The organism is Paenibacillus sp. FSL W8-0187, from assembly GCF_037969755.1.
GTDB lineage: Bacteria > Bacillota > Bacilli > Paenibacillales > Paenibacillaceae > Paenibacillus_AQ.
Map to the genome: position 1 here is coordinate 952401 of NZ_CP150206.1, position 57671 is coordinate 1010071.

54 protein-coding genes (2 of these 54 cut by a window edge) are annotated in these 57671 nt (G+C 50.5%); 35 read left to right on the top strand and 19 right to left on the bottom strand.

All coding sequences use genetic code 11. From position 1 onward, the window contains the following. Positions 1–168, bottom strand: partial view of a class I SAM-dependent methyltransferase gene (locus MKY48_RS04200; RefSeq protein ID WP_339270267.1) — the 5' end (the start) only. 438 nt of this gene lie to the left of the window's left edge; the window shows 168 of its 606 coding nt (coding positions 1–168); it begins with the start codon at positions 166–168; its stop codon lies beyond the left edge, outside the window. Continuing rightward, a complete protein-coding gene (locus MKY48_RS04205; protein WP_339270269.1) occupies positions 161–1576 on the bottom strand; it encodes an NAD-dependent malic enzyme in 1416 nt (471 codons plus the stop codon). Before MKY48_RS04205 ends, MKY48_RS04200 begins: the two co-directional genes overlap by 8 nt. 205 nt (positions 1577–1781) lie before the next feature. Here MKY48_RS04205 and MKY48_RS04210 point away from each other — a divergent pair, with 205 nt between their 5' ends. Both MKY48_RS04210 and MKY48_RS04215 read left to right on the top strand, forming a co-directional pair. Beyond that, entirely contained in the window at positions 1782–2081 is a 300-nt protein-coding gene (locus MKY48_RS04210; RefSeq protein WP_339292350.1) for a hypothetical protein, read from the top strand. 359 nt (positions 2082–2440) lie between these two features. Beyond that, positions 2441–3478: a lytic polysaccharide monooxygenase gene (locus tag MKY48_RS04215; RefSeq protein ID WP_339292351.1), complete on the top strand. Its 1038-nt coding sequence runs from the start codon at positions 2441–2443 to the stop codon at positions 3476–3478. A 778-nt stretch (positions 3479–4256) separates the two neighbouring features. Here the strand turns inward: MKY48_RS04215 and MKY48_RS04220 are convergent. Next, positions 4257–5018 (bottom strand): DeoR/GlpR family DNA-binding transcription regulator, encoded by a 762-nt coding sequence (locus tag MKY48_RS04220; protein ID WP_071221931.1) that lies wholly within the window; start codon positions 5016–5018, stop codon positions 4257–4259. Between the two features lie 361 nt (positions 5019–5379). On the opposite strand from MKY48_RS04220, the gene MKY48_RS04225 reads away from it, so the two are divergent. The 6 genes from MKY48_RS04225 to MKY48_RS04250 all read left to right on the top strand — a co-directional run bounded on the left by MKY48_RS04225 (position 5380) and on the right by MKY48_RS04250 (position 11562). Beyond that, positions 5380–6435, top strand: a complete 1056-nt coding sequence (locus tag MKY48_RS04225; RefSeq protein ID WP_339292352.1) for an ABC transporter ATP-binding protein — start codon at positions 5380–5382, stop codon at positions 6433–6435. Then, entirely contained in the window at positions 6428–7306 is an 879-nt protein-coding gene (locus MKY48_RS04230; RefSeq protein ID WP_339292353.1) for a sugar ABC transporter permease, read from the top strand. Before MKY48_RS04225 ends, MKY48_RS04230 begins: the two co-directional genes overlap by 8 nt. A gap of 33 nt (positions 7307–7339) precedes the next feature. Further along, the gene (locus MKY48_RS04235; RefSeq protein WP_076325948.1) at positions 7340–8173 is read left to right on the top strand and encodes a carbohydrate ABC transporter permease; all 834 of its coding nucleotides are present in this window, start codon (positions 7340–7342) and stop codon (positions 8171–8173) included. A 61-nt stretch (positions 8174–8234) separates the two neighbouring features. Next, positions 8235–9551, top strand: coding sequence for an ABC transporter substrate-binding protein (locus MKY48_RS04240; RefSeq protein ID WP_339292354.1), 1317 nt, complete (start codon positions 8235–8237; stop codon positions 9549–9551). A gap of 26 nt (positions 9552–9577) precedes the next feature. Next, positions 9578–10345 (top strand): glycerophosphodiester phosphodiesterase family protein, encoded by a 768-nt coding sequence (locus MKY48_RS04245; protein WP_339292355.1) that lies wholly within the window; start codon positions 9578–9580, stop codon positions 10343–10345. Beyond that, positions 10342–11562 carry a sn-glycerol-1-phosphate dehydrogenase gene (locus tag MKY48_RS04250; protein WP_339292356.1) on the top strand — a complete coding sequence of 407 codons (1221 nt, stop codon included), beginning with the start codon at positions 10342–10344 and terminating at the stop codon, positions 11560–11562. Before MKY48_RS04245 ends, MKY48_RS04250 begins: the two co-directional genes overlap by 4 nt. A 163-nt stretch (positions 11563–11725) precedes the next feature. On the opposite strand, the gene MKY48_RS04255 is transcribed toward MKY48_RS04250, so the two are convergent. Further along, positions 11726–13189 carry a carboxylesterase/lipase family protein gene (locus MKY48_RS04255; protein ID WP_339270285.1) on the bottom strand — a complete coding sequence of 488 codons (1464 nt, stop codon included), beginning with the start codon at positions 13187–13189 and terminating at the stop codon, positions 11726–11728. Between the two features lie 204 nt (positions 13190–13393). On the opposite strand from MKY48_RS04255, the gene MKY48_RS04260 reads away from it, so the two are divergent. From MKY48_RS04260 to MKY48_RS04285, 6 genes are all read left to right on the top strand, one after another. Beyond that, on the top strand, positions 13394–14392 hold the full coding sequence (locus tag MKY48_RS04260; RefSeq protein WP_339270287.1) for a Gfo/Idh/MocA family oxidoreductase: 999 nt from the start codon (positions 13394–13396) through the stop codon (positions 14390–14392). Continuing rightward, positions 14389–15384 carry a Gfo/Idh/MocA family oxidoreductase gene (locus MKY48_RS04265; RefSeq protein WP_339270289.1) on the top strand — a complete coding sequence of 332 codons (996 nt, stop codon included), beginning with the start codon at positions 14389–14391 and terminating at the stop codon, positions 15382–15384. The genes MKY48_RS04260 and MKY48_RS04265 overlap by 4 nt, the downstream gene beginning before the upstream one ends. A 469-nt stretch (positions 15385–15853) precedes the next feature. Then, positions 15854–16753, top strand: a complete 900-nt coding sequence (locus MKY48_RS04270; RefSeq protein WP_339270291.1) for an AraC family transcriptional regulator — start codon at positions 15854–15856, stop codon at positions 16751–16753. 268 nt (positions 16754–17021) lie between these two features. After that, a complete protein-coding gene (locus MKY48_RS04275) occupies positions 17022–17840 on the top strand; it encodes a MurR/RpiR family transcriptional regulator (protein WP_339270292.1) in 819 nt (272 codons plus the stop codon). 228 nt (positions 17841–18068) lie between these two features. Further along, entirely contained in the window at positions 18069–19559 is a 1491-nt protein-coding gene (locus MKY48_RS04280; RefSeq protein WP_076325939.1) for a PTS transporter subunit EIIC, read from the top strand. Positions 19560–19588: 29 nt separating this feature from the next. Further along, positions 19589–20233 carry an N-acetylmannosamine-6-phosphate 2-epimerase gene (locus tag MKY48_RS04285; protein WP_213647847.1) on the top strand — a complete coding sequence of 215 codons (645 nt, stop codon included), beginning with the start codon at positions 19589–19591 and terminating at the stop codon, positions 20231–20233. 175 nt (positions 20234–20408) lie between these two features. Here MKY48_RS04285 and MKY48_RS04290 read toward each other — a convergent pair whose 3' ends face one another. From MKY48_RS04290 to MKY48_RS04325, 8 genes are all read right to left on the bottom strand, one after another. After that, positions 20409–21251, bottom strand: a complete 843-nt coding sequence (locus MKY48_RS04290; protein ID WP_076325937.1) for an undecaprenyl-diphosphate phosphatase — start codon at positions 21249–21251, stop codon at positions 20409–20411. 74 nt (positions 21252–21325) lie between these two features. After that, positions 21326–21937, bottom strand: a complete 612-nt coding sequence (locus MKY48_RS04295; RefSeq protein ID WP_215160472.1) for a DedA family protein — start codon at positions 21935–21937, stop codon at positions 21326–21328. 40 nt (positions 21938–21977) lie between these two features. Continuing rightward, on the bottom strand, positions 21978–23927 hold the full coding sequence (locus tag MKY48_RS04300; protein WP_339292357.1) for an ABC transporter permease: 1950 nt from the start codon (positions 23925–23927) through the stop codon (positions 21978–21980). After that, complete coding sequence (locus MKY48_RS04305; RefSeq protein ID WP_339292358.1) at positions 23902–24672, bottom strand: ABC transporter ATP-binding protein; 771 nt, start codon at positions 24670–24672, stop codon at positions 23902–23904. Before MKY48_RS04305 ends, MKY48_RS04300 begins: the two co-directional genes overlap by 26 nt. A gap of 184 nt (positions 24673–24856) precedes the next feature. After that, on the bottom strand, positions 24857–25864 hold the full coding sequence (locus MKY48_RS04310) for a HAMP domain-containing histidine kinase (RefSeq protein ID WP_339292359.1): 1008 nt from the start codon (positions 25862–25864) through the stop codon (positions 24857–24859). Then, the gene (locus tag MKY48_RS04315; protein WP_339270300.1) at positions 25861–26562 is read right to left on the bottom strand and encodes a response regulator transcription factor; all 702 of its coding nucleotides are present in this window, start codon (positions 26560–26562) and stop codon (positions 25861–25863) included. The genes MKY48_RS04310 and MKY48_RS04315 overlap by 4 nt, the downstream gene beginning before the upstream one ends. A gap of 325 nt (positions 26563–26887) precedes the next feature. Continuing rightward, complete coding sequence (locus MKY48_RS04320; RefSeq protein WP_339292360.1) at positions 26888–28390, bottom strand: ATP-binding protein; 1503 nt, start codon at positions 28388–28390, stop codon at positions 26888–26890. Continuing rightward, positions 28387–29073: a response regulator transcription factor gene (locus MKY48_RS04325; protein WP_339270304.1), complete on the bottom strand. Its 687-nt coding sequence runs from the start codon at positions 29071–29073 to the stop codon at positions 28387–28389. Before MKY48_RS04325 ends, MKY48_RS04320 begins: the two co-directional genes overlap by 4 nt. A 238-nt stretch (positions 29074–29311) precedes the next feature. On the opposite strand from MKY48_RS04325, the gene MKY48_RS04330 reads away from it, so the two are divergent. The 4 genes from MKY48_RS04330 (at position 29312) to MKY48_RS04345 (ending at position 32464) form a co-directional block, all read left to right on the top strand. Beyond that, positions 29312–30076, top strand: a complete 765-nt coding sequence (locus tag MKY48_RS04330) for a pirin family protein (RefSeq protein ID WP_076325930.1) — start codon at positions 29312–29314, stop codon at positions 30074–30076. 366 nt (positions 30077–30442) lie between these two features. Beyond that, positions 30443–31297 carry an SH3 domain-containing C40 family peptidase gene (locus tag MKY48_RS04335; RefSeq protein WP_339292361.1) on the top strand — a complete coding sequence of 285 codons (855 nt, stop codon included), beginning with the start codon at positions 30443–30445 and terminating at the stop codon, positions 31295–31297. Between the two features lie 189 nt (positions 31298–31486). Then, positions 31487–31684, top strand: a complete 198-nt coding sequence (locus MKY48_RS04340) for a YwbE family protein (RefSeq protein ID WP_076326037.1) — start codon at positions 31487–31489, stop codon at positions 31682–31684. A gap of 174 nt (positions 31685–31858) precedes the next feature. After that, positions 31859–32464: a hypothetical protein gene (locus tag MKY48_RS04345; protein WP_339270310.1), complete on the top strand. Its 606-nt coding sequence runs from the start codon at positions 31859–31861 to the stop codon at positions 32462–32464. A gap of 82 nt (positions 32465–32546) precedes the next feature. On the opposite strand, the gene MKY48_RS04350 is transcribed toward MKY48_RS04345, so the two are convergent. Both MKY48_RS04350 and MKY48_RS04355 read right to left on the bottom strand, forming a co-directional pair. Next, positions 32547–32909, bottom strand: coding sequence for an AMP-dependent synthetase and ligase (locus MKY48_RS04350; RefSeq protein ID WP_098741910.1), 363 nt, complete (start codon positions 32907–32909; stop codon positions 32547–32549). 75 nt (positions 32910–32984) lie between these two features. Next, positions 32985–33470 (bottom strand): GAF domain-containing protein, encoded by a 486-nt coding sequence (locus MKY48_RS04355; RefSeq protein WP_339292362.1) that lies wholly within the window; start codon positions 33468–33470, stop codon positions 32985–32987. 189 nt (positions 33471–33659) lie between these two features. Here MKY48_RS04355 and MKY48_RS04360 point away from each other — a divergent pair, with 189 nt between their 5' ends. Further along, a complete protein-coding gene (locus tag MKY48_RS04360) occupies positions 33660–33965 on the top strand; it encodes a hypothetical protein (RefSeq protein ID WP_071221900.1) in 306 nt (101 codons plus the stop codon). 117 nt (positions 33966–34082) lie between these two features. On the opposite strand, the gene MKY48_RS04365 is transcribed toward MKY48_RS04360, so the two are convergent. Beyond that, positions 34083–35105 (bottom strand): alpha/beta hydrolase, encoded by a 1023-nt coding sequence (locus tag MKY48_RS04365; RefSeq protein WP_339270312.1) that lies wholly within the window; start codon positions 35103–35105, stop codon positions 34083–34085. Between the two features lie 225 nt (positions 35106–35330). Here MKY48_RS04365 and MKY48_RS04370 point away from each other — a divergent pair, with 225 nt between their 5' ends. From MKY48_RS04370 to MKY48_RS04390, 5 genes are all read left to right on the top strand, one after another. Next, complete coding sequence (locus MKY48_RS04370) at positions 35331–35888, top strand: GNAT family protein (RefSeq protein WP_339270314.1); 558 nt, start codon at positions 35331–35333, stop codon at positions 35886–35888. An 18-nt stretch (positions 35889–35906) separates the two neighbouring features. Beyond that, positions 35907–36665, top strand: a complete 759-nt coding sequence (locus MKY48_RS04375) for an energy-coupling factor transporter transmembrane component T (protein ID WP_339270315.1) — start codon at positions 35907–35909, stop codon at positions 36663–36665. Between the two features lie 182 nt (positions 36666–36847). Continuing rightward, positions 36848–37378: an ECF transporter S component gene (locus tag MKY48_RS04380; protein WP_076326035.1), complete on the top strand. Its 531-nt coding sequence runs from the start codon at positions 36848–36850 to the stop codon at positions 37376–37378. 4 nt (positions 37379–37382) lie between these two features. Next, positions 37383–38948: an ABC transporter ATP-binding protein gene (locus MKY48_RS04385; RefSeq protein WP_339292363.1), complete on the top strand. Its 1566-nt coding sequence runs from the start codon at positions 37383–37385 to the stop codon at positions 38946–38948. A 195-nt stretch (positions 38949–39143) separates the two neighbouring features. Further along, positions 39144–40664, top strand: a complete 1521-nt coding sequence (locus MKY48_RS04390; RefSeq protein ID WP_339292364.1) for an MDR family MFS transporter — start codon at positions 39144–39146, stop codon at positions 40662–40664. Between the two features lie 69 nt (positions 40665–40733). On the opposite strand, the gene MKY48_RS04395 is transcribed toward MKY48_RS04390, so the two are convergent. Continuing rightward, positions 40734–41204 (bottom strand): MarR family transcriptional regulator, encoded by a 471-nt coding sequence (locus tag MKY48_RS04395; protein ID WP_076325923.1) that lies wholly within the window; start codon positions 41202–41204, stop codon positions 40734–40736. Between the two features lie 213 nt (positions 41205–41417). On the opposite strand from MKY48_RS04395, the gene MKY48_RS04400 reads away from it, so the two are divergent. The 3 genes from MKY48_RS04400 (at position 41418) to MKY48_RS04410 (ending at position 44849) form a co-directional block, all read left to right on the top strand. Next, on the top strand, positions 41418–42758 hold the full coding sequence (locus MKY48_RS04400; RefSeq protein WP_339292365.1) for an MFS transporter: 1341 nt from the start codon (positions 41418–41420) through the stop codon (positions 42756–42758). A gap of 82 nt (positions 42759–42840) precedes the next feature. After that, positions 42841–43572: an ABC transporter ATP-binding protein gene (locus MKY48_RS04405; protein ID WP_339270322.1), complete on the top strand. Its 732-nt coding sequence runs from the start codon at positions 42841–42843 to the stop codon at positions 43570–43572. Positions 43573–43586: 14 nt separating this feature from the next. Beyond that, the gene (locus tag MKY48_RS04410; RefSeq protein ID WP_339292367.1) at positions 43587–44849 is read left to right on the top strand and encodes an ABC transporter permease; all 1263 of its coding nucleotides are present in this window, start codon (positions 43587–43589) and stop codon (positions 44847–44849) included. A gap of 167 nt (positions 44850–45016) precedes the next feature. Here MKY48_RS04410 and MKY48_RS04415 read toward each other — a convergent pair whose 3' ends face one another. Continuing rightward, positions 45017–46291 carry an NAD(P)/FAD-dependent oxidoreductase gene (locus MKY48_RS04415; protein WP_339292368.1) on the bottom strand — a complete coding sequence of 425 codons (1275 nt, stop codon included), beginning with the start codon at positions 46289–46291 and terminating at the stop codon, positions 45017–45019. A 211-nt stretch (positions 46292–46502) separates the two neighbouring features. Here MKY48_RS04415 and MKY48_RS04420 point away from each other — a divergent pair, with 211 nt between their 5' ends. The 3 genes from MKY48_RS04420 (at position 46503) to nadE (ending at position 49994) form a co-directional block, all read left to right on the top strand. Next, positions 46503–48227: an ATP-binding protein gene (locus tag MKY48_RS04420; RefSeq protein WP_339292369.1), complete on the top strand. Its 1725-nt coding sequence runs from the start codon at positions 46503–46505 to the stop codon at positions 48225–48227. A gap of 323 nt (positions 48228–48550) precedes the next feature. Next, positions 48551–48985: a BrxA/BrxB family bacilliredoxin gene (locus tag MKY48_RS04425; RefSeq protein WP_076325917.1), complete on the top strand. Its 435-nt coding sequence runs from the start codon at positions 48551–48553 to the stop codon at positions 48983–48985. Positions 48986–49184: 199 nt separating this feature from the next. Continuing rightward, the gene (gene nadE, locus MKY48_RS04430) at positions 49185–49994 is read left to right on the top strand and encodes an ammonia-dependent NAD(+) synthetase (protein WP_339292370.1); all 810 of its coding nucleotides are present in this window, start codon (positions 49185–49187) and stop codon (positions 49992–49994) included. A 70-nt stretch (positions 49995–50064) separates the two neighbouring features. On the opposite strand, the gene MKY48_RS04435 is transcribed toward nadE, so the two are convergent. Further along, positions 50065–50616: a dihydrofolate reductase family protein gene (locus MKY48_RS04435; RefSeq protein WP_339292371.1), complete on the bottom strand. Its 552-nt coding sequence runs from the start codon at positions 50614–50616 to the stop codon at positions 50065–50067. A gap of 189 nt (positions 50617–50805) precedes the next feature. On the opposite strand from MKY48_RS04435, the gene acpS reads away from it, so the two are divergent. From acpS to MKY48_RS04450, 3 genes are all read left to right on the top strand, one after another. Beyond that, positions 50806–51201, top strand: coding sequence for a holo-ACP synthase (gene acpS / locus MKY48_RS04440; protein ID WP_339292372.1), 396 nt, complete (start codon positions 50806–50808; stop codon positions 51199–51201). Between the two features lie 25 nt (positions 51202–51226). Continuing rightward, on the top strand, positions 51227–52375 hold the full coding sequence (gene mutY, locus MKY48_RS04445; protein ID WP_339292373.1) for an A/G-specific adenine glycosylase: 1149 nt from the start codon (positions 51227–51229) through the stop codon (positions 52373–52375). Positions 52376–52439: 64 nt separating this feature from the next. Further along, complete coding sequence (locus MKY48_RS04450) at positions 52440–53675, top strand: MFS transporter (RefSeq protein ID WP_339292374.1); 1236 nt, start codon at positions 52440–52442, stop codon at positions 53673–53675. A 102-nt stretch (positions 53676–53777) separates the two neighbouring features. Here the strand turns inward: MKY48_RS04450 and MKY48_RS04455 are convergent, their stop codons facing one another. Further along, the gene (locus tag MKY48_RS04455) at positions 53778–54386 is read right to left on the bottom strand and encodes a superoxide dismutase (protein ID WP_339270336.1); all 609 of its coding nucleotides are present in this window, start codon (positions 54384–54386) and stop codon (positions 53778–53780) included. A gap of 320 nt (positions 54387–54706) precedes the next feature. Between MKY48_RS04455 and MKY48_RS04460 the strand changes: the two genes are divergently transcribed. After that, positions 54707–57274, top strand: a complete 2568-nt coding sequence (locus MKY48_RS04460; protein ID WP_339292375.1) for a hypothetical protein — start codon at positions 54707–54709, stop codon at positions 57272–57274. Positions 57275–57301: 27 nt separating this feature from the next. Continuing rightward, positions 57302–57671 carry the 5' end (the start) of an ABC transporter ATP-binding protein gene (locus tag MKY48_RS04465; protein WP_339292376.1) on the top strand. The gene runs 398 nt beyond the window's last position, so the window shows 370 of its 768 coding nt (coding positions 1–370); it begins with the start codon at positions 57302–57304; its stop codon lies off the right edge, out of view.

Consider the following 57671-nt stretch of genomic DNA (forward strand, 5'->3'; position numbering starts at 1 on the left):
ATGATAAAATGGGAAATTCGCGCCGGCGCCAACAGCTACCTCAAGCACGTCACCCTCTACATCCTGAAGCAGCCGCTGTCTCCATTCACCGAGCCTCCGTTGCCTGGTGTTCCTTTCATATATCGCTGCCTGTTTATTGAACTTCCGAATGAGGGATTTCTTATTCACGCGGAATTCTCCGGGCAACGCCGGTTTTGACAGCTGCTTTCACGACAAGCTCCCGAATGGCTTTCACGACGTTCTGGTTGAACACGCTTGGAATAATATACGACGGGTTGCGTTCTTCGTCCGATACAGCGGATGCAATGGCTTCGGCTGCAGCCAGCTTCATCTCCTCATTAATCGTGGTCGCTCTGCAGTCCAAGGCCGCACGGAAAATACCCGGGAAACAGAGGACGTTATTAATCTGGTTCGGATAATCTGAACGTCCGGTTGCGATGACGCCTACAATATCCTCGACCTCTTCCGGTTTGATCTCGGGCGTAGGGTTTGCCATTGCGAATACGATCGGTTGATCGGCCATGGCTTGTACGTCCTCACGGCGGAGCAGGCCGCCGGCAGAGAGGCCGATGAACACGTCGGCACCTTGGATCACTTCACGCAAGGAACCTTCGACTTTATTCGGGTTCGTATGCTCTGCGTACCATTGCCACATACTATTGCTATATGCATGTCCGCCAACCAGTGCACCCTCGCGGTCTACGCCAATGATGTCCTTGACACCGGCTGACAGGAGGATTTTGCTGCATGCTACGCCCGCAGCACCGATTCCACATACCACGACCCTAATGTTATCGATCGATTTCCCGACAATTTTCAACGAATTGATCAGTGCCGCATACAGAACCACCGCCGTGCCGTGCTGGTCATCGTGAAACACGGGAATGTCCAGCTCATCCCGCAGTCGTTGTTCAATCTCGAAGCAGCGCGGTGAGGAGATATCCTCCAGGTTAATGCCGCCAAAAGCCGGAGCCATTGCTTTGATGCAGGCAATAATCTCTTCGGTATCCTGGGTATCCAGGCAGATCGGAAAGGAGTCTACTCCTGCAAACTGTTTGAAGAGCATCGACTTTCCTTCCATGACCGGCATGGCCGCATAAGGACCGATGTTGCCCAAACCGAGTACGGCGCTTCCGTCCGAGATGACGGCCACCGTATTTCTTTTAATTGTAAGAGTAAAGGCTTTTTTCGGGTCCTCTTGGATGGCTGCACATACGCGGGCAACATCTGGCGTATAGACGCGCGACAGGTCATCACGGTTTTGGATTGGGATTTTGGGCTGGGTTTCGATCTTGCCGCCGAGATGCAGCAGGAAGGTACGGTCCGAAACGTTGACGAGCCGGACGCCCTTTAGATTTTTCACTGAATTAGTAATTTTACCGATATCCACGCTGTCCGTAACCGTAATAGTAATGTCGCGTACGGTAATGTGGCCGCTCGCCTGAATGACGTCGATGGCGACCATGTCTCCCCCCGCCTCAAATATGGCGGATGCAACTTGACCGAATTTGATTTCTTGTGTATTCATTTCTAGTCTGAGGATAATGCTTTTTCCTCCGAGTCCGTTGTTTTCCATTGCTACCTCCAAATGTTTGATCGATTTCGTCCTTCTGAGTGTATGTAGCTGTGCAAAATGTTAACGTTATCATAGTTCGCTGAGCAGTGGTCAATTTCCTGTTTCATTGGAAAGAAACCGTGATATATATAAGAAGAATTTATTGGAAATGCGAATGCCAGGGAAGTATAATCGAAAGCATCTTATTGTGAAGGAGAGAGCTGCCATGAATGCCAGAATCGAGGAGCTTGAAAAGCGTTTGGCGACCCAGCATCATAAGGACCTGTTCCTTCAGATGAAACATACGTTGAAAGCCGTTGATGATTTGGCCGAACAGCACCGGGTCTACCAGGCTGTTCAGGCACTCAGTGGGACACGCATTGTGGGGACGGAGGAACATGTTTATTTCGACACCTTGAATCAGGTCAAGGAACAAATTGTGCATACCCTGGAGCTGACGATTGAGGATTTGGAGCACAAAGGGGATAAACATTATACGAAGCATTTTAAGGACGGCGTGGAATAGGAGTCGTTCTGGCGAGAGGATAAAATGTTTGGATTAAGCATAAATCCAGCAGGGGATTTATGCTTTTTTTTATTGTTTTCAGCAAATTCAGTGTATTTTCATAACGTTTTGCGTTACATATTTATCCAATTTCGTTGAAATGTGTAACAAATCGTTGATTAGTATTATGGGATACCGCTTCCGGATGCTTTAAAATAATGATAGTACTGGTAAAGCTTGGACGATGCATTTTTTGATGATTTCCAAGTTCAGTCAGTCAGACAGCAACACTTGTCTCAAAGGAAGGGAGGTGGCCTGAGCAGCCCAGAGGTTTTGTAAACGCTTTAATTATTAATTTATATTAAAGGAGGAAGAATTGTATGACTTTAAGTTTGCCGAACAAAGCATGGCTCAAGAATCTAATCATTGCCGGTTCCACGATGTTGTTGATGACCTTATTCATGGTTTTATTTGCGGATAAAGCTTTTGCCCACGGGTATGTCGATTCTCCAGGCAGCCGCGCCATTCTGTGTAAGCAGGGGCAAAATACCGATTGCGGCGCAATCGTGTATGAGCCTCAAAGCTTGGAAGCTCCTAAAGGCTGGCCGAATGCAGGTCCTGCCGATGGCAAAATCGCCAGTGCAGGCGGCGCGTTCCCTAAACTTGACGAGCAATCCGCAACTCGCTGGAGCAAAGTAAGCATTTCCCCGGGAACGACAACGTTCCAATGGCATTTGACAGCCAACCATGTGACGGCAAGCTGGAAATACTACATTACGAAAGACGGCTGGGATCAAAATGCTCCGCTGAGCAGAGCATCGTTTGATCTGACGCCTTTCTGCTCCATTGACTACGGCGGTGTAAAACCTCCGACAAACTATGCGTCCACTTGTAACGTTCCTGCTAAATCCGGTTACCATGTCATTCTGGCGGTATGGGAAGTAGCTGACACACCTAACGCTTTCTATAACGTTATCGATGTGGACTTTGGCGGTGGCGGCGGAACTCCGAACCCAGGCGTACCGGCACCGACAGGACTTACTTCCCCATCCCAAACCAACAACAGTGTTTCCTTGGCATGGGCAGCTTCCACAGGTGCTTCCAGTTACGAAATCTACCGTAACGGATCCCTAGTGGGCACATCCACTACAACCTCCTATACCAATACGGGGTTAGCCGAAGGAACGTCCTATACGTATACTGTGGTAGCCGTAAGCAGTACGGGCAGCAAATCATCAGCATCCGCCCCGCTTACCGTGTCAACATCCGGAAACTCAGCGACCTATCCGGCATGGAATGCAACAGCTGTTTACTTAGGTGGCAGCAAAGTCAGCTACAACGGCGTGAACTATGAGGCGAAATGGTGGACTCAAGGCGAAACTCCTGGATCTGCCGATGTTTGGAAAGTCATCCCTTAATCGAATAGTGTGAGAGGATCCGGCGTCATATGACTGCCGGATCTTTTTTTAAGCCGCCGAGGAAGGAATGAGAGAGTGGGGTTCATTAATATGTGTAGAGGAAATAGTTCCCGTCGGCTACGCATTGACCCTGGTGGCTCTTGGAAGTACCTATCGAAATGTTGTGGGTTCACTGACTGTCGATGTTCTTCATTCGATGATTTCATGGCCTTCGTCAACTTTAACGGACCCTAGTTCCGTTATTTAAGATCATAACCCGATTTTTCACAATGTACCGGACTCCAGATCCGCTATTATGAGAATTACGGGAGCAAATACCGATTAAAACAGCAAATAAGGTTTGCTGGGTCCGCTAAAATTACTAAAAGGGCTGTTTTCTATGAAATAAGGTATTCTGAGTCCGTAAGGAAGTCCTCACACCAAAGAACAAGTTGAGTTTTGAACATATTGAATGATATGACGATCGTATTTTTGGACGTACAGTGAATTTCTGCATATTGCCCTTTTGGTCTAAGCGGGGGGAATCGAAGTCAGCTCCCCAACTAGTCTTAATGGTAGTAGAAGAGTTATCCTTGAGAGTTAAAGGCAGCATGAGCTTGTTGTCACTTGGATGGAAAACATAGCAGTGGAATAGAAATAAATAAGCTGCCAGCAAGCCGCAGCTTGATAAGGGCACCCCCAGGGGTGCCCTTTGTGTTTTCTGTAAGAAGGATGTTTAGGTATGCCAAGGTACGCAATGGTACGTAAGGTATGCCAAGGTATACAAAGAGCGCAAGCCTCAAACCCTGTACACGGTAATGCCTCTTTCCTGAAACGGCTTGATATCCGAGTCGGAAGCCTCAGTGCCGGTGACGAGGGTATGTATGGCGCTGTTGGGAGCGACTGTGTGCAGAGACAACTTGCCAATCTTGCTGTGGTCGGTGACCACGACAATTTCGCCGGCGGCTTGAATCATATTCTGTTTGGCCGGGACGAGCAGCGCCTCCGGGTGCATGAGGCCATGCTGAGGATGCAAGGCAGGGGTACCAATGAACGCTTTCTCAACATGCAGGGATTTCAGTACATGGTCGGTAAACATGCCGTTTAGCATATAGCTCGAGGGGTACAGCTCCCCGCCGGTCAGAATGACTTTGATACCCGGAGCATCGCGGAGCTCAACAGCAACGTTCATATCGTTCGTAATGACCGTAATGTCCGAGCGGTGCACAAGATGCGTCGCAATATGAAGGGTGGTTGTTCCCGAATCAATGATGATATTCTCCCCGTCTTCCACAAGCGAAGCCGCAAGCTGACCGATGCGTATTTTCTCGTCCCGGTGAAAGTTGGTTCGCTCATTAAAGGATGGCTCGTTATGCGTCCATTGCTCCATGATGACCCCGCCATGTGTGCGCTTCAAAGCGCCTTCCTGTTCAATCTCCGCCAAATCACGGCGAATGGTGGCCGTGTGAACACCGAATTCCGATGCCAGCGCAGCAACCGTTGCTGTTCGGTATTGCCTTACGTAATCAATGATCCTTTTCTTTCGTTCATGTGCCAGCAATCGATAATTTCTCCCTTCCTGAATGGACAATGAGCAGTTTAGGTGCGTTTGTACATACAATGCGCATTTTTGCTCTTTTATGCTTAAGGATTCCATGTCTTATTAGTGTACTCGCATTATGTTAATTCCATGTTAAATTCCTTGATACGAAGCGAATTTACAAAATCCGTACGAAGGTCTAACACTCTCCTAATATTGCACATCTACAATCGAATTAAATAAAAATGAACAAAAGTGATCATTACATGTGCATTTGATGCGTACTTATTATCAGGTGCATGTAAGGGATTTCATTTTTATGGATTCATTGATTTTTGCTTGTCATGACAACATCATTACACTTTCGTGAGGGGGATCGCTCTTGGCATCCATTGAATTTGTGAAAGTAAGCAAGTCGTTTGATCGTCAAACCGTTATCCAGGACCTGGATCTTACCATCGAAGACGGAAAATTCACGGTGCTGGTCGGTCCGTCAGGTTGTGGAAAAACAACGCTCTTAAGGATGATTGCAGGCATTGACCCTCAAACCTCCGGTTCCGTTCTTATCAATGGCAAGGATGTTACGCGAATTGCACCGGGGAAGCGCGGCGTGGCCATGGTATTTCAGAATTACGCAATCTACCCAACGATGTCGGTCCGCGAGAATATCGAGTTTGGTCTCGTGAACAACAAGGTTCCCAAAGCAGAACGCACACGTCTGGTGGAGACCATAGGGGCAACCGTGGGACTGAACGATTACTTGGATCGTAAGCCTTCTACCTTGTCTGGCGGACAACGGCAGCGAGTGGCTTTGGCCCGGGCGATGGTTAAGGATCCATCCGTATTCCTGATGGATGAGCCGCTGTCCAATCTGGATGCCAAGCTGAGGGTTCAGATGCGGATCGAGCTGATTGAACTGCACAAGAAGCTGGGAACGACCTTTGTCTATGTGACCCATGACCAAATCGAGGCGATGTCGATGGCAGATACCATCGTGCTTATGAACAAAGGCGTCATTCAGCAGGAAGCGCCGCCTGAGGTGGTGTACCGCGAGCCTAGCAATCTGTTTGCGGCCCAGTTTATCGGGGTTCCCCCCATGAACATTGCGCCGCTGGGCGACGACCGCACTACATTTGGATTCCGTCCGGAGAGCGTCGTGATCGGAACAGAACCGGAGTCGTTTCATTATACGACCAAGGGTGAGATCATCACGCGCGAAATGCTGGGCTCCGAGACAATTTATCAGGTAAGGACGATGGAGGGCCAGGCCTTCATGGTGAAGTGCCAGGATGACAAATTTCATGTCGATCAGGAGGTATATCTCGGCGTGCCGGCGGATAAATTGTTTTTCTTCGGGGCGGATGAGAAGCGGGTCGAAGAGCAGGAGATCCGCTATAGGGGGTTTATGGAGCGGCTCAGAGGGCTGGCTCATGGATAAGAAGCGGATTTGGGAAGGGATCAGGCCCTATGTGCTAATCGCGCCGGCCATGGCGGGTATCATGCTGTTTGTGATGTATCCGGTAGGTTATCTGATTTACTTAAGCCTGTTCAAATACAACCTGATGAACAAGGACAAGAGCAAGTTTGTCGGACTGGACAATTTCACCCAGATTCTGGGTCGCGGGGATTTCTACAAAGCGTTATGGAACACTTCCATTTATACAGTCGGCGTCGTGATTCTAACCATGCTGCTGTCCCTGTTGATTGCGGTGTGGCTGAACAAGAAGGGCCGTTTCAATTCGGTCGTTCAGGCTGGGATTTTCACACCGCACGTCGTTTCCATTGTATCGATCTCACTGGTCTGGCTGTGGCTGATGGAGCCGAATCAAGGACTTCTCAATTATCTGCTCAAGCTGATGGGACTCCCGCCGTCCGCATGGCTGCAAAGCTCCAAGACCGCATTGATATCTGTCATTATCGTATCGGTCTGGCAGGCTATCGGTTATTACACCCTGATTATCGTGGCAGCCCTGCAGAGCATATCGCCAAGTATTTATGAAGCGGCGGCGCTGGATAATGCCAGCAGGTTCAAGGTGTTTTATAAAATTACATTGCCGATGATTTCGCCGCAGCTGTTTTTTATCCTGATCATCATGACGATCGGTTCCTTCAAAGTATTTGATACCGTTCAGGTGATGACAGGCGGAGGACCGAATAATGCAACGACCACGCTTGTGTATTACATATACGGCTTCCGAACGACCAACATCGGTTATTCGGCTGCGACAGGCGTCGTGCTCATGGCCATTATCGGATTGCTTACGTTCATCTATTTCCGGCTGCTGTCCAAGAAAGTCCATTATCAATAAGGCGGCTTTGGCCATGCAGAAAGGAGGCACAGTTTGAAGACCTTTGATTTAAAAATCGTATGGACGGCGCTGGGCTATTTACTGAAGGCCGCAGTGCTCATGATTTTCATCTTTCCGTTTCTGTGGATGATCTCCACATCACTCCAGACATTCCGGGAAACGATGACGTTTCCACCGACGTGGTTTCCGGCCTCGCCGCAATGGGGTAACTTCGCGGAGGCGATGAATGCAGGTCCTTTTCTTACCTATTTCAGGAACTCGGTTGTCGTTACCGGATCCATCATCGTTCTGCAGTTTCTGATCATGATCCCGGCTGCCTATGCATTTGCGAAGTATAAGTTTCCGGGAAAAACGCTGCTGTTCGGCATGATCCTTCTGGCATTCATGATCCCGGGTCAGGTTACGTTCATACCGGTCTATCTGATGATGGCAGATTGGGGATTAGTCAAAACCCTGCTGCCGCAGATCATCCCGTTCATCTCGAATGCCTTCGGCATCTTCCTGCTGAGGCAGTACTTCATGCAGATTCCGGAGGAAATCATTGAAGCGGCCCGTCTTGATAATGCGAGCGAATTCAAAATCATTCGGAAAATCATGGTTCCCATGTCGAAGCCGGCACTTGCGACCATCGCGCTGTTCAGCTTTGTCAGTCACTGGAATGACTATTTCTGGCCGCTCGTCATGACCGATTCAGCTGCCGTCCGGCCGCTGACCCTGGGGATCGCCATGCTAAGGGAGACTGAGGGCATCAGCAACTGGCATATCATCATGGCCGGCAATGTGATGCTGGTGGTGCCCATCCTGCTTGTGTATGTATTCTGCTCGAAGCACATCGTGAAGGCTTTTGTTTATTCAGGCATTAAATAATTACTGGAATAACAGGGTTCGGCAATTCATAATCGAATGATTAATGGAGGAATGAGTCAATATGAAATCCAAATGGTATACACTGCTATCCGTCATTATGCTGTTCAGTTTGCTTGCCGCGTGTGGTGGTGGGGGAACTTCCGGTGATACGGGCAAAGCGCCGGGAAGCGGGGGAGCCGAAGCCCCGTCCGGAGACAAAGGGAAAACTACAGTTCAGTTCTGGCACTCGTTGGGAGGCAAGAACGGGGAATACATGGATGCACTCATTCAGCGCTTTAATGCATCCCATGAGGATATCGAAGTGGTAGGCACCTTTCAGGGGAGTTATGACGAGACGGTAACCAAGCTGCAGCAGGCGATAGCCTCCGATACCGGTCCGGATGTCAGCATGCTGGAGCGAGCCTATGTTCAGATGTTCGCAGATTCGGAAGTGCTTGAGGATCTGACGCCTTATCTTGAAGGCTCTGGCATCAGCGCCGATGACTTTACGCCGGGACTGATGGGACACTCCGTCTTCAATGACCAATTGGTATCGCTGCCGCTGAACCGTTCCACCCCGATTCTGCATGTGAACAAAACATTGCTGGATGAGCAGGGGCTGCAAATTCCGACCACATGGGAGGAGCTGAAGGAGGTCGCAAATGCGCTTGTAGTCAAGGAAGGCAGCGAGTATAAGCGATACGGCGTTACGATGCCCTATGACACTTGGTATCCGATTGCCATGATCTCGCAGGCGGGCGGCACTTTCTTCAATGATGACAATACGTCGATCGGCTTCGGGGATAACGGTGTCGGCGCCAAGATGTTCGCTTACCTTAAAGACATGCAGAGCACAGGCGCCTTGTATTATCCGCCTGCTCAGGATTCCGGCAACATTGTGAACAGCATGTTTGTGGAAGGCAAGGTCGGAATGATGTATCAATCTACGGGATCGATTGGCGGGTTGTCCAGTGCGGTGGATTTTGATTACGTCACAGCGTTCCTGCCTAAGGACGAAGTGTATGCGAATCCGACCGGAGGCGCGAATGTGACGATGCTGTCCTCTTCCAAGAACAAGGAAGCGGCATGGGAATTCATCCGGTGGATGGAGATGGAAGAGGAAGGCGGTCTTGAATTTATTTTGCAATCTGGCTACCTGCCATTCACGAAGAAGATGGTGGAGTCGGAGCAGATCCAAGAGCTGTGGGCCAAAGAACCGAACCGCAAAGTCGCTTATGATCAGCTGGAATTTGCCGTCGATACCAATAAGGACGTGGAATGGCCGGAGATTATGCATGAGTTCTTCTCGGCGATGGAAGCGATCATGTACGACAGCAAGGATATTCCGGCTACGCTGGATACCTTCAAGAAAGAAACGGAACGGATTTTGGCCCAATAACAACTGGTAAAGGAGTGGCAGGACATATGATCGAACGACTACGGGAACCATCCTGTACGATGGTGGCTGCACACCGCGGGTATAAATCAGCTTATCCGGAAAATACGCTGCTGGCCTTTCGCAAGGCGCTGGAGTTAGGCGTAGATATGCTGGAGTTTGATCTCCGGCTGACGCTTGATAAGGAAGTGGTGGTTATCCATGATGCAACGGTTCAGCGTACGACGAGCGGCGCTGGCGAGGTGAGGGATTTTAAGCTTGCGGAACTGAAATCTTTGGATGCGGGCGGCTGGTTCGCTCGGGAGTTTGAAGGATTGAAGATCCCGACGCTTGCGGAGCTATGCGAGCTGCTCCGGGAATATCCCGAAGTTCTGTGCAACGTGGAGATTAAGCCAAGCCCTGATGCCAAAGAGGCTGCAGACCTGGCGGTTGATGTGCTGAACCAATACGGGTACCTGCCGCGCTGTGTATTCACCTGTTTCGATGCAGAAGTTCTGACGCATATTCATGATACGCATGGTCTGAAGACACAGGGCTTTCCGGGTGAGAAAATGTCCCGATTTGTCTTCGAGGAGGATGGAACCTACTCCAAGATGTGGGCAATCGGCGTAGAGATGTCGCTGCTTACGCCAGAGCTCGTTGCCCGGTTCCAGGAACAGGGGCTGCTGGTCTGGAGCTATTGCCCGGACGATGAGGAGGGTGTCCGCTATTCGCTGGAATGCGGGGTTACCGGTATGACCTGCAATAACCCCCTTCCGGCGCTGGCGATGATCGGAAAGAAGGGCACGCGGATATGACCTCCATTTTATCGAATATCCGAAGTTTGGCGGCGCATTTACCTGCTAGGCAGCTTTCGAATCTGGACGAAGTGGAGTCGATTCAGATCCAGTCCGGAGCTCTACGCGAGGTCGCGGGTTACCTTGAGACAAAACAGTGGACCTCGGTGGTGATGGTCGTAGACGGCAATACTTATGACATAGCGGGCCAGCCGCTTGCGAACCTGCTTACGAAATCCTCGATTGAGGTCCAAGTTACCAAGCTTCTTCCTGACCGGAAGGGAGATGTTATCGCGGATGAGGTTTCCCTGATTCAGGTCATACTGGATATCCAGCAAAGCAGGGCGAAGGCGGTGCTTGCGGTAGGTGGGGGAACTATTCACGATATTAGCCGGTACGCTGCTTATACCGCGGGTATCCCATTCATCTCGGTACCCACGGCCGCTTCGGTGGATGGATTTAATTCCAGGGGAGCGCCCATCATTATACGGGGTGAGAAGAAGACGATTCCAGCTATTGGACCGAGCGCGATTTTTGCGGATGTCGATATTCTCATGTCGGCTCCCCCGCAGCTTACCGCGGCCGGGTTCGGGGATATGCTGGGCAAGTACACGTCCCTGTTCGACTGGAAATTCGGCAGCCTGGTGGCTGATGAACCCTATTTGCAAATTTCGGCGGATATTACGCGATCCGCGCTCAACCAATGCGTGAACGGGGTCGAGCAGATTGGGAAGCGAACCGAGGAGGGTGTACGCATCTTAATGGGTGCGCTCGTTGAATCGGGCTTAGCCATGCTACTGTTCGGTCAATCCCATCCGGCTTCAGGCTCGGAGCATCATCTGTCCCACTATTGGGAGATGGAGTTTATCCGGCTAGGGGAGAAGCAGCTGCTGCACGGTGCCAAGGTGGGTGCCGCTTGTGTGGAAATCTCGAAGCTGTATCACCGTCTTGGGGAACAGGGGCTTGAGATGTACAGAAGCGCCTCCGTAGGTGCGAATGACACTGCACTTCGGATCACGCAGCATTGGAACGAAATCCGGTCGCAAATAATGCAAATCCCGGAACCGGTAGAGCTGGCCGATCTGATGCGCTCGGTTGGCGGACCAGCCGGGGTATCGGAGCTTCCGATCAAGAGCGAATTGCTGAAGCGGAGCCTGAGTGAAGCCCACAAGGTTCGAAACAGTCGGTACACGCTGCTCCATGCCTATAATGAACAGGGATCCCTATTCGTAAATTAAGGATCGACATGCAATGAAATAAGGCTGTCTCCTCAAGCAGACCATTCTGCATGATAGGGACAGCCTTACTTGGCTTTTATCCAGCTTTGTTTCTATTTGGACGGGTCTTCTGGAGTTGGCCAGCCGCCCCAAAGACTGACGGTGTCGCCGTCACTTGTTCATTTTATAATTGCAGCATTTCCCGCTTCTCCGCATCCGGATCCTCGATGATCCTGCTGTCGTTGTTGAATATCATCGTTGAACGTGATGCCAGATCATAAGCAGGCCACGGCAGTGCCTCCGTATCCGGTGAGCCATTGCGCGCAAATGCAATCCAAGCATCCTGCATTCGGTCGGAAAGGGCTTGTGTGGCGGCATCGACTTGCACACCGATGTTCTGAAACAGCCCCAGCGTGTTGAATACAAACGGTATTTCCAGTGCGTGCATCGCTTTGCCGAGAACCGGATGATTCGGCAGCGTCCAATCGAATCGGTACATCCATACCGGCGTGTGCTTGCTCTGAGCGGAAGCGAACTGCAGGGCCGAGCGCCAGAAATACAGGTCGGTCATAATCTGGGCATGTCCGTCGATGCTGTACGGATATTCTTTGGTGATAGGCGCAGCATCCTGGATGCCGGTCATCATTTCAACGGTGCGGACAAGATCGTCCTCCTTCACAAGCGGCATGTCCGGCCGGAAGAACAAGGCGCCTTCATCGAGATTCGTTCCGATCAGGATTGGCACGTCCTTCGCCCAGCCCGATTGAATAGCCTGCAGCGGATCATGAGGCAGCGTGTGGGGTTCCAGCACTGGTTGGAAGATCATGCTGACGCCGGGACCGATTCGTTTCTTCAGCCGTTCCCCGGCTTCGAATATTTGCTCACCTGTGAGGGATTCAAGTTGATGGGCCTTATCAGGCGTTATGTCCAGCTCTTTAAGCAAACCAGCCGTTATCATCTGTGCCTGCTCCGGAGCCATCACCTGGGCAGCACCGCTTTCCATGATGGCTCGCTGAAACAACCCTTTGGCTGCCGGCATTGCAAGTAAAGCTGCAATGCTCATGCTGCCGGCCGACTCTCCGAATACCGTGACCCGTTTGGGGTCGCCGCCGAAGGCCGCGATATGATCCCGTACCCATTGCAGGGCCGCAATCTGGTCCAATAAACCGGTATTAGAGGCAAAGGATTCGCCGTATGGGGAGAGATGGAGAAAGCCTAGCGGACCCAGACGGTAATTGATGGTTACCACAATCACATCGCCTCTGAGTACGAAAGATGTACCGTTATAGCTTGGCAAACTGCCGGAGCCCGTGATGAAAGTGCCCCCGTGAATCCATACCATGACGGGCAGCGGCTCCGCTGGCGTATTCAGGGGTGCCCACACATTGAGGTAGAGACAATCCTCGGACACCGTTTTGGCCACTCCTCCGCCAAGCATGCTTGACGTGGATTCTATTGGCTGAAGGCACATGGGGCTGAAGGCGGTGGTATCTTTTATCCCGTCCCATGAATCGGGGGGAACAGGAGCACGGAATCGAAGCGGGCCTACCGGGGGGTTCGCATAAGGGATCCCCTTCCATACACGTACTCCGTTTTCCGAACTGCCTTGAATATGCCCGCCTTTCGTTTGAACGACAAGTTCTGACATGTTCTCGCTACACCCTTTCTCTCTACTCTATATATACACTTTACCAAGTTAGCGGCATAAGTTCAAAAAAGCACGAATCATGCGAAATAGAGGCAGGAATGTTGCGCTATATGAAGAATGTAACAGGGTGGGTAGTATTCGCGGACAACGGATACGGCATCACTTTTTGGTCCAAGTCATTATAGGTATACTGGAGGGATAAGCATGAACATTGCGATTTTGGGCTGCGGAACGATGGGGACAGCCTATGCGCATAATTTGGCGAAAATGCCGGGAGTAACAGTGACGGGTGTGGTCGATATTAACGCCGGGCGGGCGGAGCGGGCTGCAGCTTTGACCGGGGCGAAGGCATACACGGATGTAGAGTCGCTGTTTGAACAAAAAGATTTGGAAACGGTTGCGGTGTGTCTGCCCACCTATCTCCATAAACCGTTTGTATTGAAACTAGCTGAAAAAGGGCTGCACGTCATCTGCGAAAAACCGGCTGCATTGACCCTGGAGGATGCACAAGAGATGAAGGCGGCGTGCGAGAAAAACGGAGTCCGGTTGTTTATCGGACATGTCGTCCGATTCTTCCCGAACTATCATGATGCCTATCGGCAGGCCCACTCCGGGAACATCGGAACACCGAAGATGGCTCACTTCAAGCGGTACGGTTCGTATCCGCAGGGTATGGATGGATGGTATAACGACCCGAGTAAGAGCGGCGGTGTTATTATGGATCTCATGATTCACGATATCGATTTTGCCTGCTGGCTATTCGGAGAAGTGGAGTCGGTATATGCTTCCATCGTTAAGCGGGATGAGCCTGAGATGGAGTATGCTCAGCTTACGCTTCATTTTAAAAATAGTGCAATCGCCAGTTTAACCGGCTATTGGGGGTATCCCGGACCGTTTACGACGCAGTTCGAGATTTCGGGTGACCAGGGAATCATAAGATTTGATAGCAATCAGGTGCAGTCTTTGGACATTAAATTGGTCAATGCGGAGGCAGGGGAGGGAGCAGCTGTACAGGTTCCTTCAAGCCCAAGTCTGCATGACCCTTATTATAACGAGGTGCAGCATTTTATCGAGTGCATCCGAAACGGCAGCGAGCCGCTCGTAAGTATTAAGGATGCTTGCTATGCCGTTGAAATCGCTCAGGCAGCGGAGCAATCGGCTCAGACTGGACAGCCCGTGATGATCGGAGGGACGGTTTCATGAAGAAAGTTAAAGTAGGCTTTATCAGCTTTGCCCATATGCATGCAGCGAGCTATCTCCTAGGCATGCTGAAGCGGGATGATGTCGAGGTGGTCGGAGTCGCGGATGAAAACGCGGAGCGCGTGCGTCCTTACTCTGTGGACCGGGGAATCCCGTATTATGCGGACTACAATGAATTGCTGGCACAGGAACTGGATGCTGTTGTCATCTGTTCGGAAAATGCACGTCATGCGGAACTTACCAAGCTTGCCGCTGCGGCGGGCAAGCATGTGCTGTGCGAGAAGCCGTTAGGTTTGTCCGAGTCCGAGATGCTGGAGATGATTCAAGTGTGCAAGGATCATGGCGTGCAGCTTATGACGGCTTTTCCTTGCCGTTATATTACGTCCGTTCGTCAGGCGAAGGAAGCGATTGACGCAGGGCAGATCGGCGAAATTTTGGCCATGAAGGGAACCAACCGGGGAAGCATGCCTGGCGGCTGGTTTATCGAACGGGAGAAATCGGGTGGCGGAGCTGTATTGGACCATACCGTCCATGTGATGGACCTGATGCACTGGTTTACCGGCAGCAAGGCAGAGGCAGTATACGCCCATGCGGAAACGCTCTTCAATGACACGGAGATTGACGATGCCGGTATGGTCCACGTCAAATTCGCGAATGGCGTCGTGGCTGTACTGGACCCAAGCTGGTCCCGTAATCGCACCTTCCCGACCTGGGGGGATGTAACGCTTGAGATCATCGGCACCAAGGGTGTGCTGAACATTGATTCTTTTGCCCAGAAGAACGATGTCTACAGCGATGTAACTGGGAAAGCTGCGTGGAGCTTCTGGGGCGATGATATGGATGAAGGTCTCGTCAACAGCTTTATCGACAGCATTCGCGACGGCAAGCCGGTCGAAATAACAGGGGAAGACGGCTACTATTCTGCCCGTGTTGCCATTGCAGCGTATGAATCCGCAAGCACCAAGCGTACCGTTCAGCTGAAGCCGCTGGGATAATGCGGTTTTTGCGGCATTAGCCGTACAGCAGGATTACGCGCTCGGTCATGTGCTTGCCGTCGAGGACACGTATCCTCAAGACGTGAGGTCATGTCGAAACGTCCGACACTCATCCGGCAATATTTTATGCTCACTCACAAAGAGCATGTAATGCGGGAGTGCAACGGGATTCATCGGTGTGACTTCAAGTTATCTGGGTACTGGTAATCGATGATTTGCGGGATAACCGGCTAGAGCTCTTCTTCTTTCTCGTTGCGAGAAGGTATCGCCGCTAACGATGGATGAAGTAAAAAGCGCGGTTATACCTTCTTCATGGCAGGGAGCCTTTCCTGTGATCCATAACGAGAATCGTATCATTGTTTAAGCCTCTTCGATCTTTGTAATCGAAGGGGCTTTTTGATGTTGGCAAAAAAGATCAAAAACGTCCCTCTCCCATTTGGTATCCTTTATAACAAAGGAGGGCCTAACCTTGAGTACCCAGCGTATCATCCAAAAAAGTATAGCGTACATGGAGCAGCATCTGGAGGAGCAGCTGACCCTCGCGGATATTGCATCCTATGCCGGTTTTTCGCCATATCACTTCCACCGCTTGTTTCGGAAGGAGGTCGGTATGAACATCGCGGATTACCTTAGAAAACGAAGACTCTGTTATGCGGCACAGCTACTGCTGCACTCCGAGGCTGCGATTATCGACATTTCCCTGCACTGTCACTTCGAAAGTCAGGAGTCGTTTACGAGAGCATTCAAAAAATTATACGGCATGCCGCCGGGGCGTTACCGGAGAATCTTTGCGGTTCACGCTCAACACGCAAGCTACTTTAAAGGAGAGGATCACATGGAGCAGCAATCTCAATCCGCATTAAAAGGCTGGTTTCTGAGCGGAAGCCACCCGCATGATTATGAAATCGGTGTCGATCGGTCCACCGTCCACCAAGGAAGCACTTCCGGTTACCTAAAAGCCCTAACCCCAATGGAGGCTGGCGCTTTTGCGACCATGATGCAGCAGTTCAAAGCCGATAAGTATGCGGGCAAACGGATGCGGTTTTCCGGATTTGTCAAAACCGAGAACGTCAAAGAATACTGCGGGCTGTGGATGCGTGTTGACAACAGAGCGGAAGACGTACTCCAGTTCGACAATATGAACGATCGGCGCATTGTGGGCAGCATGCACTGGAATCACTATGCCATCGTGCTCGACGTACCCGAGGACAGCGCCACGATTTCGATCGGTGTTCTGCTGATGGGGGCAGGCAAGGTGTGGCTGGACAGCCTCCGCTTTGAAGAGGTGGATCTTAGCGTACCGACGACGAACTTTGATTTTCACTATGAGCTCCTGGAGGAGCCTACCAATTTATCGTTTGAAGAGTGAGGCGCAGGGCTCCTGGCTTTCACACATCATTACAGAAATGAAATGATCCTAGCGCGCTGATGGATAGGGGAAGCTCCCATTCAACTATAACCTGGAAGTCTCTCCAAAAACGGAGGGCTTCTTCTTTTTTTCTTCATGGATGGATGGTGGTTGCGTTGCATCATGTTTACTCCTACGATGGGTCCTGAGCAATGCTCCCTACTATAGTAATAATATTGAATCCTTATGCTTTTTTTGTTATAATTCCCAAATGGCGGTGGTGGATTCGATGGATATTTATATGGTTATTCAGCAGTTATATCCGAGTTTCTCGAAGAAAGAACAGTTGGTAGCGAATTATATTCTTCAAGAAGGTCAATCGATTAATAACATGAATATATCTGTGCTCGCGAACCATGTTGGTGTCTCGAATGGGACAATCACGCATTTCTGCAAGAAGATTGGTTGCAATAATTTTGCCGAATTAAAGGTTCAGTTGGGCAGGCTACGAACTGCGACGGCTCCTTCGGTGGAGGACAATATTCTCATTCAAGTATCTAAATTCTATCAGACAGTTATTGAGCGTTCGAATCAATTACTGGACATTACATATTTGCATCAGCTTGCTGAAACGATTAAGGGCGCAGCACGGATTTTCATATACGGGATCGGAAGCTCGGGACTTTCAGCGAAGGAAATGATGCTTCGTTTGCTGCGTATGGGCTTCAATGTGCAGAGTATAACGGATTCGCATTTAATGCTGATCAATAGTTCGATAGTGAATGAGAATGATTTCGTTATTGCGATTTCCAGTTCAGGGGAAACGTCTGTCATTGTCGACGCAACCAGAATTGCAAAGAATAATCGGTGCAAAGTCATCTGTCTGACCAGCTTCTCCGAGAGTACGCTGGCGCAGCAAGTGGACTCTTTTATTCTGGTCCCGAATACATTGTTTGTTGATAAAGAAAGGTTTGTAAATAGTCAATTTTCCGTCATGTATGCGATCGATATTTTATGTATGATCTTACTCGCGGATGCGGATTTGAATAGACGGATGCAAATTACAGTTAATACGATTCTTGAACATAATCGAATGGATTACCAATAAAGCATTCATCGTACCTGTGAACCTCGGAAGTTGACGTATTTATCGTCTACTGGAGGGGCACAGGTTTTTTTATTGGTGAGTTGTTCATACTAAGGGTTGTCATGGATTTAATTGTCAGGTAATAATAAAATTATTTTAATAAAATTATATTTACTAAAATAATTTCATGATGTAGAATCGACATATCGCGATGGAAGTACAATGCTTGATCTAATAGGAGGAAAATCCATGTTTAAACAGTTGCAAAAGCTTGGTAAGTCATTTATGTTACCGATTGCAATCCTACCTGCTGCGGGTTTGCTGCTTGGGATTGGCGGATCCTTATCGAATGCAAATACGATTGCGGCATATCCGATTCTGAATACGCCGTTTTTACAAGCTATTTTTCAAATTATGTCAGCAGCCGGCAATGTTGTGTTTACCAACTTAGCGCTAATCATGTGTATTGGTCTTGCCGTGGGATTAGCGAAAAAAGATAAAGGTACTGCCGCACTGGCAGCAGCCGTCTCGTTCCTAGTTATGAATGCATCGATTGGTGCAATGATCACGGTATTCAATCCAAGCGTTGAATCCATTGACACCGGGGTTGTAGGGGCTATTGTCATTGGTATCCTGGTTACTTATTTGAATAATCGATACCGGGGGATTCAATTACCTTCCTTTCTAGGATTTTTTGGGGGCTCGCGGTTTATTCCGATCGTCTCATCGTTTAGTGCTATTTTTGTAGGCGGGATCTTCTTCTTAATCTGGCCTACGTTTCAAGGATGGCTGGTAGCGGCAGGAACTGCTATTGCCGGCATGGGATATTTCGGAACCTATTTATACGGATTCTTGCTTCGTCTTACAGGTGCTGTCGGTCTACACCATATGATTTATCCGATGTTCTGGTTCACAGAGCTGGGCGGTGTCGCCACGGTTGCAGGTCAGCAAGTGGTGGGTGCGCAGAAAATCTTTTTTGCCGAACTGGCTGATCCGAATCATGTTGGAATGTTCTCCGAAGGAACCCGTTTTTTTGCAGGGCGTTTTGCTACGATGATGTTTGGTCTTCCTGCGGCATGCCTTGCGATGTATCATTGCGTACCGAAGAACCGTCGCAAACTTGTGTTTGGTTTGTTCTTTAGTGCTGCGCTGACCTCGTTCCTGACAGGGATTACGGAGCCGATTGAGTTTATGTTCTTATTCGTCGCTCCATGGTTATATGTGATTCATGCGGCTCTGGACGGTCTATCCTTTATGATCGCGGATATGTTATCCGTTCGTATCGGGAATACCTTCTCTGGCGGGGCCATCGACTTCTTGCTCTTCGGGGTTCTGCAGGGGAATGCCAGAACTAATTGGATCTATGTCATCATTATCGGGCTCTTCTGGGCGATCATCTATTACCTTGTGTTCCGCTTCTTAATTACGAAATTCAATGTGGCGACACCTGGACGTGAAAGTGATGGGGAGAGCGTATCGGTTGAATCCAAGGACAGTATTGGAGATACCGCGATGAAAGTGCTGAGTGCGCTTGGCGGCAAGGAGAACCTGGAAGACGTCGATGCATGTATTACAAGACTTCGTGTTGCCGTCAAAGATGTATCGAAGGTAGATAAGGATACAATCAAAGAACTGGGTGCTACCGCAGTATTGGAAGTAAAAGGCGGGATTCAGGCTGTATTTGGCGCCAAAGCCGACTTAATTAAACAAAAGATAAATGAGACTATTGGTGAAGAATAAAACAGGATAGGGCATGGAGGGAACATATTGTGAATCGAGGATTAATTGTATCATGTCAGGCTTTGCCAGGCGAACCGTTGCATAGTTCATTTATTATGGGGCGTATGGCCATTGCGGCTGCCGAATCCGGTGCGGTGGGGATTCGTGCTAATAGCGTTGAAGACATCGAAGAGATTAAGAAGCAAGTTGAGTTGCCCATTATTGGCATTATCAAAAAAGAATACCCGGGTATGCAATCGTTCATTACAGCGACCATGACCGAAGTGGATGCGCTTGTTGGCACGGGGGTTGAAATTATTGCTGTGCAAGCAACGATGGATCAGGATGAGGCATTCCTGCAATCGATCTTTACAAAATACCCTTCGCAGAAGTTCATGGCGGATATCTCCACCACGGAAGAGGGGTTGCGAGCAGATCGATTGGGGTTCCACTACATTGGAACGACACTTATTGGTTATACACCGCAGTCTCAGCATGTGGAGAAGTTCACCGTGCTGGAAGAACTGATTAAGCAGTGTAAGAAACCAGTCATTGCAGAAGGCAACTTCAACACACCGGAGCAGGCTGCAAAAGCGATCAAAATGGGGGCTCATTGTGTGGTTGTAGGCAGCGCCATAACAAGGCCGCAAATCATCGCGAAATGGTTCTCTGATGAGGTAAACGAAGTTCTATAACAAAAGAAGCATAGAGGAAAGATTTGTTATGATATAGTCTGTTAATACCATAGCCATCCGCGCACTTTTAATAAAACGGGGCTGTCCCAGAAGTCATGAAAGATGACTTTGGGACAGCCCCTTTATACGTGCCCGAGCACCTCTAGGATTGTAAACGGGTACTTGTAGAACGGTTTTACAGATAAAGCACCAACGCAATAATAGCAGCGAGCACGATCCGATAGATCGCAAACGGCACCAGCTTGATCCGGTTAATCAGCTTCAGGAAGAAGCGGATGGAGATCAAGGCGAAGACGAAGGCTGCCACGAATCCGGCGATGAAGAATGGAAGAGCCTCCAGCGTGAAGTATTCCCAGTTCTTCAATAGCGACAGTAAGCTGGCTCCGAACATGATCGGCACCGCCATAATGAAGGTGAAGTCCGCCGCCGCGCGGTGACTCATACCGAGCATGACGCCTCCGGAGATGGTGGAGCCGGAGCGGGAGAAGCCTGGCCAGAGCGACAAACACTGAATCAATCCGACGCTGAATGCCTGTTTGTACGTTATTTGGTCGACAGTGACCACGTTCGGCTCTCTTTTCGAGCTGACTTTATCGGCAACGATCATGAAGATGGCCCCAATTACAAGTCCGATCAGCACCGTTTCGGTAGAAAATAAATGTTCGTCAATAAGGTCTTCGAACAAGACGCCCAGAACACCGGCCGGAATCAAACCGACAATAACCTGGCTGAGCTTCAGTCTGCCCGTAACCGCCGGTACGCCGGCTTCAGGCTTTTTGCGCTTGAGGCCCAAGAGATCCAGGAAGCGGTCCTTAAACACAACGAGGACGGCTAGAATGGAGCCAAGCTGAATGACAACCTTAAAGGTGTTGGCTACGTATTTCGTCAGAAACTCCTCGGATTTCAGCCACATATCATCAACGATGATCATATGACCGGTAGAGGATACAGGAGCGAACTCGGTCAGTCCCTCGACGATTCCCAGAATAATTGCTTTGAGGATGGTTAAAAAATCCATGACCTATAGTCTCTCCCTTACTAAAATGTTAAATGTAATGATATGAATGATCAATGGCATGAATATGCGTAACTTTAAGCTGACTTTCTCCGCTTGCGGAAGAAAAAGAACAGGAACGCAATTACGGCCACAGCTATTACAGCATAAGCGATATTGGAATAGACGTCCATGAAGGCTACGATTTTTTCCCATGAATCGCCGACAGCGGCTCCCACGCATACCAGAATAATGTTCCAGATCAGGGTGCCGATGGTTGTGAAGAGGAGGAACATGCCGAACTTCATGTTGGACATCCCTGCCGGGATGGAGATCAAGCTTCGGATCAGCGGAATCATGCGGCAGAACAGCACGGTCCAGTAGCCGTATTTATCAAACCAGGCATCCGCCTTGCGGATGTCTTCTTTTTTGACACGGAGGATATGCCCCCAGCGATCCACGATTTTTTCAAGCCGCTCGACATCGAGCAGGCGACCAATTCCGTACAGAATAACAGCACCGACGACAGATCCGATCGTTGCGGCAATGATAACGCCAGGCACCGTCAGTTTCGTGTAGGTGGTCATGAATCCGCCGAAGGTAAGAATGACTTCGGAGGGGATCGGAGGAAACACGTTTTCCAGGGCAATCATCAGCAGGATGCCGATATAGCCGAACTGCTCCATCATATCCGTAATCCAGTTTTCCAAGGGTTACACCTCTTTCAAAATAAGGATGCTGCTGCATCCGTTATATAAGGGTCTGCTTCAGCTTGCGCAGATATTGACTGCGGATAAAGAAGAAATACAGGACCTGCATCATCAGGAAGCTGATCAACACGATGCCCATTTCAGCCGCAATGGATAAATAGAAGTAGCTCTGCAGCGCGATAAAAGCAAAGATGCTGTGCACAATCGCAAGGCTGATCGGTACAAAAAACAGCAGCGCCAGCTGTCCGGTGACGATCCGCCGGAACTCCTTATCGGTCATTCCAAGCCGGGATATCGTGGCATAATGCCTGCGGTCATAATCCAGATCGGCATAGAGGCGGAAGTACAGGAAACTTCCTGCCGCGATAAAAAACACCGTGCCCACAAGCAGCGCCGCAAAGAGCAGCATATTGTACAGGCTGTCTCGAAGGGCAAAGAGCGTGCCGCTGACCGCCAATGCATAAGGCTGGCCCATCTCATAACGCACCGCCCCGCGCGGGGCCAGATGGGGGACGATGCCCTCCGTCTCTGTGAAATCATCCACATAGAAGCCGGTGTACCGCTCTAGCCGGACCGGATTCGTGATGGCGGCGAAGGCTTCGTCACTGACCACAAGCCCGCCGAAGCGAGAATCGTCGTCCATTTCCGGCAGCAAATATTCCGGTACGCCGACATGATCGGAATAACCGATTTCATGCAGGAGAAGTTCGGAATCATGGATTCGGTACGAAGCGTGCTCCCGGTCGCGGATATAAGCCCTGTCATTTTGCGAAGCAATGAGGACAAGCGCATCCTCACCGCTTAGCGGCTGTTCATCAAATGGCAGTCCCGCCATTAGCACCGCCGCCTTATAGTCGGAGAAGGAGATCAGTGCCAACGGATTTTGCAACTGCCCGACCTGTGCGGAAGCTGGCTCAACTTCCGTATATTTCACGCGAAACGATAGCGTTTCAAACGGTATTTTTTTCGACTCAAGCTCCTGCCGGATTTCATGTAAATGCTGCTTCTCGGAGGTGTCCTCCGCTTTGGCGAGATAACCGATGGCAGCAGGGAAATCCTCGTTGAATTGCTTCGTGAGCACCGGGATGGAGGCAAATACGCCTACCGAGCAAAAGGAAACAGCCAGCACGATTGTCACCATCGAGAACATCTGTGCATGATCCCTAAGCCGGTAATGCAGGCTGGATAGCGAGATCAGCTTGGTCCTTCTCCAGGCTAACCGGCGGCTCTGCTTCAACCTCCGCACGAGAGCAACTCCTAGCTGCGTATACATCAGATAGGTGCCGATCATCGTCATTAAGGTAACCGGGAACATGCGCAGCGCGAGGGTCGACGCGCTTGTCGTGGCGGCTAAGCTGTAGCTGACCACCAGCAGCACGGCTGCCAATATCGATAACCAGGGCGATGTCCTGGGCGCGGTTTTCGGTCGCTGTCCGGATTGAAACAGATCGATCAACGCTTTAGGACGCAGCAGCCTAGAGGTGCACAGCGAGATAATGATAAACAGCAGCACATAACTTGCAACCGTCAGTCCAAGCGCACGCAGGGGCAATCGAAACGGCAGAGGCGGGATTCCAAGAAAGGCCGAGCCTGCCATCAGAAACAGCTTGCCTGTAATGATGCCGAACAGGATGCCTGTAGCAATGGCGCTTACGCCGATGATCATATTTTCGAGAAACACCATCTTGTTAAATTGGCGATCCGTCATGCCATGCATGAACAGAATGCCGAACTCGCGCTTGCGCGTCTTTAGAAAAGCCCCCACGGAATACAGCACAAAGAAAAACGAGAATACATACATGATCAGCTCGGCCCCGAGCATCGCCTGGATAACAACCGGATAGAACATCTCGTCCGCTATCGAAGGATGGAACAGGAACAGCGCACACACGAAGAAAATCATGACGGAGAATGCGCTGCTTAAGAAATAGGCAGCATAGGTCCGCTTATTCCTCAGGACATTCCTAAAAGCGAATTGTCGAAAGGTCATGACTGCCTCCTCCCAGTAAAGCCAGCATGTCGATAATTTTCTGGAAAAAGGCTTGGCGGTTGTCACCGCAGTACATTTCATTATAAAGTTGTCCGTCTTTGATGAACAAGACGCGGTCACAGTAGCTGGCTGCCACCGGATCATGAGTGACCATGAGAATCGTTGCGGAAGCCTCTTTACTCGAAGCAGAAAGCGTCTGCATCACCTCTTTGGAGGCTTTGGAGTCTAGGTTGCCGGTGGGCTCGTCAGCGAGAATTAGAGAGGGCTCCTGAATGAGCGCCCTGGCAATGGCGGTACGCTGCATCTGCCCGCCGGATATCTCATAGGTATGCTTATGCAGAATGGACCCGATGCCGAGTTGATCTGCGATCCGGCTCAGCCGGATGCCCATTTCGTCAAGCGGCATGCCCTCCAGCGTCAACGGGAGAACGATATTTTCCTCAACGGTCAGCGTATCCAGCAGATTGAAGTGCTGGAAGACGAAGCCAAGCTCCCGGCGCCGGAACAGAGCGGTGTCGCTTCTGCTGAGAAGATGAGGATTGCGCCCGCCTATGATCACTTCTCCGGCTGTGGGCTGATCAATGGTTGCAATCAGATTGAGGAGCGTGGTTTTTCCGCTGCCGGAAGGACCCATAATGCCGACGAATTCCCCTTTGGTGACGTTGAAGTGAATATTGTTCAGCGCTTGGAACGCCACTTTGCCCTCATAGATTTTAGATAGATGCTTGACGCTCAAGATGGGCATATCTTCACTCCTCTATAACGATGATATCATTGTAAAAGATTCCTTCGCGTTCATGCCATATTCGTAACTTACAGTTACCTTACAACCTTGTAAGGTTTCTTTAACTGCCGTAAGTTAGATCAGGAACTGCCACTGCTATCGTTTCTGAATGGGCAAAAAGCGCTGCCCTGCCTGCCGTTGAACTTTATTGTGCAATGTGGCCTGAAGAATCCGCAAAAATGATGCGAACCGTCGTTCCTTCATCCACTTTGGATTCGATTTCGAAGGCATGTCCTAGCTTATCGCATATTTGTTTGACAAGAAACAGCCCCATGCCTGTCGATTCCTGGAACCTGCGCCCGTTCTCTCCGGTGAAATAGGGGTCGAACACTCGCGGCAGGTCGCTTGGGGGAATGCCGATGCCTTCGTCCCGGATTTCAAGTACAACTTGATTCTCCCGGGTGTAGCCGTTAAAAAAGAGGGTGCCTTGTTCCTTCAGCGTATACCGAACCGCATTGGTCAGCAGCTGTGTCAGCACAAAAGAGAGCCATTTCTCGTCCGTGGCCACCGTTAGTCCGGAATCGATCTGGATGGACGGATAAATTCTCCGCCGGATGAACAGACGCTTTTGCTCGGAAGTGACATTCCGGACGATTCGCTGAAGCGGCAGGTTCTCCACGTGAAAGTCATGCTCGAACGTATCAAGCCTGGCGGTGTACAGCACCAGATCAAGCCCTTTTTTGAGTCGATCCAGCTCGTCGCCGATCGCGGCAAAACGGGGATCATCATCATCCTGAAGAATCAGGTGAATGACCGAAATCGGCGTTTTCATCTGGTGGGCCCATTGATTGATGAACTGAAGATGGCCCTCAATCTTATGCTTATAGTTATGCAGATCCGTGGTGTAATGCCGGAACTGGGTTTTCAGCAGTTGATGAAGCGCTTCGGCGAGCGGGGTATGGGAGGATTCTGCCGAGGATTCGCCGGTGAGGGATTCTCCCGGGAGCGGCTGTTCTAATCGTTTATAGAATGAACGGTTGGCTATAAATCGGAAGGCCAGATAGCCGAGAAGCAGCAGCAAGCTGATGATGCCTGCGTACAGACTAACCATCAAATCGCGATAGCCATCCAGTCTGTAAATGAGTGTTACTACGAGAAGCTGGGCTATGTAGACAATCATTAAGGGACGTTGTTCTTGCAGAAATAGCCTCATGCTTCGTCCCCCCAGTTCGGTACCAGTCGATAGCCGCGACCGCGCACGGTTTGAAGGCCATCCTCGATCCCAAGGGCAGCAAGTTTCTTGCGGACGCGGGTGATGTATACGTTCAGCGTATTATCGTCCACGAAGGCCTGATCATCCCATATTTTCTCCAGAAGCCGGTCCCTGCTGATGATCTGCTCGGGCTTCTTCATTAACTCGTCCAAAATTTTGGCTTCAGTATGGCTGAGCTCCGTTTGGTTCTGCCCAAGCGACAGGGAGAGACGTTCAACGTCGAGCGTGAGTCCGGCAACGCTGAGCACGCGCTCATTCTGAGCGACAGCATAAGAGCCGTAGGCACGCCGGAGCTGGCTCTTGATTTTGGCCATGGCAATCTCGTAGTCAAAGGGTTTGGTTATATAATCATCGGCACCGTTCTCCAGCGCCATCACCTGATCCATTTTCCCGTCGCGGGCGGAGATGAAGATGATCGGGCAGGTGGAGAGGCTTCGGAACTGGCGGCACCAGTAATATCCATCGTATTTTGGCAGATTGATATCCAGAAGCACAAGGTGGGGGTCATACGATTCAAATTGATCGCGTACCGTCTCGAAATCATGAACGGACTGCGTCATGTAACCGAATTTATGAAGATACTCTTTCAGCAGGTTGACCAGCCCGGTATCGTCTTCGACAATAAAGATTTTGAACATATCGATCATAGTCCCTTCATTTTACATTCTTCTAGTACCGAGTGTATTGTACCAAATTGTCAGGATATAAGGAAAAATACGTTACCACACATCTGCTGATAATATACTTGATAACTCCAATCGAATAACTATGATAAATTCAATCGACCAGTCTACTGGAGATCATGAGCATCCTTCATGATCTCCTTTTTTGTCGTTATGATCTCATATTATTTAGCAATCAAGGAGGGGGGATCATCGATTGCGTGCAAATGAGGGACTCAAACTGACGGCCGATGTTCTCGTCATTGGTGGTGGTCCCGGCCGGAGCTTGTGAAGGGGGATTTCAGGCTAAGGACTGAATGATACCCGGCCACTCGGCACGAAAAACCGTTCCTTGGTTGACCGTGCTGTCCACGCTCATCTGACCGCCATGTGCGGCAATGATGGATTGGGTAATGGATAATCCAAGACCCGCACCACCGTGCTGTCTGGTCCGGGATTCATCGATGCGGTAGAACCGCTCGAACAGATGGGGCAGATGCTCCTCCGGAATCCCGGCTCCATTATCGCTAACCAGCAGTACGGCCTGTTCCTTGGTTTTATTAACCGTAAGGGTAATCCGCCCTATGGCAGAATCGGTATGCTGTACCGCATTATGAAACAGGTTATAGACGACCTGTTTGATCTTATCGGGGTCACACCGGCACAGCACCGGTACCGCTTGAATCGTTATAATCCTGCCTTGGGCAAGCATCCTCAGATGGGGCTCCATCTCAAGCAGCAGCTGATCCAGCCGGGTTGCCTGCAGATGGAGCTCCGGCTTGCGGTCAAGCTTGGCTAACAGAAGCAAATCCTCGACCAATTTCTTCATGCGCTTGGATTCCCCGTGCATGCTGGATAGTGCAGCATGCAGCTGCTCCGGGTTGTCGGCAGCGCCGCGGCCAAGCACCTCCAGAAAGCCGTGAATGGAAGTGAGTGGCGTTCGCAGCTCATGGGAAGCATCGGCAATAAACCTCCGCATCTGCTCTTTGGCTTCGCGTTCCGTTTCAAACGCATCTTCGAGCCTTTCCAGCATGCCGTTAAACGATTCGGCCAAGCGGTCAATCTCCCGTTGACCCTGCACGGCAGGAAAACGCTCCGCCAAGTTCCCGGCGTCTGTGCGTTTTACCGCTTCGACCATTCGGTTCAGGGGGTGGAGCGTTCGGCGCAGCAAAGGCAGGTACAATGCAACCCCTGCAGCCATGGCCAGTAAAGCCAGTACGGCAAAAATCAGCAGCTGCCGCAGCAGAACGGCATGCAGGGGCTGCGTATCCAATCCAAGCTGCAGTACACCCGAGGGGCTGCTCGGATTGCCGTAAGGGCGAAAGACAATGATCTGCTCGGTGCCCTCGGCATTTTCGATTACTTCATACGGAATAGGCAGACGCTTCTGGAATTTCTCCAGGATCGCTGAATAAGCCTCTGCTGTCAGCTTTGGCGCGGACAGACCGTTATCAGCGGCCAGGTCGGTGTAACCTCCGTCGGTTTCGATCTTGGCAAGCGACATATTCGGCAGAAAGAACATAGGTCTGTCCCCCTTACGCGGATTTTCCGGAAGGGCTTCGTTATTTCGCCCTGAAGGCCGGTTATGCGGCTCCTGATCAGCCTCCCATAGCTCCATGGGGATCGACCGAGCCTGAAGGGAAAGCGCCTCGGCTTGATTGCGGAACAGGGCATTTTTCATTAATACATATTGCAATGCGCCGATCAGCACAAGCAGAAGCGCCAAGATGATGAGGGATCGTGACAAGAGCTGCGTACGTAGAGACGTAGGCCCGGATGAACGTGTACGGTTTCGCAAACTCATGGCAAATCGACCCGGTAGCCGGCTCCGCGAAGCGTGCGAATGACCCGGTGTTCCTTATCGCCGAGCTTCTCGCGCAGGGATCGGATATAAACCTCAACGATGTTATCCTCTCCGCCAAAGTCGTAATCCCACACAATATTCAAAATATTCGGTTTACTCAAAACGCTGCCGTGTTTGGTCACAAGCAGATTAAGCAGCTTATACTCCGTGGGCGACAGCTCAAGGGCCTCCCCCTGGTATGCAATTTCCTTCTTCCGGTCATCGATGGTGAATGGGCCAAGCCGAATTTCACCCAGCAGGCTCGGGAACTGATTGCGCAGCCTTGCTTGAATTCGGGCAAGCAGCTCTTCGAAACTGAAAGGCTTGGCCATGTAATCATCCGCTCCGATCATGAGGCCCTTCACACGGTCATCAATCTCGTCCTTCGCGGTAAGCATAATGATCGCGATATCCCGACCCTCCTCTTTCAACCGTCTGCATACCGAAAGTCCGTCCATTCCCGGCATCATCACATCCAGAACGATGATATGCGGCTCGAAGCGGCTTGCTTCCATTATCGCACGTTCCCCATCCGGGGCCGTTCGCACCTCAAACCCTTCATTTTGGAGACCAAGCTCCAGAAACTGCAGGATATGCGGCTCGTCGTCCACTAGCAAAACACGAATACGATGCGTTGATTCCATAGCACAAAACTCCCCTTATCTCATTCCTTCAACTTTATCATACGTGCTCTAGCTGAATGAAGACTGAACGTGAACTGAAAATAAACTGAAAAGTGATTCGCAAATATGCATCCGCAAGAAGGGAATTTAAGGATGTTGATATATATTCTGTTATCGTTGATACTATCTTAAAGCCGAGATAATCAATGGAGCACCTGTTCAAGGTCCATCATGGATGGGTGAAAGGAGGAGACTGGACATGATAGGAAATGTATATCCACCCGAGAATCAGAGCACGGACTCTCTCGATGGAGGAAGGATAACGGAGCAGAAGCCGATCGGTTTCTCCGGAGAAGGGTCTGCCGTGACCCGGGTGGGGCCACTTTTCTATTGGTCCTGGTTCCGTTCGCCCGTCGAAGGTTATATTGCGCCTCATCCCCATCAGGGTTTTGAAATCGTGACTTATATGATTCAGGGAAAGGGCGTTCATAAGGATTCGCATGGCACGCACAGTGAGTTGGGGCCTGGAGGCTTGCAATTGATGAGGGCCGGTTCCGGGCTAACACACGAGGAACGTTTGACTGGACCGGATGCAGAAGGATTTCAGATTTGGTTCGAGCCGTATCTTCGCGATTCATTGAAACAGAATCCTGCCTGTCGTCAGTATCGACCGGATTCCTTCCCGGTAACCCGCATACAGGGTGGACTGGTCAAAACGATGATTGGCGGTTCTGCACCAACCGATTTATCCGTAGATGTGAGGATGCTGGATATTCAGATTCTGGCTGGTAATGAAGCTCAGTATGAACTGAAGTCCGGCAGGAGAGCGGCTGTGCTTGCCGTAAGGGGAGCTGGCAGCTTTTGTGCCGAAGAGGAAAGCCTTCAATTTCGACAGCGGGACTTTATGGTAATGGATACAAAGCTAGGCGAGACGCTAAGCCTTAAGGCGCAAGACAATGTCAGGGTTATCCTGATTGACGTACCGGAAAACCCTGGGTATCCGCTCTATTCCAAGAGGCCATAAGGTCAATTGTTTACAAAATTGTAGTGGAATGAAATTTAGGATGTACGATAAACTAAAGTCTGTCAGATGGGGATACCCGTCTGGACAGGCTTTTTTCGCTGTAGGAAGGATCGCAATATATACTCTCCTGCAACAATAGTAAGAAAAAATACGTATATATGGTAAGTAGAAAGACCCAACAGAGAATTCCGGCGTTTGTTATACCGGGCTGGTTGGGTTATTTTGGCATGTATTATTTCTATAATAATCTATTTATACTAAATTTAAGCATAAAAAGAGACTATAGTCCCCCTCTTTACCAATAGTTGGCATGCGTTTTTGTGAGGATGGTAGCATGCGTCCCGAGACATGGCCTGTCTATAATGATTGCGGGATCACGAAAATGACAATTTCGTCATTCCACAATCTAACGAGATGGGGGAGATCATTATTTTCTCGAAAAAAAGCTTTAAACAATTGATGGCCGGAGCGCTTCTATCAGCAGCGGTTCTTGGTTCTTACGGATATGGGTCTGTGAATGAAGTGGCTGCTGCCAGCGTGCAGTCTGCAACAAACGGCGTGGCAAGCTCGAATGTGTATATGCGCAATAAGGCTTCGACTTCGGGTAAAGTCGTTGACCGCGTGCATAAGGGTGACCGCGTTCAAATTCTGGGTAAGAGCTCAGGCTGGTATAAGATCAAAACTTCGGACGGCAAGCAAGGATATGCTTCGTCTAAATATATTAACCAAAGCAGCGGCTCTTCTAACAATTCCGGCAATTCGGGAAGTACTGCGCCTTCTGCTAGCGCCAGCGTTGAAAAAGTAATCAGTGCAGGCATGAAGTATCTTGGCACGCCGTACGAATTCAGTTCTAACCGGAATTCAACGAAGACCTTTGACTGCTCCGCTTTTGTTCGCCGCGCATTCATGGACGGCGCTAACATTACGCTGCCAAGCGATTCCCGCAAACAAGGGCAATACGTCAAGGATAAAGGAACGGCTGTTTACAACGTCAATCAATTAGAACGCGGGGATCTAGTATTCTTTATGAGTTACAGAGGTTCATCGGCATCCGCTTATGCCGGATTGGACAAGTCCAAACAGCGGATCACCCATGTAGCTATTTATTTGGGAGACAATAAGCTGCTGCATACGTACTCAAAACAATCCGGTGGTGTCCTTGTTGGTACCTTCGGTGATTCCTGGAAAAATCGCTTCATGCATGGCGGAAGCGTCCTGTAGCGCATCATAATTTTTCATTGGGTATGTACCCGTACTTAGAATGAGATAGAAGGACTGTCCGATTCGAAGATCTGAATGATCTTTTAACGGGCAGTCCTTTGTTGTTTGGAATTTGCTTTTCAACCTTGATTTCAGTAAGGTGGACAATAGAGAATGGACAGCATCAAGAAATGGACAGGAGGGACAACGATGAACGGTGGGCAGCGTTCCAATATCAAACCGGGACTTGAGGTTGATATCGTATTGAAGCAGGATCAGCGAACGGGCAAATTAACCCGCGGCGTGGTCAAGGATATTCTGACCAATTCCCCGAACCATCCGCATGGCATAAAAGTACGCCTTCAAGATGGCCAGGTGGGACGGATAAAGAACATTTATGAGTCTTGAAATTCGAAGCAGTCCTGTGGCCGTCAAAAAACTCAGGCTGCCATGAATAGAACAGTTTGACTATAAGTCGATCCAAAACTTCGCATTCCTGAGGAGTTTTGGATACGGCTTTTTTGCAGTTCTGTGCAACATTGCCCTCTGACCATCCGTCTGGAAGTTGAGGTGAAAATGAAGATGAAAAGATACCTTTATATGGGGTTTATCTTGATGTTGATGCTAACAGGGTGTGTGAAGCAGGAGACGCTAGGGGCGGCTCCATCTGATCCTCCATTGAATATAGCTGCCAGGGGACATTATGCGGAAGTTCCTGACGGGGACTTCGTGTATCGCCTCGTTAGCGAGAAGGAGCAGTACGAGCATGGAGATCAGGTTCGAGTATACGCGGAACTAGAGTATGTCGGCGAGTTGGATGAGGTTACGATCGGCCATGCGGCTTCCGCCTTTTATTTCCCGATGAAAGAGCTCACAAGGGACTACAACATCAGTTATGCCATGAATGAGCCCTATATTACAACCACGCTGAAAAAGGGCGAGCCCCTTCGCGAATATTATAAAATCGGCGGTGGTTACGACAGCAGTGACGACAAGAGGTTCAAAGATTTCATCCGTTCCCTGAAGGATGGCTTTCCGGATGGGGACTACGTCGTCTATGGATCTGCGGATTTTGTGATTGATTCACAATCGCACGGCGCGGACCAGGGCGATTCGAACGGGGAAGAGCCAAAGAGGTATAAGATACAAGCCGAGATCGAATTCAGAGTAAGTGAAGAGAAAAAGTAGATAACAAAGAGAAGAAGTAGATAACGATAGAAGGGGTATCTCGCAGGTCTTATCGACCTGTGAGATACCCCTTTTAACATTTTTATTGGAAGCCTTGGCCTTGGTGTGTGTTAGGAAAACCCTGTTGGCCAAATGAAGGCTGAATGTGTTGTGTTTGGTTGTGAGCTTGCACGGAATTCTCGACTTGTCTAACGATTTGGGAGATTTGCTGATACTGCTGCATCGCCTGTTGATGTCCTTGAAGGGCAGACTGGATCATCTGTGCCGCTTGACGCTCACGTTGAGCGAGCTCTTCCAGGCGGGCTGCATTTTGCTGCTCTTGCTGCATCAGTTGCTGGTACATAGCCGAACCCTGCTGTGTTTGCTGGGTCAACTGCTGAAGAATTTGCTCGCACTGACGAATTTGCTGCGAAATTTGCGAGTTGTTGTTATTCATTTGATACATAGCTTGTATTCCTCCTAAGAATTGTGGTTTCAAATCCTTGATTAGTGTACGGAAGAATACGTAAAAACATCCTGATTATAAAGTGAGCTGACCTTCCAATATATGGACAAACTCCTCCAGAAAAGCTTGATCCTCCTGATCGAAACGGTTCTTTAGCGGACTATCGATATCGAGAACGCCATACAGTGCGCCATCCACCATGATCGGAACAACAATCTCGCTGTTCGAAGCTGCATCACAGGCAATGTGCCCGGGGAATTCATGTACGTCGGCAACTAGCAGTGTCGTCTGTTCAGCCGCAGCCGTGCCGCAAACGCCACGATTCATTGGAATCCGAATGCAAGCGGGCAGTCCTTGGAACGGCCCGAGCACCAGTTCTTTACCATCATAGAGATAGAAGCCGACCCAATTCGTATCGGACAGAAACTGCTTGAGCAGCGCCGAGGCATTGGACAAATTGGCAATGGCATTGGGCTCATCGTGTATAAGTACTTTTAACTGGTTCAGGACCTGGGCATATTGCTCGCTCCGGGTGCCTTCGTAGGGTGTGTTTTGAAACATGTGATTATCCGCCCTTCCTTTATTTTCGCGTTGGTTCCATCACCTTAGTATAAGTATATGATATTCGTCAAGAGACAAGCCAAGAGGAAGAAAGCTCCAAGTGAATCCAACTGATTCCTCTTCTAGGCGCAAGGGTAATGTATGACATGACCAGGTATCAATTTAATCAGGTGGAGGGAGAGAACCTTAATGCGGGCAGACGTACAGAATTTGTTTATCGGTATTCATATGCTCTATCACGCCCATGAGCGGGACCTTACGATCAGCGAAATGCAGCCCGAGTTGGAGCGCCATGGATATAAGGTTGGCGATAGGGAGGTTAAGCATGAGCTCGAACGTTTGACCGAGGAGAACTTCCTGACGGCGCACGGTGAAGGATACAGCCTCACGGGAGCCGGAATCGAGGAATTCAAGGAAATTCAGAGCAGGCTTAAGGAGCTTTGCGATGAAGTGCTTAAACCGGTGAATCCCAAGAAGGCAGACTCCATGGCGTAAGTAGATAACGGCATAAAAATTGAAGAAGCCCCCGACTCACGCTGGTTTTTATGCGTGCAGGCGGGGGCTTTTTTGAAGGGATAAGAAAGGGTTAGAGCCAGCGGATTATATCGTGGATTATATCGTTTCAAGCGAGCCGTCCAACTCCAGTTGGAAAGGATGGGGTGCAGGTGCAGCTTCCTTTTCCGGCTGTGATACGCGTTCAGCTTCCGCCTGCGGTACTTTAACGGGTTGATCAATATGTTCGCGAAGGAAAGAGTGCACGCTTTCCCGATATAACTTGGGATCAACATGATAAGCGTTCGCATGGATAGCGCCTTCGATAAGAAGAAGTTTTTTCGGGTCCGGTTTAGCCTCGAACATGTCGATACTCATTCGGGTAGGCACGTAATTATCCTTGGTGCCATGGATAAACATAACCGGCAGCGTGCTGTTCCGAACAGCACGGATCGGACTGACTTGATCGAGGCTGAACCCGGCTTTGCGTCGAATTCTGGCGTTAACCCAAGACAGGAACGGCACCGAAGGGATTTTGTTAATGCGCGTAAGCTGATGCCGCATTAAATCCGTCAAATCGGAATACGGGCAATCGGCGATGACAAGTTTAACCTGCGGCTCGGCAATGGACAAGTATTCAAGCACGGTTCCGCCTCCCAGCGATTGACCATGCAGCCCGATGGCCACATCCTGGCCATACTGCCGAATAAGCCAGCGTACCCACGCTTGCACATCGTGTTTCTCATAATAGCCGTAGGTGGTATAACGTCCTTCGCTTCGTCCATGCCGGCGTTGATCGATGAGGAGTACATTATAGCCCTCTTCTGTGAACAAATCGATAAATTGAGTGGATACGGCTCGGGATCCGGTATAACCGTGAGCGAGAAGCATCCAATGCTTGGAGCCGGGATTGTTCTCAATGGCTGCGCCGCACAGCTTCAATCCGTCAAAACTCGTGATAACCACTTCGTTCTTCTGAAGCGACTCATATTGCTTTCTGCTGTATAGTCCGGCTTTTTCGAGAACATTGAACAGCTTGAGATCGTTCTTTACTCTCATCCTTGTAATTTGCAGATATCCGATTTGTGTAATGGCAGCGGCAATGACAACGACGGTGAACAGCAAGACAATCGCGATATACATACTCAGATGATTTTCCTCCTTCTTCCGTACTGTACAAGGGGGGCCGTAACATGCATATTGACGGAAGCCTCCCGAATCCATCAATATAGATACATCTAGGTTCTAAGATGCAGATGGATGACCAGGACACGGATTAAATGTTCGCTATACTCTTTTATACACGCACATAGTATCACCGGAAACAGCCCATACAAGTCAGTTTTTTTGCAAGGAGGTGCGAAAGCCATGTATGTTTGCGAGGGAATCATTCCGGAAATAAATGGCGGGCGAATACGGCTGCGAAGGATGGAGGCGGATGATGCGGAAGCGATGCTGCGCTGTTGGTCCGATCCGAAGACGAGCGCTTTTCTGGATTTGCCTGCCATGCATTCGGCTGAGGATGCAAAGGCATTGATTCATTGGCTGCATCTGCTTGCGGAGCAGGACGAAGCCATCCGCTGGGGCATCGAAGTCATCGACACCGGCCAATTGATCGGCAGCTGCGGGTTTAATATTTGGCAGCTGGAGGGCGCATTCAAGGGCGAGTTCGGCTGTGAGCTCACAAGCGCTTATTGGGGGCAGGGCTTCATGTCGGAGGCGGCCGAAATGGTTGCGGCATTTGGGTACACATCCATGGGACTAAACCGGATTGAAGCTTTTGTTGATCCGAGAAATGAACGGGCATGTCGATGGTTTACGGGGATCGGCTATACGCGCGAAGGACTATTGCGGGATTATCGCCATACGCCAAGCGGTTATGTGGATGCCGTCGTTTTTTCGCGATTAAGAAAAGATTGCCGATAGAGAGGCAGGAGTTGTAATATGCTGATTCAATATGAGAAGGGGAACGCGCTTCTTCATCGATATGATCCATTAAGCAAGCTGGTGATATTATTTTGTACCGCTGTGATAGCCATGCTGCTTGACCAGGCCTGGCAGCAGGCAGTATTCCTCCTGCTATGCATCGGACAAGCCCGACTTGCTGGCCGGGTATCAGGCAAACGGCTGCTGGGTGGGATCCGGCTGATTGCGATGGTTGCGGTGCCCTATTTCATTCTGACCAGCCTGACGGTCAAAGGAGAGACGGTATGGCTGCAGTGGGGACCCATCTCCCTGACGGTGGAGGCGTTAAACGCTGCGGGCGCCATGACGCTCCGGATGTTTACCTTGTTTCTAACCTCGATGGCTTATATCTTGACGACAGATCCGAGAGAACTGGTAGCTGAATTAACCCGACGTCTTCGAATCCCTTATCGGTTTGCGTTTGGCATATCTGCTGCGCTAACCTTCATCCCGCTGTTGGAGGAAGAGGGAACTCATATTCTGGCTGCCCAGCAAGTAAGGGGCCATCGACCTCCCAGGGGCCTCGGTAACCGAGTGCGCTACGGCTTGAAGTTTGTATCGGCTGTACTGCTCAATGCACTGCGGCGTGTGCAACAAACGGCGGGTGCCATGGAGTCCAAAGGCTTTGGCGCGTATCCGGACCGAACGTACCGCACGGAGGTTAACATCCCATCTTGGGCGGTCATATCGGCTGTCATGTATATACTGGCAACGGTTTTCGTGTGGTGGATTGTCTAAATTGTTAACCAATAATAATAAAAATTAGGTTGACGTTAAGGACTGAAGCATGCAAAATATGAAATGAAGCATTCGAAAGCGCTAGTACAGCCGCCCATGGCTGGAAATAAGGAGGACTACATTTGAATTCATCATCATCCCCAAAAAAATGGTTTGCTTTTACGACGCAGGAAATTATTCTGATGGCGATGCTCGCTGCCGTCAATGCTGTTCTAACTGTATACATAGGGCCGGTTAACAAACTGCTGAACAGTCTTGGCGGACCCATCGCAACCTCGACGACGACGGGCATCTACATGGTATATGGGCTCTTGGCCTATTATATCATTCGTAAACCGGGAACGGCGGTTGTCACGTTTGCGATCGGCGGCACGATACAGGCTCTGACGGGCACAGTATACGGCATCGCTTCGTGTTTTGTGGCCGCAGGCTGCTATATGATCGTGGCAGAGACGATTTTTGCTATCTACCGCCACAAAAAATGGAGTGCCGGCGTGCTCATGCTGGTTGGCGGCGCGATGGTACCGTTATGGTTCCTATTCGCGGCCAATATGTTCGGATATACGTCCTGGCCGCTTGAAGTGCTTGGCATCGCGCTGGTTGTGCGCATTCTGAGCGGCGTGCTTCTCTGCGGTCTGTTAACCAAAGTGTTAGGAGAGGCGTTAGTGAAGACAGGCCTGCTTCGCCGGTTTGCCGTCGCCGTGAAGGGATAGTTCCATGTCGGGAACAACGGTAACATGCCGGGAACTCGGGTTTATCTATGATGGAGAAGAGTGCCCGGTTATACAGGATCTCCATCTGGAGATCGAGCAGAACGGGTGGGTCGCTATCCTTGGGGCAAGCGGCAGCGGGAAGTCGACGCTTTGCCAGCTGCTGTGCGGCCTTCTTCCGCGGAGCGGCGGAGGCACAAGAACAGGGGAAGTGCTGCTGGATGGCATTGATCCTGCAGCGGCGCCGATTGCCGACGTGGCCGAGGCGGTAGGGGTATTGTTTCAGGATCCGGATGCGCAGCTCGTTCAAGGCATCGTAGAGGACGAGGCGGCCTTCGGTCCTGAAAATATGCGGGTTTCACCCGCGGAGATCGAGGAGCGGGTGGTGCACTCCCTTACGGCGGTCGAGTTGCTGGAGCGCCGGATGGATCCGGTGCGCAGCCTGTCCGGCGGACAGCGGCAGCGGACGGCCATTGCCGCGGTGCTGGCGCTGCGCCCGCGGCTCTTCGTCTTCGACGACGCCTGCGCCAGCCTGGATGCCGCGGCGCAGGCGAACTTTCTGCAGCTGTGCCATAAGCTGCAGGCGGAGGGCCGGACGCTTATCACCGCGTCCGGCCGCTTTGACGATGTCGCGCGCGCCGCGCAGCGCGTCATCGTCCTGGATGGCGGGACCGTCGTGCTTGACGGTCCGCCGGAGGAGCTGCTGCACCGCTGCGGGGAGCAGCTGGTGCAGCTGGGCTTGCTGCCTCGGCCCGCAGGCGAGGCAGCGGGTGCGTCCGCCGGAGACAATCCTGTCCCGGCGGCGACTCCCCCGCAATTGGCTGCGCGCCATGCGGGCAGGCCGATCGCTGCAGGTTCCATGCCTGCGGCGGTACCCCATGCAGAAGGCGGTAGGGAGTCTGCCGCCTCCCCGCTGCTCGAGGTCGATTCGCTAACATTTGCCTATCCCGGGGGCCGGGAGGCGCTGTGTGATATCCATGCGAACATTTACCCCGGCGACTGGGTGCTGTTAACGGGGGAGAACGGCTCCGGCAAAACAACCCTCAGCCGTCTGATCATGGGGCTGCTGCCCGCTCCGGCAGGCAGTATACGCTGGCAAGGGGAAGATACGAAGGGAATGGCCGTCTACCGCAGAGCCGAGATGATCGGTTATGTGTTCCAGCAGCCGGAATATATGTTTACCGCCCCGAATGTATGGGAGGAGCTGATCTACAGTCTTCATGGAGGGCTGCCCATGAAGAAGCGTCCGGAGCTGTCTGCCAGCCAACAGCAACGAGCGAGGTTCCTGTTGGAGAAGGCGGGACTTGCGGATCGGCTTCAGATGTCACCCTACCTGCTCAGTCAGGGTGAGAAGCGCCTGCTGAGCATCATCAGCCAATTGATGCTGGAGAGATCGCTGTACATCCTGGACGAGCCGACCTCCGGGATGGACTATGCCGCCATCGATAAGGTGATCGAGTTGTGTCATTTTGTCATTGGGGAAGGCTCGGCCATATTGATGATCACTCACGATCCAGAACTCATGAAGAAACATGCCACATCGTTCATTCATCTGAAGAGCGGGAAAAAGTGACTGTGCAACCTTCAAGGTAACCTTTATAATAGAAATATTACATGATATGAAAGCGCTCCTGGTATCGGGAGGCGCTTTTTATGCTGTTGGCCCCGGTTACACCTTATTTTCTCTATTAAGGATACATGCCAGAAAGCTGTTGCAGCAGGTCTGGGATTATGCCGGGGCTGTCTAGAGTGAAGGGGACGAAGGAACGTGGGTGTATTAAAACAAGACAAACGCGGTTATATCTTGGTCGGTATTCTGTTATCCACCTTTATGGCTGCGATCGAGGGAACGGTTGTCGGTCCAGCGGGTCCGGCGATTATCAGCAGCTTCGGCAGCGTGAGTCTGATGAGCTGGATCTTTACGGCCTATCTGCTGACGATGGCTGTGACGACGCCGATCTTCGGTAAAATAAGCGATTTATATGGACGCAAGCCCGTATTTTTATACGGCTCGCTGATCTTTCTCGTAGGCTCATTACTGTGCGGCCTGTCGCAGAACATGACGCAGCTGATCATATTCAGGGCGATCCAAGGGATCGGGGCGGGCGCCGTCATTCCGGTGACCTTCACGATTGTTGGAGATATTTACAATCTGGAGGAGCGCGGTAAAATTCAGGGGATGATCAGCTCCGTATGGGGAATCTCCTCTCTGATCGGCCCGCTGCTTGGCGGTTATTTTGTCGATTACCTGTCCTGGCACTGGATCTTTGTCTTTAATGTACCGTTTGCGCTGTTATCGATATGGCTGATTTTCCGTTATTTCAAAGAGGAACGCACCACCCGCGAGGTGTCGATCGATTACGGGGGGGCGGCTCTGTTTACCGTTGGGATGACGGCGCTGCTATTTGCGCTCGCGGTAGGAGGCGGAGAGACCTATTCCTGGACTTCTCCATTCATGCTCAGTCTGATCATCGGTTCCGTGGTGCTGCTTCTTGCGTTCCTGGTAGTGGAGAGCAAGGTGAAGGAGCCGATGCTGCCGCTGCATCTGTTCAAGATCAGGGATATTACGGTATCGACGGTGGCCAACATTCTGGTCAGCGCGCTTATCATCGGGTTGACCACGTATTTGCCGCTGTGGATTCAAGGCGTTCGAGGCGGCAACGCGACCTTGTCGGGACTGACATTGGCCCCGATGTCGATCGGATGGCTCATCGGTTCGATTATCAGTGGCCGTTTGATCGTTAAATCCGGCTCCCGGAAAACGGCGATTATCGGCGTCGTATTCCTAATGATCGGAGCGGTGGGGTTGGCTTATATGCATAAGGATACAGCGCTGGGCGTGCTGCTGGTCTTTACTTTCATTTATGGCATCGGCTTCGGATACATCTCGACGTTGTTCCAGATCATTGCACAATCCTCGGTGGGTTATCAGGTTCGGGGAGCGTCCACGGCGCTGAACTCCTTCATTCGGACGTTCGGTCAGACCGTGGGCGTAGCGGTGTTCGGATTATGGGTCAACGCGGGAATTGCGGGCAGACTTGCGGCGGAGCCGGATGCTGCAGGCATTACCAGCGACGACATTAACAAATTGCTCTCTCCGCATGGAATGGCTGAACTGCCTGAAGGGTCAGGCGGTCTGCTGAGCGGAATACTGGAGGGCAGTCTGAATTCGCTGTTTGTGGTGATGGCCGTAATGGCCGTGATCTGTTTGTTTATCGTGGCCGCCTTCCGCAATGCTCCTCCTGAACCGGAGGCGGAAACGGAAGAGGGGCAGACTTCAATGAAATGATAGATAGACTCTTATTAATAAGAAGAACCCTGATTCCGAGAAGGAGGAAGGGTTCTTCTCTTTGTTTTTTCAGCCTTGCTGGCGTACGATTTGCACCTGTTCCGCATGTTTGCCCATTTTACTCAGAAGCCCAATCAGTTGATACTTCTCTTCCTCATCCAATCCACCCAGGGCATGCTGGATGTGACGTTCATGCAGGGGGTAAAGCTTCTGCATCAATTGTTCTCCGGGCGGAGTCAGCTCGGCGTAAATCACTCTTCTGTCCTCGGGACAGGGCTTGCGGCGTACATATCCTTTTTCGACGAGCTTATCAACCACATAGGTTACGTTTCCGCTCTGCAGGAGCAGCTGTGCCCCGATCTGCTGGATGGGCTGGCGGCCTTTATAGAACAGTACTTCCATTACGGCAAATGAAGTTGGATTAAAGCCTTCGATTTTACTGCCATTCACGACATGTTCGTTGACGCTCTTGAATGACTTGGCAAACACCCGATACAGGTGCATAGCAAGCTGTGTATCGCGTTCATGTGACACCTTCATACATTCTCCCGCCTTTGATATGGACTCATGTCCTGAATTACTTCAAATCTAAGATTACGCTGAAATGAATAAATTCAACATGTGATTTGTCACAATGCAGCCGAAACATTTTCATTCTCCGGCTCCGTATCAACTACACCTCCAGCCCGATACGCCTTCTGAATGCCGATTTTATAATGAAATTATTCAGATGGGATGAAAAGGGTGGGGAACATGAATCAAGCACAAACCGTGGAATCAGAGGGATTAAAACCGCTGCTGCGCAATCGGAACTATATGTTATTGATGGGATCTCAGCTGGTGTCCAACATGGGAGAGTGGCTGTATATCATTGCGCTCTTGACGCTTGTCGGATTGAAATGGCAGGCCGCGCCCTGGGAAATAACGGCGATGACATTATGCATGGCCATTCCCGTCTTGATTGGCGGCCCTGTGGCAGGATGGATCGGTGACCGGTATGACCGCAAAAAAATCATGGTGATATCGGACGGGGTCAGAGTTTTTATCTTGATTGGGGTTTTGTTTGCAGGCAATCTAATACAAATTTATATACTGCTGATCGTTAAAGGCCTGATGGATGTCCTGTTCTCTCCTGCCAAGAGCGGCAAGATTAAAGAGATCGTGGACCCGAAGCACATCGATCAGGCGGTGACAATCAGTTCATCGATCGAGCAGTTGTCCAAGATTATCGGGCCGTCCTTGGGCGGTTTATTACTGGCGTTGTTCGGCATTCAGTTATGCTTCATTATCGATGCCGGCGCTTTTGTCGTATCGGCACTGTTTCTGCTTGGCGTGCCGGGTCGGAAGCAGCTTAAGCAGAAAGGATTGACCGGTGAGTCGCCAAATGAAGGGCGTAGTGGACATGACGGACAAAAAAAATCCTTCTTCAAGGAAATCGGGGAAGGGGTGCAGCTGATCTATAGCATACCGCTGCTGCTGGGAGGCGTCGTTACGATATGCGCAGTAGTACTGGTGCTGCAGATGGCTGATTCTCAGATTGTAACCTTGTTCCGGTTGATTCCGAATGTATCAGAAGATCTGCTTGGTTACTGTATTTCCGCCAGCGGCCTGGGCACGTTGATCGCAGCCATGTTTGTCCGCAAGTTGAGTTGGAGCACGCTTGCCAAGATGGGAATAGGCGCTGCCGCAGCGGGTTTGGTATTTGCCGTATGTGCCGTAGTCGTCGTGACCGAAATGCCGCATCTGCTGCAGAGCGTGGTGCTGTTCGGATCCTTCTTTCTGGCGGGTGCAGGCGGAGGCTTCGTGCTTGTACCGTTCCAGATGCTGCTGATGAAGAGGACCCCGGAGCATATGACGAGCCGCGTATTCGGAACGGTCAATAGTCTTACCAGCGGTGCGGCGATCATCGGACCTACGCTCGGCGGCGCTCTCGTTACAGGCCTGGGACCTGTGCCGACTTATATCGTTGCAGGGCTTGGAACTGCTGCAGTGGGTGCCGTGCTGCTGCTGTTCAAAGGCAGAATCGAACGGAAGGATGAAGTCTCTGCCACAGGGAATGGAGTCCATAGGGTCCCTGAAACTTCTACGATGTAATGTAAGAGTATTTCACTAAATGCAACGAATCCCCGTCCATCTGCGTAATACTGAGAATAGGATTAATGGATGGGGTGTTAAGATGCATAAGATTCAAGAGAATGGACTTGAGCCCGAGCCGGTGCTGAAGGTGGATATTCAGCAGGCGGGTTACGAACCAGGTCGCCCACGCATACGGGATATATCGTTTCAAGTGGTACCCGGCGAACTGCTGGGGTTGATCGGACCGAATGGAGCCGGAAAAAGCACGACCATTAAAACGGTGCTGGGGCTGCTTAAAGATAGTAAAGCCGACGTCTTTATTGCAGGCCATCCTCCCCGATATGCTTACGTTCCCGAGCAGCCGGTGTTTTACGAGGAATTGACGCTATGGGAGCATCTGGATTTGGCAGCTGCCGCATTTGGAATGGATGATGAACATTTCGAAGCACAGGCTGATCAGCTTCTCCGTCAGTTTGGAATGGAGTCGGTGCGCAATGAACTGCCAGGAGGCTTCTCCAAAGGAATGAAGCAGAAGATGATGCTGATGATCGGCTTTCTCTCCAAGCCAGACGTCTATATTGTAGATGAACCGTTTATCGGATTGGATCCCCGGGCCACCCGAGATTTTTTGAATCTGCTGCTTGAGGAGAGACGCCGGGGAGCCGGTGTATTGATGTCTACCCATGTGCTGGATACCGCAGAGAAAATTTGCGATCGCTTTGTGCTCATATCCGGCGGCCGGATTGCTTCGGAGGGCACGTTGGATCAAATCCGCCAGGCCGCTGATCTTCCCGGCGCATCGTTGTTTGATTGCTTCGATGCGCTCACATGAGGGAGGTGATGGATATGGATCGATCCTATCATTTTAGCCATCCGGGCGCCCTCTTTTGGCGAAGGGTAACCGCTCATTGGAAGAATCAACGCGACAATCTGGGAACCGTGGTCGACTGGATCGTGATGCTGTACATCATTGTTCCGGGTCTGCTGCTGGGAGGCGGGCTCTACCGCGAGTTATGGACGAGCCCGCTTCCCGGATGGGCACAGTTCTTCCCGCTGCAGGCGGTGGTAGGCATCCTGCTCTTTATGTTCTCCGGCAGAGTTCTGCTGTTCCTTGAAGAGGCTGACGTGTTGTTTCTTCGGCAGCAGGGGGGATGGATGAAGGGCTTAATGATCAGAGGCATGGTATACAGCCATACGGTCTCAGCGATCAAGGGATTGGTCGTTACAGTGCTTGCGCTGCCAATCCTGGTCAGGGAACATGGGATAACCGGTATTGTTCTGGTGACCTTGCTGATGATTACAGCTGTATGCGCCTGGTGCGCGAATCTATTAACCGCTATGATTCGTTCCAGCTATAAAGGCTGGCGGAAACATGTGCTGACTTATATCGTACGCTGGCTCTCATTCGGGCTGCTGGCGCTGCTTGTTACATTTTGGCTTGAGTCCTACGTTGTACTGTGGGCAGCTTCCTTGATTCTGCTCTTGGTGCTGTTTCTTCTTAGCCGCAAGCGTCTTGCCATGCAAGGGACCTTCATCGCAGATGCGCGTGAGGATGCGAAGACAAGGATCCAGTTGACGGAGAAGCTGCTCATTCAAGCTGTCGGTAAACCTCCCAGCGTACGAAGTAAAACCTGGTTTATGCGCAAGTCCGGCCGGTTGTTCAAAGGTACGGCGGAGAAGAGGCTTGCCGATGCGGGGTTAAAGGCGATTTTGCGCCACTCTGAGAGCTTATTATTATATATTCAGATTACGCTGGTCGGCATCCTGGCCGTCTGGCTGCCGCCGACGATCATCAAAATCATCGTATATCTTGCTCTGGTATTGATGATGTCATATTGGCTGAATACAAGGTGGGCATTGTTCGCCAAAGCCGAATTTATGCAGGTGCTCCCGTTTACGAATCAGCAGCATCGTTCGGCTGGTGTTCTCGCGGTCCGAACCTTACTCGCTCTTCCCGCCTTTCTTTATTCGCTCATGACAGGGCTAACGCTTTTACAAGGGGGAATGGGATGGCTCGCCGCGCTTGTATTGACTGTGCTGGCTGTCATGGTCGCGCCCTCGCTCATGTCCTGGCCGGTCTACAAGGAGGAGAGACACCCGCAAGAATAATAAAAAGCGCGCTGGAATGCTCCAATGGATGGGGCATACAGCGCGCTTTATTTTAAGATATCAGAAAGTATAAACTTCGAAGCTTGTGACTTCCTGATATCGCAAGAAAAACTTCCTCTAACTGCGGTCTGTCATCTGTGAGAGTACGTCGATAGACGTTTTTCTTATTATTTGTTTATCACTGCGACTTCGGCTGCATGCTTGCCTGCCGTATAACCGGTTGCAAAAGCGGCCGTAATATTGTAACCGCCGGTGTATCCGTGAATATCCAGAATTTCACCACAGAAGAAGAGCCCGGGCATCAGCTTGGATTCCATGCTTTTGGGTTGGACCTCCTTGAGGCTGACGCCGCCGCCTGTCACGAAGGCCTCCTTCAGCGAACGGGTGCCCGAAGCGCGGAACGTGAACTTTTTTAGAATGGAGGCAAAGGTTGTCAGCGCCGTTTTGGAGATACCGCTGCAGATCATGTCGCTGTCGATGGACGACTTGGATAGCAGCAGGGGGATCATTCGTTCCGGCAGCATGCCCTTGAGCACGTTTTTGATGCTCTTTCTTGGCTCATCCTCCAGTCGCCCTTTGAGCTCGGCCTCAAGCTCCGTTTGGGAACGGTCGGGGAACATATCGATGCCCATGTCCACATTCACGATATCAAACTTCCGCTGCACCTGGCGGATGAACTGACTGCAGCGCAGCGCGATCGGACCGGACACTCCGAAATGGGTGAACAGCATATCTCCCCGGTGGGCAATCACTTTTTTTCCTTTCGGATTCCAGACGGACAGCTCAACATCCCGCAATGACAAGCCCTGCAGCTCTTTAGAGGCAATAAAAGGCTCGGTGGAGACGATAGGCACTTCAGTTGGATACAGCTCCGTGATGGTATGTCCTGCCGCCTCAGCCCATGGATAGCCGTCCCCCGTGGAACCGGTTTGAGGCACGGATTGTCCACCCGTTGCAATAATCACGCAGGAAGACTTGATTACTTCCCCGGATTTCAGCTCGACCCCGCCCGTCCGGCCGTTCGCATAGAGAACGCTCTTCACCGGACTGTTTGTCCGAATGTCAGTACCAAACTCCTTCACTTTGCCAATCAAGGCATTCACAACGCTCGAGGCTTTATCTGTCACAGGAAACATGCGCCCGTTGTCCTCTTCTTTGAGGCGAATGCCAAGACCCTCAAAAAAAGACATGATATCCCTGTTGTTCCAATGCTGAAAAGCACTATATAAGAAACGGCCGTTTCCCGGGATGTTGGCAATCAATTCATCCTGTTCTTTGGCATTCGTCACATTGCATCTTCCGCCGCCCGATATGCCTAGTTTACGGCCTAGTTTATCTCCTTTATCGATCAGCAGAACAGAAGCTCCTCTTTCCCCTGCAGCCACGCAGGACATCAATCCGGAAGGTCCGCCGCCGACGACAATAATATCATAATCAAGCATGTTTGCTCATAGCTCCTTTGGGGGTATATCAATTAATAGATGAATCTTATTATATAGGATATTTGCGAATTATCCCAAACCTCATGAAAAGGACACAGGATGGAGTTTCCCCAGACTTCGAATGAGAAATTACAATATATTGTAATATGGTGTCGCCTATGCTTTAATCAGAAATATTAGATGCGTTGTCCAATTGAGGTGATCGATCGCTGTGCTGAGCCTATGGAAAGATATTTTGCTGCAAGTTTTGCTGTCTGGTACACTCATCTTTCATCTGCCGCTTCTCCTCGACAGACATCTAAAGTGCCTGAACAAGAAGAATCCGGATGATCTGCTTCGCTTTCGCCAACATATTGTCATTGCATGCGGAATCAGTACTGTATTATGCGTCTTGATCTCGGCTATGAACGATTATTACGTTCCGATCCATCTTGGCGTAATCCCGTTATTTTTAGGCATATTGTATGGAAGTCGGCGTTCAGGTCTATGTCTTGCAGCTATATATATCACAAGCTATGGGCTGATGAACGGCTGGTCCACGATCGGCCTCATTCTGTATATGCTGGTTCTAGGGTACTCGCTATTACCCTGGATTACCTCCAATTTCAAGAAAGGCTCCATGACCGAAAAGATTTGTTGGCTGTGGAGCGCGCTTATTCCGGCTATGCTGATTATTGTAGCCTCCCACGCGATTGAAGGAAAGGTTAACCAGTATGCTCTGAATCCGGATACGATTCTGGTAACCATTCTGTATATGCTGATCGGTATTTTTTATTCTGGAATGATTGTGTACTGGATCGAATTAACATGTGAGCGCCTAGGCGCAGGTCAATACGATGTGAAGGTCAAAGAGTGGTCATCTTTAACAAAAATGATGGAGATGATTCCTTTAGGAATGGTTGCGGTGGATCGAAGCGGCAATATCATCGCCTTTAATCAACCGCTTATCCGCAGCTTTCGAAACGTCTTTCCTAATCTGACGACCAAGGATGTCATCGGCAGACCATTATTTGACTTATTGGACGGCATGATTCAAAAGGAGCATCTGCGCAACCGGTTTCAGAGAGCTATGGATGGAATCGAAAGCACCGGCGAGATTATGCGAAGCGCTACCCGGGTATATTCCACCGGCATCTATCCACTTATACATAATGGGAACGGAGACATCTTGGGTGCGGTAGGAGTTATGGAAGACATTACGGAGCTGGAGAGGCTTCGCACGGAATTTATGAATGTAGAGCGTTTAAGCTTGGTTGGCCAAATGGCGGCAAGTATTACCCATGAGATTCGCAATCCGATGGCTGTTGTGCGCGGATTTTTGCAGCTGATGCAGGAGAAGAGTCCTGATACGCTGGACCATTATTACCGGATCGTCATGGAGGAGCTTGATCGGGCCAACGGTATCATCAGCGATTTTTTATCCCTGGCCCAAAACCGGGTGGCAGAAAAAGAAGAGTGTCACCTTCATGACATTATCCATGAGCTCAATCCGCTCTTGTGGGCCGACGCGAATTTGCGCGGACAGAGCATTGAGCTGAAACTCGGAACCGAAATTCCCCATCTGTACCTGAATACCAAGGAAATGAAACAGCTGATTCTGAATTTATGCCGAAACGGGATGGAGGCTATGGACGATAAGGGAACGTTGACAATTGAAACTCGGATGGAAGGAGATCGGGCGCAGCTGTACGTTGCGGATACCGGAATCGGCATCTCGGAGAATGAGCTGGAGCGCTTGTTTGAACCATTCTTTACGACGAAGAGCAAGGGAACGGGGCTTGGACTCGCCCTGTGCATGAGCATTGTACAGCGTCATCATGGAACCATTGATGTGAAGTCGAAGCTTGGCGAGGGAACGGTTTTCATTATTTCTTTTCCTCTTCACTCGTACCCGCAAGGTTTGCCGGAATCCCAGAGCGCTGCCGCTTTCGAATAAACAGATTGGTAATTAGGCATCATAAGGCAGAGCTTAGGGTAAAGGAGGGATTCGGATGAGTAAAAATGATTCCAAGCAACAAGAGCAGCAGGAGCGTGAAAACAAAGATCGCCGTGGTGAGCCCATCGTTGACAAGAAAAAAGATGGGGTAAACTATCCTGCTACCTAGTTCAACCAATGGAACATGAAAAACGGGCGGTATCCTATTTTGTGATGCTGCTCGTTTTGTATTTTCTTGCTTTCACTCTTTAGGATTGTATAATATAGATATCGATGAGCTGTTATAATTCGAACAATCTTGTTTATATAAGGAGTGAAGAGTTATGGGTATGTCTTTTGACCGATATATGCGCGATATGGTTCAACCGATGCGGGATGAGCTGACCAGCTTGGGAATCAAGGAACTGACAACACCTGAAGAGGTAGAGGAAGTTCTTCCTACAGCGAAAGGTACAACGCTGGTCGTTGTAAACTCCGTATGCGGCTGCGCAGCAGGGCAAGCGCGTCCTGGTGTAGCCATAGCGCTTGAGAACCAGGTGAAGCCGGATCAATTGTTTACCGTGTTCGCCGGACAGGATAAGGAAGCAACGGCTAAAGCACGTGAGTATTTTGCTCCGTATCCTCCATCCTCCCCATCGATTGCTCTGTTGAAGGACGGGGAATTGGTGCACTTTATTGAGCGTCATCAAGTGGAGAATCGTTCTGCAGAAGAAATCGCGGCAGATTTGACCGACGCATTCAATCGCTACTGCCAGTAATCCGGCAGTTACATAGGCCCCGAAGCATTCGGCATATTCCGAAGCCGCGGGGCTTTTGTTATAGATATAGAATTTATAAGTTATCTAGCTACGCTGATGCAACGCGGTCTGTCTTCTGAGAAAATACGTCTATAGACGTTTTTCTTTTATCAATGAAGTACTTCAGAAAGAGAGAACATACTGAAAGGAGTCATATATCATGAGCCTACAAGAACAAATTATCGCAGAGCTGGGTGTCAAACCTACCATTAATGTGGAGGAAGAGGTACGCAAGCGCGTTGACTTTCTGAAAACCTATGTAAAGAACTCGGGCACTTCCGGACTGCTGATCGCCATTAGCGGCGGGATTGATTCAGCCGTCGCTGCCGGTCTGTGCAAGCGGGCCACCGATGAACTCACGGAGGAGAGTGGCAAGGAATACAAGACACTCGGGGTGTTCCAGCCATACGGCGAGCAGGCTGATATTTCAGACAGCTATGCGACAGCGGAGGCCTTCGATTTGAAACATACCGTCGAGACGAATATCGAGGAAACGGTGAACGAAATAGCTTTGGAGGTTGAGCATGGCCTGAAAAATATCGGGGTCCATAAGCATATGAGTATTCCGGGTAAAGGCAATGTGAAGGCCAGAGTGCGTATGGTGGTACAATATGCGCTGGCATTCGAGCAGAATTTGATCGTGGTCGGTACGGATCATGCTTCCGAGGCGATTACCGGCTTCTATACCAAGTGGGGCGATGGAGCAGTGGACATTACGCCGCTGAGTTCCCTGAACAAGCGTCAGGTTCGTATGCTTGCATCCTATTTAGGAGTTCCGAAATCGATTCTGGATAAAGCCCCTTCTGCCGGCCTTTGGGAAGGTCAAACAGACGAGAAAGAGCTCGGAATCAGCTACGAGGATAACAGCGATTACCTGGAAGGTAAGACGATTGATCCTGATGTTCAGCAGAAACTCGAGAGTTATTACGTCAAAACCGCACACAAGCGCAATACGATTCCAGGCATCTAACATACGAATATCCAGGCAACCAGCCTTCCGGTGGAATAACCTCCGGAAGGCTAGTTTATTTAGCGCGGCACTAGGTATATATGATATTGTAGGTCGGTTTGAGAACGCCGTTGGCATATTGCTTCATATCGACCAGTTCGAGTTTTAGCCGCGGTTTGACACTGCCGAATAACGGAACCCCGTCACCAACCATTACCGGGTTTATCTTTAATACAAGCTGATCGATCAGTTGATGCTGAAGCAGGCTTCCTGCCAATTCCCCGCCGCCGCACAGCCACAGCTTGCCGTCTGTCTGTTGTTTAAGATTATGGATGTACGGGATGGCGTTCTCCTTGACTAATTCAACTTCTTCATTGGATTCGAATTCTAATGAGCGTGAGAATATATAATGCTTGAGTCCTTTGTAACCAGGCTCTCCTGGCTTAGCCCCCATCTTAAATCCAAACTCATACGTTTTACCGCCCATCAGCACAGCCTCAAACTCCTGGATTTCTGCCAAGAAGTCCGGAACATGCTCCCCATCGAATAAAAAGAGAGTTCGGTCGATCCTTCCATCCATCATGGCTTGATCGGCGATAAAATAGTCGAGCGAAACAGCCACGTGATAAATCAATGAGCCCATAATATGATTCCCCTTTCACCATGCTATTTTGTACAGTCTATATAGATGAAATTTGAAATACAACAAATTTATTTAATTCATGTTGTTGTAACACCGTTGGTCTCGCGTTGACGTACATCGACTGATACAATAAGTAAGAGTATATTTTTTGGACAGGAAGACTGGATCCATGAAGGAGAGCGGACGATTGTGATCTACGGAATCGGACATGATGTGCTGGACATGAAGCGAATGGAGATGTTGATGACAGGCCCGCATGGAGAAAGATTCATGAAGCGCGTGCTTACGCAGGGTGAGCAGGTCATTGCCGCCGGTAAGGGGGCGAAACGGACGGAGTTTGTTGCCGGGCGCTTTGCTGCCAAAGAGGCGATATCCAAAGCCTTTGGCTCCGGAATTGGAGGTATACTCGGGTTCCGTGACATAGAAGTGCTGCCGGGTGTTCTTGGCAGGCCTGAGACTCGACTATCCCAGGAAGCCTGGGATCGCCTCGGAATGGAGGAGTCCGCACATTATGCGATTCATTTGACGATTTCGCATCAGACCACGCTGGCTTCCGCTTTCGCCGTGGTTGAGAAGATAAAGTAAGGTTGACGAAGGAGATTACTTATAGATGCATAATACGGAACACAAACAATACTTCAGCCAAGAGCTGCTGGATTGGTATGAGATCAACAAAAGGGATTTGCCATGGCGCCGGCATCGTGATCCCTACTATATATGGGTATCTGAAATTATGCTGCAGCAGACCCGGGTGGACACGGTAATCCCATATTTCCACCGGTTTATCGAGCGGTTTCCAACGATTCAGTCGCTTGCGGATGCGCCGGAGGACGATGTGTTGAAGTGCTGGGAGGGCCTTGGCTATTATTCCCGGGCACGCAACCTTCAGGCTGCCGCAAGGCAGGTGACAGAGCAGTATGGGGGCGTTATGCCGAGCGGCAAAGATGAAGTGTCGGGACTTAAAGGCATTGGTCCATATACCTCGGGTGCCATTCGCAGCATTGCATTCAATATTCCTGCCGCAGCAGTGGACGGTAACGTCATGCGTGTGCTGTCCCGCTATTTTTTGATTGAAGAAGATATTATGAAAGTGAAGACCCGCACCAAGATGGAGGAGCTGGTGCTGACGCTGGTTCCGGATGGGCGAGCATCGGATTTCACCCAGGCGTTGATGGAACTGGGGGCGTTGATCTGTACGCCGAAGTCCCCCAAATGTCTGGTATGCCCTGTGATGGAGCATTGTACAGCACGGTTTGAGGGCAAAGAGGAGTCCCTTCCTATTAAGACGAAGGCCAAGCCGCCACGTCCTGAATACCGCCTCACGGCCATTGTAGAAGGCTCTGGCGTGCACGAAGGGAAGATTCTGATCCGCAAGCGTCCATCCACCGGTTTATTGGCAGGGATGTGGGAGCTGCCGCATGTGATCGTGTCGACCGAGGGGAGCGGCGTACCGGCCGTGATGTCCGAGGAGACGGCGATGAGCCGCTTGCGTCATGCCTTGCTGGAGGAAGGAGTTCCGATCCTGCCGATGGGCCATGTGATGGACGCCGAGCATACCTTTAGCCATATTCAATGGCATATGGGCGTGTACCGCTGTAAATGGCAGGATGTGCCGCCGGAAGCCCTGGAAGTAGCAGAGAGTGCAGCGGCATATGAGACAGGCGAAGAGAGCTTTCGCTGGATTCACGTTCATGACATGGAACGCTACGCATTTCCGAATGTGTTCATTCGGATTCTGAACTCGTATTTCTCATCTTAAAGCCGTATTTCCCTTGCAATGGGAGATATAATGTTGAAACGGCTTGTAAGGAGTAGTGGAGATTTTGCATAGCTGGAAGAATGCGCTTCTTTACATTTTTGGCATCGGGGTTTCCAATCTGGGAAACTGGATCTATCTGGTCGCGATTAATTTGCTTGTGCTGCATATGACAGGTTCTCCTGCGGCAGTGGCTGGATTGTTTATCATCCGGCCGCTCGCAACCCTGTTTACCAACTCCTGGGCGGGCAGTATTATTGACCGGGCGAATAAGCGCAGGCTTATGATCACCACCGATGTGATCCGAGGGGCTTTGATTGCCCTTATCCCCTTCATGTCCTCGGTTTGGGGCATCTACTGTATCATGTTTCTGATTAACGTTGCGGGGGCTTTCTTCGGGCCTACGTCCATGACATATATAACGAAGCTGATCCCGGCAGAGGAACGAAAGCGGTTCAACGCATGGTCCAGCTTTACGACATCCGGCGCGGTGCTGCTTGGACCCGCTATATCCGGTCTATTGATCGCTTATACGGACATTCGGATCAGCATCTTCATCAATGCCGTATCTTTCTTCATCTGCGCGCTTGTCATTTACTTCCTTCCCGATGTGGATGGAAAGGAAAGCGCAGGCAATGGACGGGATGCCATCACAATGAAGACACTGCTTCAGGACTGGGCTGCGGTTATTGATTTCGGGAAAGCGGCGAAGTATTTTATGCTTGTATACTCGTTATTTCAATCTGCCATGCTGCTAGGCTTCGCGCTCGATTCCCAAGAGGCAACCTTCATTAAACAGGTGTTGCTCCTCGGCGACGAGGATTACGGACTACTCGTCAGCGTAGCCGGAGCTGGGTATTTGGCCGGCTCAGCGGCTGCGTCTCTAACTGTCAAATGGCTATCATTGCGCATGTTTATCGGGGCTGGTGTGCTTCTATCGAGTGCCGGGTATATGATCTTCTATGCCGCATCCGGCCTCCTGACGGCCGTTATCGGCTTTATCGTGTTTGGTTTCTTCTCTTCGTATGCGAATGCGGGATATACTACCTTTTTTCAAAATCAGGTGCCTATTGATCTGATGGGGCGCTTTACGAGCGTGACCCGCTTATTGGAAGGGATGCTGCAGATTCTCTTAACACTTCTGCTCGGTTTTGCCGCCGATGCCTGGCCGCTGCAGGCCGTATGCCTGATCGGTGCAGGTGCAGCCGTCCTGATCTCGGTCATTCTGCTGGTGGTCATCTATGCACCATCCAAGGTCCGCCATTATGAGTCAGGCTCTGCAGCAGCGGTAAATAACACGTAACAGCATGATATAGATATAGAGAAAGGCTGCTTTCGCAGTAGACAGGGTCTACAGCTGAAAGCAGCCTTTTTTGGTATGATATCGGTTTTTAGTTAAGCGATATTATTTCGCGTTATCGTAACGTTTGCCGACTTCTTCCCAGTTCACTACATTCCAGAATGCGGAGATGTAATCAGGGCGTTTGTTTTGATATTTCAGGTAGTAAGCATGCTCCCAAACGTCCAGGCCGAGGAGAGGTGTTTGACCTTCCATGATCGGGCTGTCTTGGTTCGGTGTGCTGGTTACTGCCAGTTTGCCGTCTTTAACAACGAGCCAAGCCCAGCCGCTGCCGAAACGGGTTGTAGCCGCTTTTGCGAAATCTTCTTTGAATTTATCAAAGCCGCCCAGTTCACTGTTGATGGCATCAGCCAAAGCGCCAGTCGGTTGTCCGCCGCCGTTTGGTCCGATAACTTCCCAGAACAGGGAGTGGTTAGCATGGCCGCCGCCGTTGTTGCGAACCGCTGTGCGGATGCTTTCCGGTACAGCGTCAAGGTTAGAGATCAGATCCTCAAGGGATTTGCCTTGAAGCTCAGGAGCGTTCTCAAGAGCAGCGTTCAAGTTGGTTACGTAGGTATTATGGTGGCGATCATGGTGGATCTCCATCGTTTGTGCGTCGATATGAGGCTCGAGCGCGTCGTTTGCGTAAGGAAGTGCTGGTAATTGAAATGCCATAGTAAAAACCTCCTGTAAATTTAGTTTTTGGTTATGATGAAAGGGTCTTCCTTCATCAGGAAGTCTTTATCATCCCGGAGACGTAATATGTAATCCGGCTACACTACATATATTAAACCGTTTTGGGTGATTAAATCAACTTTTATGTTTGAAAAGTCCGAGAGGGCTGATTTATTGCATGAACGAAAGTTGTGACATCGAAAATTAATGGAAAACTTTTCTGTGAAATTTGTCGTTATATATATAGTCTTGAACAAATCTATGATCGAAACGTCGATATAGAAGGGATATGTCGAGGTAGAAAGGAGTCGGTACATAACATGAATAGTACAAAGCTCAGAGTGACTGCCATTCTGATGGCTGCCATTCTGGCTGCGGCACCGCAAGTGGAAGCTGCAGCAACTAAGACACAGCCATCGCAAATCACGAAGTCGACTGCACAGAAGGGTGCAGCTTTGGCCTGGAGCGTGCAGCTTGGGAACAACGTCACAGCAAAGCTTGACCATGCCGACGTATGGCAGCAGACCGGCACGAATGTGGCGGTATTTACACTGACTTATAAAAACGGGGGGAAAAGCGCAGCGCGCCTGGTATCTTATTTTCCCAAGGTGGTGCTTCCCGGCGGTTCCGTGACGGCGGCCAATCCCATATCCAAGGATCTGGCCAAGAAGAAGGTAGAGCCCGGGCAAAGCCTGAGTGTAACCTACTATGCGAAGACCGAGAGCAGTTCCTTGTCCGGCATGAAGCTGGTGATGGACGTATGGAATCCGCAAGTCAAAGGCTACCTGCAGCGTGTCGGAACGTACAGAATGCCCGCCAATTATACAGCAGCCGTACCATCTGGTTCGACCTCCAAGCTGAATCTGGGCGGCACTCCGGTTACCGTACAGGCTGAATCACTGGAGATCATCAAGTATGACGGCAAAGTCATCGCCAAAGTCGGGATGTATATGACGAACCATGGTGGAAAGGTATGGAATGATCGGGGGTTCGAACCGTATTTGGCGACGGCAAGCGGCAGTTCGTTCCTTCTGCGTCATGAGGCAGGGGCTGAGGGTGTGCCTGTTCAGCCGAAAGAAAAGAAACTGGTTTATTACATAACAGAAGTTCCCTCTTATCTTAAAACGACCGGTTTGCATTTCCTGTGGACCGAAAACGATGAAACGCTGAAGCTGTCATTGCCAGTCGCATCCTTCAAGCTACCTGCGGCAACAGCTCCAAAGTGGGATGTTGCGGCGGGCGCGGCCAAGAAGTTGACCATCAAGGGGATTCCGGTCGATGCCAGAATCCGCCAAGCTTCGCTGCGTGCCTCAGGGGGGCAGGGCATATGGAATATCGAGATGGCCTTCAAGAATAAAGGAAAAAAATCGGTGGAGGTTCCGGCCTACGAATTTGCGATTAAAGCATCCGAAGGCTCCTTCCATCCTTACACTCCGGATAACAAAGCGGGTTTGACGCTGCGTCCCGGGGAAGAGAAAACGATGGTGATGGAAATAACGCTCCCGCTAGATCTCAAGCAGGACCGATTGAAGCTGCAAATGATCGGGACATCTGGACCAGCCAGCTCATCTAAACCGCCGGCGAGCTCGGGTGAACCGGCCGGTGAGCCGACCACCGAGGTCCAGGAGTCATTGACCCTGCCGATTGCATACTTTGCCATCCCTTATCAAACGGAACGCAAATCATCTATCGGTGTGGAGTACGACGCGCAGACAGCCAAAGGATTTGCGTACACGCTGGAATCCATCCAGCGCCTGCCATGGCAGGATCAGGATCTGATCGTTGCAAAGCTGCGTCTGCGGAATACGCAGGAATCCAAATCGCTGCCGCTGCCTGAGCTTAAAGTGAACGTCACAGCGGACGAAAAAACAAGTCTGGCTGGTTCGGAGGTTATTGCGGAGGAGCAGGGTTCCCTGATTTCCCCGGGGTCATCAACCGAGGTATATGTCATGGCCCGGATCCCGTATACCAAGGATATCCGTTCGCTTCGCTTCGAGCTGTTTACGCAGCAGGATACGGCCAAAACGTCGTTCCTTACCATGACCACGTCCGGCATGACGCAGTCGATCAGCACTTTGGAGAAAGGGAAGCCGTATACCGTTACCGCGATTGGTAAGCGCGCAGAGGCGCAGGAACGGCGGACGGTCATCTATGAAGGTGTGGACTCCGATATTGTCTATTCCGAGTTCTTGCTGACCAGCAATGAACAGCGCCGCGTCCAAGCAGCGGTGCTGAAGGGGTATTTCCAAAGCACGGATGGAAAGATCTATGAAGCGGAAACCATTCAGCCTGAAGCCTCGCTTCAGCCGGGGTCCAAGCAGTCGATTGTCTTTTGGGCCAGAGTGCCGAAGGGGGCTGCAAGCGAACTGGGGCTTGCTCTGGGTACGGCGATGACCGGAGGCAAGCTTGCTGAAACGGGTAAAGATGCTACCGGTGTCATGGGCATGAAAAAATTGATGCTGAATCCGATCAGACCTGCCATAAGCTCCGGACTGACAAACCTCGATTGGTATCCTTACCACGTTTCGGTTACGAAAGCGGTAGGACATCTGCAGGAAGGCAGCTCATCCATTCCGCTGAATATCACGATTGATGTGAAACGCAGCGAGAGCATCATTGCGGCGGACTCTGGCCACAAGCTGATTTTAATCATCAAGGACAACCTCGGGCAGACACAGGAGCGCACGCTCACGCCAGGAACCGATATTCAGGTCCCAGGCACCCGGTCGATGTCGATCGAGCTGTCGGATGAGCAATACAAAAAACTTCGAGGCGGTTGGTTTAACTTGACCCTGGTGGATGAATTCCAGAATGAGCGGATCACGCTGGGCAGTCAAAGCTACAATCTGATATTCACGCCTACAGCAGTTCCTGACGAGGAGAGTTAAATTAAGAACCGGAAAGGAATAGCGAACATGTTGCGTTTGGAAAATGTATCGCACAGCTTTAAGAACGGTAACGAAGTATTAAAGGTGCTCCATAATATCCAGTTCGAAGTCCAGAAGGGGGAGATGATTGCCCTGCTGGGCAGCTCCGGGTCGGGCAAGTCTACGCTGCTCAACTTGATGGCAGGACTGATGAAGCCGACGGAAGGCCATATTTATATTGCCGATCAGGATATTGTCAAGTACGGGGAAAACAAGCTTGCTGTCTTCCGGCGCAAGCATATCGGCTTTATTTTTCAGGCCTATGAACTGATCCCAACGCTCACGATTCGTGAAAACGTGGAGCTTCCCCTGGTCTTTCAATCCGTTTCTCCGTCCAAGCGCCGGAAGAAAGCGATGG

Excerpts from the sequence above, each read along its gene's own strand:
- MKY48_RS04205 (WP_339270269.1), bottom strand. The coding sequence starts at position 1,576 with ATGGAAAACAACGGACTCGGAGGAAAAAGCATTATCCTCAGACTAGAA.
- MKY48_RS04210 (WP_339292350.1), top strand. The coding sequence starts at position 1,782 with ATGAATGCCAGAATCGAGGAGCTTGAAAAGCGTTTGGCGACCCAGCAT.
- MKY48_RS04215 (WP_339292351.1), top strand. The coding sequence starts at position 2,441 with ATGACTTTAAGTTTGCCGAACAAAGCATGGCTCAAGAATCTAATCATT.
- MKY48_RS04230 (WP_339292353.1), top strand. The coding sequence starts at position 6,428 with ATGGATAAGAAGCGGATTTGGGAAGGGATCAGGCCCTATGTGCTAATC.
- MKY48_RS04240 (WP_339292354.1), top strand. The coding sequence starts at position 8,235 with ATGAAATCCAAATGGTATACACTGCTATCCGTCATTATGCTGTTCAGT.
- MKY48_RS04245 (WP_339292355.1), top strand. The coding sequence starts at position 9,578 with ATGATCGAACGACTACGGGAACCATCCTGTACGATGGTGGCTGCACAC.
- MKY48_RS04250 (WP_339292356.1), top strand. The coding sequence starts at position 10,342 with ATGACCTCCATTTTATCGAATATCCGAAGTTTGGCGGCGCATTTACCT.
- MKY48_RS04255 (WP_339270285.1), bottom strand. The coding sequence starts at position 13,189 with ATGTCAGAACTTGTCGTTCAAACGAAAGGCGGGCATATTCAAGGCAGT.
- MKY48_RS04260 (WP_339270287.1), top strand. The coding sequence starts at position 13,394 with ATGAACATTGCGATTTTGGGCTGCGGAACGATGGGGACAGCCTATGCG.
- MKY48_RS04265 (WP_339270289.1), top strand. The coding sequence starts at position 14,389 with ATGAAGAAAGTTAAAGTAGGCTTTATCAGCTTTGCCCATATGCATGCA.
- MKY48_RS04275 (WP_339270292.1), top strand. The coding sequence starts at position 17,022 with ATGGATATTTATATGGTTATTCAGCAGTTATATCCGAGTTTCTCGAAG.
- MKY48_RS04280 (WP_076325939.1), top strand. The coding sequence starts at position 18,069 with ATGTTTAAACAGTTGCAAAAGCTTGGTAAGTCATTTATGTTACCGATT.
- MKY48_RS04290 (WP_076325937.1), bottom strand. The coding sequence starts at position 21,251 with ATGGATTTTTTAACCATCCTCAAAGCAATTATTCTGGGAATCGTCGAG.
- MKY48_RS04300 (WP_339292357.1), bottom strand. The coding sequence starts at position 23,927 with ATGACCTTTCGACAATTCGCTTTTAGGAATGTCCTGAGGAATAAGCGG.
- MKY48_RS04305 (WP_339292358.1), bottom strand. The coding sequence starts at position 24,672 with ATGCCCATCTTGAGCGTCAAGCATCTATCTAAAATCTATGAGGGCAAA.
- MKY48_RS04310 (WP_339292359.1), bottom strand. The coding sequence starts at position 25,864 with ATGAGGCTATTTCTGCAAGAACAACGTCCCTTAATGATTGTCTACATA.
- MKY48_RS04315 (WP_339270300.1), bottom strand. The coding sequence starts at position 26,562 with ATGTTCAAAATCTTTATTGTCGAAGACGATACCGGGCTGGTCAACCTG.
- MKY48_RS04320 (WP_339292360.1), bottom strand. The coding sequence starts at position 28,390 with ATGAGTTTGCGAAACCGTACACGTTCATCCGGGCCTACGTCTCTACGT.
- MKY48_RS04325 (WP_339270304.1), bottom strand. The coding sequence starts at position 29,073 with ATGGAATCAACGCATCGTATTCGTGTTTTGCTAGTGGACGACGAGCCG.
- MKY48_RS04330 (WP_076325930.1), top strand. The coding sequence starts at position 29,312 with ATGATAGGAAATGTATATCCACCCGAGAATCAGAGCACGGACTCTCTC.
- MKY48_RS04340 (WP_076326037.1), top strand. The coding sequence starts at position 31,487 with ATGAACGGTGGGCAGCGTTCCAATATCAAACCGGGACTTGAGGTTGAT.
- MKY48_RS04345 (WP_339270310.1), top strand. The coding sequence starts at position 31,859 with ATGAAAAGATACCTTTATATGGGGTTTATCTTGATGTTGATGCTAACA.
- MKY48_RS04350 (WP_098741910.1), bottom strand. The coding sequence starts at position 32,909 with ATGTATCAAATGAATAACAACAACTCGCAAATTTCGCAGCAAATTCGT.
- MKY48_RS04355 (WP_339292362.1), bottom strand. The coding sequence starts at position 33,470 with ATGTTTCAAAACACACCCTACGAAGGCACCCGGAGCGAGCAATATGCC.
- MKY48_RS04360 (WP_071221900.1), top strand. The coding sequence starts at position 33,660 with ATGCGGGCAGACGTACAGAATTTGTTTATCGGTATTCATATGCTCTAT.
- MKY48_RS04365 (WP_339270312.1), bottom strand. The coding sequence starts at position 35,105 with ATGTATATCGCGATTGTCTTGCTGTTCACCGTCGTTGTCATTGCCGCT.
- MKY48_RS04370 (WP_339270314.1), top strand. The coding sequence starts at position 35,331 with ATGTATGTTTGCGAGGGAATCATTCCGGAAATAAATGGCGGGCGAATA.
- MKY48_RS04375 (WP_339270315.1), top strand. The coding sequence starts at position 35,907 with ATGCTGATTCAATATGAGAAGGGGAACGCGCTTCTTCATCGATATGAT.
- MKY48_RS04380 (WP_076326035.1), top strand. The coding sequence starts at position 36,848 with ATGGCGATGCTCGCTGCCGTCAATGCTGTTCTAACTGTATACATAGGG.
- MKY48_RS04385 (WP_339292363.1), top strand. The coding sequence starts at position 37,383 with ATGTCGGGAACAACGGTAACATGCCGGGAACTCGGGTTTATCTATGAT.
- MKY48_RS04395 (WP_076325923.1), bottom strand. The coding sequence starts at position 41,204 with ATGAAGGTGTCACATGAACGCGATACACAGCTTGCTATGCACCTGTAT.
- MKY48_RS04400 (WP_339292365.1), top strand. The coding sequence starts at position 41,418 with ATGAATCAAGCACAAACCGTGGAATCAGAGGGATTAAAACCGCTGCTG.
- MKY48_RS04405 (WP_339270322.1), top strand. The coding sequence starts at position 42,841 with ATGCATAAGATTCAAGAGAATGGACTTGAGCCCGAGCCGGTGCTGAAG.
- MKY48_RS04410 (WP_339292367.1), top strand. The coding sequence starts at position 43,587 with ATGGATCGATCCTATCATTTTAGCCATCCGGGCGCCCTCTTTTGGCGA.
- MKY48_RS04415 (WP_339292368.1), bottom strand. The coding sequence starts at position 46,291 with ATGCTTGATTATGATATTATTGTCGTCGGCGGCGGACCTTCCGGATTG.
- MKY48_RS04425 (WP_076325917.1), top strand. The coding sequence starts at position 48,551 with ATGGGTATGTCTTTTGACCGATATATGCGCGATATGGTTCAACCGATG.
- nadE (WP_339292370.1), top strand. The coding sequence starts at position 49,185 with ATGAGCCTACAAGAACAAATTATCGCAGAGCTGGGTGTCAAACCTACC.
- MKY48_RS04435 (WP_339292371.1), bottom strand. The coding sequence starts at position 50,616 with ATGGGCTCATTGATTTATCACGTGGCTGTTTCGCTCGACTATTTTATC.
- mutY (WP_339292373.1), top strand. The coding sequence starts at position 51,227 with ATGCATAATACGGAACACAAACAATACTTCAGCCAAGAGCTGCTGGAT.
- MKY48_RS04455 (WP_339270336.1), bottom strand. The coding sequence starts at position 54,386 with ATGGCATTTCAATTACCAGCACTTCCTTACGCAAACGACGCGCTCGAG.
- MKY48_RS04460 (WP_339292375.1), top strand. The coding sequence starts at position 54,707 with ATGAATAGTACAAAGCTCAGAGTGACTGCCATTCTGATGGCTGCCATT.